The sequence below is a fragment of the Pseudoxanthomonas gei genome (assembly GCF_010119615.1).
Classification (GTDB): Bacteria; Pseudomonadota; Gammaproteobacteria; order Xanthomonadales; family Xanthomonadaceae; genus Pseudoxanthomonas_A; species Pseudoxanthomonas_A gei.
In genome coordinates, this window is sequence record NZ_QOVG01000005.1 from 114,462 (window position 1) to 169,773 (window position 55,312).

A 55,312-nucleotide genomic window follows, 5' to 3' on the forward strand; every position below is an offset into this window, starting at 1 on the left:
CTGGGGGTGGGCGGCTGTGCATCGCCAACGCCGGCCACCGCTCCGGTACCCGCTGCGGCGGTGCTGCCGGATGCCGCGCAGTGCGCAAATAAAGGCGGCCAGATCCGCCCGGTCTGCCGTCGCGGCACGCCGACCTGCGTGCTTGCCTACGCCGATGCAGGCCGCACCTGCAGCGACAGCAGCCAGTGCCAGGGCCGCTGCGTGGTGGATCGTGAAAACGAACTCCCCGCCCCGGCCGCCGGCAAGTCGACCGGCGTGTGCGAGGCCGACAGTGATCCCTGTGGTTGCTCGGCCGAGGTGATCGGCGGCGTGGCCCAGCCGGCACGCTGCGTGGATTGACCGGATGCCGGGGCTCGCTTGCCCTGGCTGACCCCGTCGTGGCCATCGGCGCGTTGGTTACCGCCACGGTCCGCGTGGATCGCCTTCGCCTTCAAGGAACCCGCATGACCTACAAGACGCCGTTGCGCACGGCTTGCTGCCTGGTGTTGATCATTGCCCTGGCCGCCTGCTCCAGAAGCGAACCTGCCGCCGAGTCGGCGATGTCCGAACCGGCACGGGAGCGCGAGCTCGCCGCCGCTGCGGCCCCGGCAGCGCCCGCGGACGCGGACGCGACGACGACTTCGCCCTCGCAGATCACCTCGAGCGCGGCGACCTACACCGACCCGCAGCGCAGGTTCATCCGCACCGCGCAGGCCAGGTTCCGGGTCAAGGATGTCTACCAGTCCACCCTGGCCATCGAGGATGCGGTGGCCGCGCAGGGCGGCTTCGTGGTCAGCAATGAAGTCGCCGCCGAGATCACCGACACCCGGCGGCGTCCGCTCGGCAATGGCGTGCTGGTCGAGCTGGCCGAATACACGGTGCACGGCAACCTGAGCGTGCGCGTACCCAGCGACAAGACCCAGGCGTTCCTGCGCTCGATCATCGGGCAGATGGAATTCCTGGACAAACGCAGTTTTGCCGCCGCCGATGCGCAGTTCGCGCTGCTGCGCGAGCAGCTGGCCTACCAGCGCAACCAGCAGGCGCAGCAGGAGCTGGGCGACGCAAGTGAGGAAGGCGGCAAGCTGGGCCAGAAGGCCGCGGTCATCTCCTCGCGCGTAGATGCGCGCGCCGGCCGCGACGAAGCCCTGATCGCGCAGAAGGAGTTCGAGGACCGCGTGGCCTTCGCCACGCTGGATCTGTCGCTGTACCAGCTGCCCAAACTGCGGCGCACCGAAATGGCCGACATGGAAGCGGCGGTGCGGCAGAACAGTCCAGGCTTCTTCACCCGGCTCGGCAAGTCGCTCGGCGCCGGCTGGTACGGGGTGCTGGAGATCTGCCTGGAGCTGGTGAAACTGTGGCCGCTGTGGCTGCTGCTCGCGGTGGTGATCGTGGTCGTCAGGCGTCTGCGCAAGCGCTGACTGCGGTCAGCGCAGCAACAGCATCAACGATTTTGAATGCGCCCGGGTCCGCCTGGGCAAATGCCTCAGCCGGTCAGTTGGTGGTCACGGGCGGCGTGTGTGGTCATCGCGCCGCCTGGCCGGCCGCATCATTCCCGCAGACGCGGCATGCCGTGTTCGTCGCGTTCCTCGACCACCGCCTCGTCGAAAATCTTCTGCCTCAGGTCCCGTCCCGGCAGCTCCAGCGTGGCTTGGCCGCGCCGGGCGTTCAATGCATTGGCATAGCTGCGCCGCGAGAGTTCGTCCTGGCCGGCGGCGGCGAAGCCGTGGCCCAGTTCTTCCCAGGCATCGGCGCTGGCACCCTGGGCCAGGGCGCGATGCAGGAATTCCTGCGCCTGCGGCCACTGCCCCTGCAGACGCGCGAGCTGTGCCAGCGTCACCAGCAGCGTGGGACTGGCCGGATGGGCCTGCAGCCAGCGCTGCGCGGTGGCACGGCGTGCATCGACCTTGCCGACCGGAAGACGGCCATACAGCGCGACCAGGGATTCGTCCCAGCTGGCATCGATCGCCTGCTCCAGGCTTTGCGTCGCCGCATCATCCCAGCGCAGGGAGACGGCGCGTTCGGCATAGGCCGCCACGATAGTGGCATTGGCACGCAGCGGCTTGGGCAGGGTTTCCCAGCGTTCGGCCAGCACATTGGGGTCGCCGGCTTCGCCAATGGACTGCGCGGCCAGTTGTGCTTCCAATGCGGAATGCTGCGGCGCCGACAATCCCTGCTGTTGCCGGATGGCGCCGAGCATGCCGTAGGCCTCGGCTGCACGCCCGAGCCCGGCCAGGGCCCGCGCCCGCAGCAGCAAGCCGCGCGGCGGAAGCGGCTGCACGGCAGGCGCGTCCAGCGCGGCCAGTGCCTGCTGGGGGTTGTCGTGCAGCAGGGCGCGGTCGGCCAGGGCAAGCGCGTGCGCAGTGGCGTTGCGTTCGGCCAGCGCAGCCAGGTGGGCCTGCACCGCCGCATCGTCACCACGGGCATCGGCGGCGCGGACGGCGGCAGTGCGGGCGATGGTGCCCACTTCGTGGTCATCGGCGGCCAGCTGCAGCAGTTTTTCGGCGCGCTGCCAGTGCCCGGCGTGCAGGGCTTCCAGGCCTTCGGTCAGGCGCGCCCTGGACTGCTTGCGGCGGTAGCGCCCCCAGGCGCGGAACGGCAGCGTCAACAGCTTCCACGCCAGCCACAGCAGCAGCGAGGCCGCCGCCAGCGCAAGCAGGGCGCCGGGCAAGGTGGCGCTGAAATCGTAGCCACCGGCGCGGATGAAGACCTCGCCGAGGTCGCGCGCGCGGTCATGTGCCAGCCATTGCGCGCCCACCACGCCGGCAAGCACCAGCAACAGCAACACGATCACGGTACGCAGGGGTTTCATCATTCGGTCCTGATCCTAGGCGTCGCCGCATTGCTGGCGACAGGCGGTGGAACGTCAATGGCGGCGCCCGAGCCGCGCCATTGCCGCAGTTGCTTCAGCGTGCTGCCCAGTTCCGGCAGCGCAGGCCGCAGTTCGGCCTCGCGCAGCAGCTTCAGTTCGTTGCGACGCTGGCGCAAGGCCGGCGATTCGGGCCACAGGCGCAGCAGCCACGCATCGACCCGCGCGAGCGACGCACGGAACGCCGCCGAGTCGTCACGTTCCAGCGCCGCGCGGGCCAGCCCCAGCTCGATCTGCAGGGCCGCTTCCCCCGTGCTGCGCTGGTCTGGCGCCACGATCGTATTGCCGCCGGTCCTGCGCACCTCCACCAGTGGCGACAGCAGGCGCTGCCACACAGGTTGGGCGGCCGTGTCCACCGGCGGCCGGGTCGGCAGTGCCCGCAACTGGCCGGCGAAACGATCCAGCCGCAGCGCCAGCGCGGCATGCGGGCCTGCACCCAGCGCGTCCAGCACCTGGCGCTCCTGGGCCAGGGTCTGGCGCAGGTTGAGCAGGCGGGGATCGTCGATGCCCTGCAGGACGCCGTCGGCCAGCGTGTAGGCGCGGCGGGCGCCGTCCAGGTCATCGGCGATGTCCAGGCGTTGCTGGGCCTGGCTCAACAACAGCTCCACCTCGTCCATGCGCAGCGCCTGCGCGCCATGGCGGGTCGGATCGGCCAGCTTGGATACGCTGTCTTCAAGCAGCGCGCCACGCTGGCTCAGGCCCAGGACCTCGTCGCGCAAGACCCGGTTGGTCGCCGCCGCGTCCACGATGCGCTGGGTCTGCGCGCGCTGGTCGCGGCGCAACGCTTCAATGCGCTGTTCCAGTGCGGCGATGCGTTGTTCGGTCTCGGCGACATGGGCCTGCGCGCGGGTCGCACCGGCCCGCCACATCATTCCGCCACGCCAGGCCAGCAGGCCCAGCAACAGCACCCCCAGTGAAACCACCAGCAGGCTGCGGCCTCGCGGGGAAGGGGAATGGATCGGTTCTTCAGTCACACCCGCGTCCTTGTCGACAATCCGCCACTTGCGGTGCGAATGCTAACGGAAGCGGTGGGCAGCGGCGGCAATCATTTGCGCAGGCAGCGGCCCTTCGGCGAGTTCCACTTCAGCAAAACCGGACGCGTGCGCCAGCTGCTGCAATCTTGCGCTGGCGGCAATCACCGGCAAACCGCGAAGGCGCTCCAGCACATCGGCCGGCGCCTGCGTGCACAGCTGCTGGAGCGCGCCACCGCTGCTGAGGGCCAGCGCGGCCGGCGTCTCCAGCGCGCGGATCCGGCGTAACGCAGGGCCTGACAGGGCCACCGGCACGCGCGCGTAGACGTTGGCGCGCAGCACCGCGGCACCGCGCTGGCGCAGCGCGGGCGACAGGAACTCACGGCCTTCCGGCGCGGTGACCAGTCCCACCTGCTGACCTGCCACATCGCCCAGCGCGGGTAACGACAGCAGGCCTTCACTGTCCATCCGCGCAGGCGCAACCACCGCTTGGATGCCGGCCTTGCGCAGGGCCGCGGCGGTTCCGCTACCCACTGCGATCCAGTCCTGGCCCGGCCCGGCAGTGAGCGGCTGCAGCGCATGGGCGGCCTGCACGGCAGCGGGACTGGTGAAGATGAGGCGCGGCGCGGACAGGGCCGCGCGCAGTGCCGCTGCCGTCGCCGCGTCGTCACGGAACACAAGGCGCCACGGTGACAACGCGATCAGGCCACCGCCACGGGCGGTTGCCGCACGGCGCAGCGCGGCATGGCCGCCCTGGGGGCGCAATGAGATGACGTACCATCCGGGCGGTTCGGCGAAAGCCATGCGGGAATCATCTCAGATGCAGGTCGATACCATGGATACCGGGGTTGCGCTGGACCAGTTGCGCGCAGTGACCCGCGCGTTGCCACCGCTGGCTGCGATCCAGGCCCGCATCGTCGGCGCCGACGACCACCGGCTGTGGATGGAAGCGCCGCTGGCGGCCAACCTCAACGACAAGGGCAGTGCCTTCGGCGGCAGCATGACCTCGCTGATGACCTATGCCGGTTGGGCGCTGGTGGCGCTGCAGTTGCGCCAGGCCGGGGTGCGCGCCGATGTGTTCGTCGCCGACAGCAGCGTGCGTTACCTCAAGCCGCTGTACGCCGACCTGCACGCGGAAGCCGAACTGGCGCCGGGCCAGTCGTGGGAGGCCTTCCTGGCCACCCTTGCCCAGCGGGGGCGCGCGCGCATCCACCTGCAGGCGCGGATGACCTTGCCTGAAGGCGACGTCATGGCCGATCTGGCCGGCCGCTATGTAGCCATCGCGAACGGTTAGCATGCAGCGCATGCAGAAGAGGGGTGCGACATGCGTGGTTGGCTGAAGATTCTGGCGGTACTGATGCTTGCACTGGTGATCGCGGCGCCAGCCGGCGCACTGGCCAAGCGCAAGAAGGGCGGCCAGCTGGATGCGATGCAAGCGGCCTATGCGGCGGCGATACGCTGGGGCGAGTTCGAACAGGCCTGGGAGCTGGTGGACCCCGCCTACCGGCAGGCCCACCCGATGAGCGAACTGGCCTTCGAGCGCTACCAGCAGGTGCAGATTTCGGGCTATTCCGACCGCAACAGCAGCCTGGCCGACGACGGCAGCGTGACCCGCAACGTGGAGTTGCGGGTCATCAACAAGCACACCATGGCCGAGCGCACCCTGCGCTACCGCGAGCAGTGGCGCTGGGATGCCGACGCCAAGCGCTGGTGGCTGGTGGTCGGGCTGCCCGACCTGTGGGACGGGGAATAAGCGCCGACCCGTTGCGGTTGCCCGGACGCGGGTCAGCGCGGAACACAAGCACCAGGCCGCGCGGCCGGGCTGACCGGCGGACCGCCGCTCCGGGCGCCGGCCGACTCGCGCGCTTGCATATGCGACAATCGCGGCCCGTTTTGCAGCTGCCCATACCGTGAATTTCGAACAATTGCAGGCTTTCGCCAGTTCCTCGCCTCTGCTGTCGATGGCCCTGGCCGGATTGACCCTGGCCATCGTGGTCACCGAGATCGCCCGTCTGTTCCGTGGCTACAAGGCCTTGCGCCCCGCCGAGCTGACCTCGTTGATGAATCGCGACAACGCGCTGGTGGTGGACCTGTCGGCCAGCGCCGACTTCGAAAAGGGACACATAGCGGGCAGCCGCAACGTGGCGCCCAGCCAGTTCGATCCCGAGAACAAGCTGCTTGCCGCCGCCAGGTCGCTGCCGGTGGTGATGGTATGCCGCAGCGGCCAGGCCTCGGCCGGGGCAGCCAAGCGCCTGAAGAAGGCCGGCTTCGAGCAGGTGTACTGGCTCGATGGCGGCGTCGCCGCCTGGCAGCAGGCCGACCTGCCGCTGGTCAAGGGCCGCTGATCGGGCGCGCGGGCGCCGCCCTTGAAGCGGGCCGGCCGCGCCGCCATCCCATGGGATAATCCCGCTCCTGTTTGCACCTTCTCTTCTTTCCACCCAGATCCACACGGAGTACGTTCATGTCCGACGAAACCACCAACGGCGCCGCCGTTCCTGCCGAAGCCACCGCGCCCGCCTTCACCGTGGAGAAGATCTACGTCAAGGACGTGTCGTTCGAAGTGCCCGGCGCGCCGGCGATCTACAGCGAGAACGTGCAGCCCGAGCTGCAGCTCAACCTCAACCAGCGCGTGCAGCGCCTGAACGACACCGCATTTGAAGTCGTGCTGACCGTGACCCTGACCTGCAAGGCCGGCGACAAGACCGCCTATGTGGCCGAAGTGCAGCAGGCGGGCGTATTCGGACTGGTTGGCCTGGAACCGCAGGCGATCGACGGCCTGCTCGGCACGCAGTGCCCGAACATCCTGTTCCCGTACATCCGCCAGCTGCTCAGCGACCTGATCCAGGCCGGCGGCTTCCCCCCGTTCTTCCTGCAGCCGATCAATTTCGACGGCCTGTACGCCGAAACCCTGCGCCAGCGTGCGGAACAGGGCGGCCAGGGCGAGCTGGCCAACGTCGAACCGGCTGGCAACGTCTGAGCGTTGCACCCGCATCCTGTGTTTGAATCGCAGCGAGAGCTGGCGATCCGGCGGGCCTTTGCTGGCCCGCTTTTGTTTGCAGGGGGACACGCACTTGGCTGAATCCTTGAAGATCGCGGTGCTGGGCGCCGGCTCGTGGGGCACCGCGCTTGCCGCGCTGATGGCACGCCACGGCCATGCGGTGGTGCTGTGGGGCCGTGATGCACAGGCCGCCACGGTCATCGACCGCGGCCATGAAAATGTCCGCTACCTGCCCGGGATCCTGCTACCCGAAACCCTGCGCGCGACCACCGACCTGGGCATAGCGCTGCAGGACGCCGAGCTGGTGCTGGTGGTCGTTCCCTCGCATGCCTTTACCGAAACGCTGCAGGTTCTGGCGCCGCTGCGCCCGGCCGCGGCCGGCGTGGCCTGGGCGACCAAGGGCTTTGAGCCGGGGTCCGGGCGGTTCCTGCATGAAGTGGCCGAAGGCATCCTCGGTCCCGCAGTGCCGCTGGCCGTGGTCACCGGGCCCTCGTTCGCCAAGGAAGTCGCGCAGGGCCTGCCCACGGCGCTGACCGTGCACGGCAGCGATCCGGAATTCGCCCAGCGGGTGGCCGATGTCCTGCATGGGCCGGCTTTCCGCGCCTACACGGGCGATGACATGGTGGGTGCCGAACTGGGTGGCGCCATGAAGAACGTGCTGGCCGTGGCCACCGGTGTGGCCGATGGCATGGAGCTGGGATTGAACGCGCGGGCCGGGCTGATCACCCGCGGCTTGAACGAAATGCTGCGCCTGTCGGCGGCCATCGGCGCCCGGCCGGAAACCCTGATGGGGCTGGCCGGCCTGGGCGACCTGGTGCTGACCTGCACCGGCGACCTGTCCCGCAACCGTCGCCTGGGCCTGGCCCTGGGACGTGGCCAGTCGCTGGCCGATGCGGTGCGCGAGATCGGCCAGGTGGTCGAGTCCGTGCAGACCGCCGACGAGGTCATGCGCCTGGCCGAGCGCCACGGCATCGACCTTCCGATTTCCGCTGCTGTGCGAGCCGTGCTGCACGGCGAGCTGACGCCCGCCGCCGGCCTGCAACAACTCCTGGCCCGCGATCAGAAGCCCGAATACCCGGAAACCCTGTTCAAGGATTGACTGCGGCCCCTGCGGAGCAGTCCTCGTCGACCGGGAGCAGCGAGCAGGGAGCAGGAAGGCGGAAGGCGAACCTGCCCGCGGGTCTTGTCTGCGTCCGCGAGAGGCCTCTGCCCCGAGCTTCTGCAAGAACAAAAAAAGCCCGGCGCTAGGCCGGGCTCAGGTGCGACGCGGAGAGAGAGAGGGTCGCGTCGCGTTACGCAGTACCAGCCAGTTGATACCAGCCTGGACGTATCACCAGGTGAACGTGTTACCAGGTGAAGCGCGGACCGACCAGCCACTGGGTGTCGTTGTCGGCGAATTTCACGTCACCGCTGATGCCCCAGTTCTGGTTCAACTTCACCTGCGCCCCCAGCCGGCCATAGAAATCGCCGTCGTAGTCGCTGCCGTCCTCATACCCGGCCATGGCGTAGCCTTCCAGGTGCGGGGTCAACGCGCCGCGCACGCCGACTTCGGCGCTGTAGCCATCCAGGTTGTCGCCCGGGAAGCGCACGCCGCCCACGCTGAAGTCATCAACCTGGAACTTTTCATAGGCCACGCGGGTGACCAGGTCGACATTCTTTGAGATCTCGTGGTTGTAACCCACGCCCAGGCGCCATTGGTCGTAGCCGAAATTCTGGCTGTCGAAATCCTGCTGGGTGTAGCCGCCAAAGACATGGAAATTCGGGGCGATGGCGACCGAGCCATTCAGGCCCCAGCCGTCGGAATCTGCGCCACCGTCCAGGTTGGTCGCGGTGTAGCCGCCTTCGACGTAATTGTAGGAAATACCCTCGGCAGCAGACGCAGCGAACGGCGTGGCGACCAGCAGGGCAAAAGCGAGCAAGGATTTCTTCATTTCAATGGGCCTCATGGATTTATGGTTATTAGCCAGCGCTGGGGCGATGCCGTTCGCAGCCGGTTTGTGAAGTATGCGTAAAGTCCCGCAATGCCCACTGAATATCAAACTGTCCGGTACATAAATTAGCGGACCAGCGTGGGAACTTCGTGGAGGGAGCTGGTCAGGCCTGACGTCAAAGGCCATCGGGACGCCGAGGCGGCGGCTTACCTCGGTCGCCAGGGACCAAGGGTTGTGTAGCACCGCTTCAGTTGCGCTAGCTGCCGCCAGGGAAACCCTGCTGGCGCCACGCTTCGAACACGACCACGGCGATGCTGTTGGAAAGGTTCAGGCTGCGATTGTCGGGTCGCATGGGCAGGCGCAGGCGTTGGTCGGCCGGTAACCGGGCCAGGACTTCGGCAGGCAGGCCGCGGGTCTCGGGCCCGAACAGCAGGGCATCGCCCGGCGCATAGCGGGGCAGGTCGTAGCGTTGGGTGGCCCGGGTGCTCAGGGCGAACAACCGTTTCGGGGCAATCGCGGCCAGGGCGGCATCCAGCGTGTCATGGACGTGCAGCGCGGCGTACTCGTGGTAGTCCAGACCCGCGCGTCGAAGCTGCCTGTCTTCCAACTCGAAGCCGAGTGGTTTGATCAGGTGCAGCCGTGCGCCGGTATTGGCACAAAGGCGGATCGCATTGCCGGTGTTGGGTGGTATTTCCGGCTCGTACAAAAGCACGTCCAGGTCCAGCGTGCTTGCTTGCGTGTTGTTGTTGCTCATCGCTGGGATTCTACGGTGCAGTACCGTGCATGGGCCTGGGCGATGTGTGAAGCGGTCATTCCATTGCGGGTGTCGCCAACGCAACGTTCAACGGGTTGCCAGTTGCTCGACCAGGGCGACGGTGCCGACGGCAACCTGCTGCATGTCTTCGGCAGAAGGACGCACGGTGACGGCGGGCAGGTCGACGATACGGTTGGCCTGTTCGCGGGCCAGCGAGGCCCAGTCTTCGGCGGACGGACGCACGGTGACGGTGGCCAGGTCGACGATACGGTTGGCATGATAGAAGGCGAGTTCTTCGGCAGTGGCCTGCACGGTGACGGTGGGCAGGTCGACGATCTTCATGTTGGCGGCAGGCTGGGCGTTGGCGTGGGCAGTCACGGAGTCGGCGGAATGGGTCTTGGCGGCAAGCAGCATGGAACCGGAGCAAACGGCAAACAGGACGGCGGCGGTCAGCGGCAGGAAGGTCTTGGTGTTCATGGTGTTGGGCCTCATTAGTGTCGTTGTTGTGTGGTGTGGTAGTAATGTAGTACACCTAATCAGATTGGTCAAGCACAACTTCAAACTTTTGCTGTGCTATTCAGCTGCGGGTCAGGTTGACTTGTTGCTTTTGTGCTCGAAATGAGTAAAGCATGCGGCGTGCCAATATCAACTTATTGATTTTATTGGCTTATTTCCGAAAAATGAGTGTCCGCAACGTCCGGATGTGTGTCCGTGTCCACGGGCGCACCGCTGCAAGGCAGAGGTATTGCCCGCTTGAATTGGGTCACACGCTGGCTGCAGGGGGTTCGCTGCCGATAGGTCAGGACCACCAGTTGGGATGCGCTTCAGGCGCGGAAGGTTGAGCGGCTTACCAGGGCAGCGTGTTGCCTTGCCAGTCGAGGAAAGTGCCCGAATCCTCGGCGCGCAGCCCTGCGATGACTTCCAGCAGGGCGGCGGCCGATGCCTGTGGATCGAGTGGGGCGCTGGCGCCGCCCATGTCGGTTCGCACCCAGCCCGGATGCAAGGCCACCACCACGATGCCGCGTGTGCGCAGCGCGTGGGACAGCAATACAGTGGCCATGTTCTGCGCTGCCTTGCCGATCGCATAGCTGGGGCTGCGGAATTCACGACGCAGTGCGATTGACCCCAACTCCGAGGAAATATTGACGACGCGCGCCGCGTCAGCCAGCAGGGGCGACACGCGTTGGGTCAGCAGGAAAGGCCCGGCCGCATGCGTGCGGAAGCTGGCTTCCAGGTCCACGGCTTGCACGCTTCCATAGCGCTCCCCGCCGTGCAGCACTCCGGCATTGTTGACCAGCAGGTCAAGCGGCTCACCGTCGGTCAGCAATGGCAGTTCAAGGGCCAGCGCCGCGTGGCTCGTGGGTTCGGCCACGTCCAGTGGCGCCACGTGCAGGTGGCCGGGATATTCCCCGGCCAGCACATTGAGGACCGTAGCCTTGCCGGGTTGCCGACAGGTGGCGATCACGCGCCCGCCGCGTGCCAGCAGTTGCCGCACCAGCGCCAGCCCCAGGCCGCGGTTGGCCCCGGTCACCAGGCAACGTTGCGCGTTCGCATCGCGTTCCATGAAAGCCCCTGCGTGGCGACCATGCCTTGTGGCCTAGTGTAATCAGCGGCCGCGGCCGCTAGCATCGGCGGCTGCGTTGCACCTTCTATATAAGGAATACCTGATGCGCCTGTCCCGTCGTCCGCGTGCCGCCCTGCTTGCCGTCGCCCTGTCCACTGCGCTCGCCGGGCTGGCGGTTTCCCCGCAACAGGCCCAGGCAAAGCCCGCCGGCAGCAGCCAGATCCAGATCAAGTACGACGAGTTCACCCTGCCCAATGGCCTGCGCGTGATCGTGCACACCGACCGCAAGGCGCCCATCGTGGCGGTGAACCTGTGGTACCACGTCGGCAGCAAGAACGAGCAGCCTGGCCGCACCGGCTTCGCCCACCTGTTCGAGCACCTGATGTTCCAAGGCAGCGAGAACCACAAGTCCGAATACTTCGAACCCTACGAGCTGGTCGGCGTGACCGACCAGAACGGCACCACCAACCAGGACCGCACCAATTACTTCCAGAACGTGCCGACCACGGCGCTGGACATGGCGCTGTGGATGGAATCGGACCGCATGGGCCACCTGCTGGGCGCGATCGACCAGAAATCGCTGGACGAGCAGCGCGGCGTGGTCCAGAACGAAAAGCGCCAGGGCGAGAACCAGCCGTATGGCCGGCGCATCAGCGCCAAGATCTTCGAGGCACTTTATCCGGCCGGACATCCCTACAGCTGGCAGACCATCGGCTCGATGGCCGACCTGGATGCCGCCACCCTGGATGACGTGAAAACCTGGTTCAAGAGCTGGTACGGCCCCAACAATGCGGTGCTGGTACTGGCCGGCGACATCGACCTGAAGACCGCCAGGCAGAAGGTGACGCAGTATTTCGGCGACATCCCCGCCAGCGCCACGCTGGCCGACATGCCGACCAATATCCCCAGGCGCGAGCAGGACACCCGCGAGACCGTGCCCGACCGCGTGCCGCAGGTGCGCATCTACCGCGCCTGGCCGGTGGCCGAGCTGGGCAGCAAGGACGCCACCCTGCTGGATCTGTTCGCCGAGGTCCTCGGCGGCAGCGCCTCTTCCCGTTTCGACACCCGGCTGGTGCACGGCGACAAGATCGCCGACAACGCCAGCGCCTATGCCTGGAGCAGCGAGCTGAGCGGCACCTTCTTCCTGGTCGCCACGGTCAAGGACGGCGTCGACGCCGCCAAGGTCGAGAAGACTATGGACGACGAGCTGCAGCGCCTGATCAGCGAAGGTCCGAGCGCGGCCGAACTGGAACGCGCCAAGGTCACCACCCGTGCCGGCTTCGTGCGCGGCATCGAGCGCATCGGCGGCTTTGGCGGCAAGTCCGACGTGCTGGCACAGTGCGCCGTCTATGCCGGCAAGCCCGATTGCTACAAGACCGAGCTGGCCGATATCGATGCGGCCACGCCCGCCGCCGTGCAGGCCGTGGCCAAAAAATGGCTGGGTGTCGGTTCGCACACGCTGCTGGTGCAGCCGAGCGAAACGCCGGCCTCTTCGCTGCCGGAAAAGGTCGTGGCCGCGCCTGCCGCAACCCCCGCCGGGATTCCCGCGGTCGACCCCAAATTCAAGACAGTCAAGAGCAGCATCGACCGCAGCAAGGGCGTGCCGCAGACCACCTCGTTCCCCGCGCTGAAGTTCCCCGCGCTGGAACGGGCCACGCTCTCCAATGGCATGCAGGTGGTGCTGGCCGAACGCCACGAAACGCCGGTGGTGCAGCTTTCGGTCGAGTTCCCGGGAGGCTATTCGGCCGACGTCGGCAAGAAGCTGGGTACCGCCAACTTCGCCATGCAGATGCTCGATGACGGTGCCGGTCCCTACACCGCCCTGGAACTGGCCGCACGCCAGGAAGACCTGGGCGCGCAGATCGGGGTCGGGGCCGGACTGGATTATTCATCGGTGGGCCTGTCGGCCCTGAGCGACAAGCTGCCCGAGTCGCTGGACCTGCTGGCCGACGTGCTGCGCCGCCCGACGTTCGCACCGGAGGAAGTGGAGCGCGTGCGCGCCACCTGGATTGCCGGCATCAAGCAGGAGAAGGCCCGCCCGCAGACCGCGGCCATGCGCATCATGCCGCCGCTGCTGTACGGACAGGGCCACCCGTACGCGATCCCGTTCACCGGCAGCGGCACCGAGGCTTCCATTGCCTCGCTGCGCCGCGAGGACCTGGTGGCGTACCACGACAGCTGGCTGCAGCCGGACAAGGCCCGCATCGTGGTGGTCGGCGATACCAGCCTGACGCAGATCCTGCCGTTGCTGGAGCAGCGCCTGGGTGACTGGAAGACGCCTGCCAACGCCCCCGCGCTGCCGGCCATTCCGACGGTCGCCGCGCCCGCGGCCAACCACGTCTACCTGATCAACCAGGCAGGCGCGACCCAGTCCAACGTCTATGTCGGCCAGCTGATCCCGTCGACCGGCGATGCCGGCACCATCGACTTCGATTTCGCCAACGGCGTGCTGGGTGGCGAGTTCACCTCGCGCCTCAACAGCAACCTGCGCGAGGACAAGCATTGGGCCTACGGTTCCTACAGCAACGCCAGCAACACCCAGGGCCAGCGCCCGTGGTTCGCCTCGGCGGCGGTGCAGACCGACAAGACGGCCGAGTCGGCCAACGAGCTGCGCAGCGAGATCACCGCCTTCGCCAGCGGCCAGAAGCCGGCCACCCCGGCCGAAATCGCCAAGATCCGCGCCAGCAACACGCTCAGCCTGCCGGGCGGCTACGAAACGGCCTCGGCCGTGCAGGCGCAGATCAGCAGCAACCTGCGCTACGGACGTCCGGACGACTACATCGTGCAGTACAAGGCCCGCAACGATGCGATGACCCCGGCCGATGTCACTGCCGCAGCCAGGACACTGGTGCCCGGCTCGCTGATGTACGTGGTAGTGGGCGACCTGTCCAAGGTCGAAGCCCCGATGCGTGCGCTGAAGCTGGGCGAGGTCACCGTGCTGGATGCCGACGGCAAGCCGGTCGCGCCGGCGAAGTAAGCCCGCCCCCTCCCTTGCGAAGCAGGGGAGGGATGGCGAGGGGTTGCTCATGATCTTGATGGTGCTGTCTCGGCCGATCCTGGGTTGCCGCTACCGCGCGAAAAGCACCCCTCCCGGCCTCCCCTGCCCGCTGCGCGTGCAAGGGAGGAGACAGGCTGGCGTTCGCCTGTGCCAAGTGGGCAGGGGAACAAGCCCGGCTTCCTCCCAAGTTCAGACCACCCTGCACATACTCCAGCGCGCTTCCGCCGCCACCGCCTACAGGATTCCCTCATGCGCCTGCCCCTGATCGCCACCTCCCTGGTCCTGCTGCTTTCCGCGTGTACCTGGGTGCAGATGGCACCCGAAGCTGGCGGCGTGCGCGTACTCGCCCCCGGCGCGGCGCCGGCCGATTGCGAAAAGCGTGGCGACGTCACGGTGTCGGTGAAGGACAGCGTGGCCTTCTACGAACGCAACGCGCTGCGGGTCCGTGACGAACTGGAAACCCTGGCCCGCAACGAGGCCCCCGGCATCCAGGCCAACGCGGTGCAGCCCCTGGGTGACCCCGCCGATGGCGCCCAGCGTTTCGCCGCCTATCGCTGCAGCGGACGCTGATCCGGACGGCCCTGCGCGCGCAGGGTCACGGGCATGGGACCAGGCCGGGCGTGCCCGTCCTGCGACCACGCATTCAGTTTCACAGGCCCAGGCGTGCGATCAGGGCCGGAAGCCGGTACCCTTGTCGGCCCTCCGCCCAGCCTCGGCGCCTACCTAGATGCTCTTCCAGAACGTCTCCATCGCGGGACTGGCGCATATCGATGCGCCGCACACCCTGACCTCCAAGGCCATCAACGAACAGTTGCAGCCGACCATGGACCGTCTGGGCATCCGCACCGACGTGCTGGGCGACATCGCCGGCATCCACGCGCGCCGCCTCTGGGACGACGACCAGCAAGCCTCCGACGTGGCCACCCTGGCCGCCCGCCTGGCGATGGAAGACGCGGGCGTGACTGCCGGGCAGATCGGCCTGCTGGTCAACACCTCGGTCAGCCGCGACTACCTGGAACCGTCCACCGCCAGCATCGTGTCCGGCAACCTGGGCATGGGCGAGGACTGCCAGAATTTCGACGTCGCCAATGCCTGCCTGGCCTTTATCAATGGTATGGACATCGCCGCCCGCATGCTCGAACGCGGCGAGATCGACTATGCCCTGGTCGTGGACGGCGAAACCGCCAATCTCGCCTACAAGATGACCCTGGAGCGCATGCAGTCGCCTGACGTCACCGAGGAACAGTTCCGCAGCGAACTGGCCACCCTGACCCTGGGTTGCGGCGCCGCAGCCATGGTCATGTCGCGCAGCGAACTGACCCCGGACGCCCCGCGCTACAAGGGCGGCGTGACCAAGGCCGCCACCCAGTGGAACACCCTGTGCCGCGGCAACCTGGACCGCATGGTCACCGACACCCGCATGCTGCTGATCGAAGGCCTGAAGCTGGCGCAGAAGACCTTCGTCGCGGCCAAGATCGCCCTGGGCTGGGCGGTGGACGAGCTGGACCAGTTCGTCATCCACCAGGTCAGCCAGGTGCATACCCAGGCCTTCATCAAGGCCTTCGGCATCGACCCCAAGAAAGTGCTGACCATCTTCGGCGAGCACGGCAACATCGGCCCGGCCAGCGTGCCGATCGTGCTGAGCAAGCTCAAGCAGCTGGGCCGCCTGAAGAAGGGCGACCGCATCGCCCTGCTCGGCATCGGTTCGGGCCTGAACTGCTCGATGGCCGAAGTGGTCTGGTAAGCGGACGGACATCAGTTTCCAGGGGGCCGGTTCGCCGGCCCTTTTCATTACAGGCGGCGGCACCCGATGAATCTTCCCGGTTATCCCTTCACGCCCCAGCGTTTCGAAGTCCGGCCCGGCCTGTCGATGAGCTATCTCGACGAAGGTCCGCGCGACGGCGAAGTGGTGCTGATGCTGCATGGCAACCCGTCGTGGAGCTATTACTGGCGCAACCTGGTGTCGGGCCTGACGGACCCGGCTTCTGCAAAACGCTACCGCTGCATCGTGCCGGACCACATCGGCATGGGCTTTTCCGACAAGCCCGATGACCGTGCCTACGACTACACCCTGCAATCGCGGGTCGACGATGTGGCCGCGCTGCTCAAGCACCTGGGCATCGACGGCCCGCTGACCCTGGCCGTGCATGACTGGGGCGGCATGATCGGCTTCGGCTGGGCGTTGACGCATGCAGCACAGGTCAGGCGGCTGGTGATCACCAACACGGCCGCATTCCCTTTGCCGAATGCGAAGAAGATGCCCTGGCAGCTGTCGCTGGGACGCGATTCGAAGTTCGGTGCCTTCATCATCCGCGCCTTCAATGCGTTCTCCAGCGGCGCCTCGTACCAGGGCGTGGAATCGAAGATGCCGGCCGACGTGCGCCGCGCCTACGTGTCGCCTTACGACAGCTGGGCCCACCGCATCAGCACGCTGCGCTTCATGCAGGACATCCCGCTGCATCCGGGCGACAGGGCCTGGGCAATGGTGGAAGCGGCCGGGCAACGGCTGCCGCAGTTCGCCGACCGCCCCGCCTTCATCGGCTGGGGCCTGAAGGACTTCGTGTTCGACCGGCACTTCCTGGCCGGCTTCCAGAAGGCGCTGCCCAATGCGCAGGTCACCGCCTTCGACGATGCCGGGCATTACGTGCTCGAGGACAAGCAGGCCGAACTGGTCCCGGCGATCCGCCGATTCCTGGATGCGAACCCCCTGCAGGCTGCATGAAACGTCGGAACGGCAAGCGCCTGGAATCCGCCCATGACTGAAACCTGCAATATCGCCGCCGTGCTGCCGTCGCTGGCCAGGGAGCGTCCCGACCAGGTCGCGATCCGTTGCCCCGGCTCACGCGGCAGCGACGGCCTGGCGCGCTACGACGTGGCCCTGACGTATGCCGCTCTGGATGCACGCAGCGATGCCCTCGCCGCGGGCCTGGCCATGCACGGCATCGTCCGCGGCACGCGCACCGTGGTCATGGTGCGGCCTTCGCCGGAATTCTTCCTGCTGATGTTCGCGCTGTTCAAGGCCGGCGCGGTGCCGGTGCTGGTCGATCCCGGCATCGACCGGCGCGCACTGAAGCAGTGCCTGGATGAGGCGCAGGCCGACGCCTTCATCGGCATTCCACTGGCCCACGTCGCGCGTCTGGTGCTGGGCTGGGCCCGCAGCGCCACACGCCTGGTGACCGTGGGCACGCGCCTGGGCTGGGGCGGGACCACGCTGGCCCAGGTCGAACGCGCCGGCAGCGGCGCCGGCGCGCAACTGGCCGACACCGCGGCCGACGAGACCGCGGGCATTCTTTTCACCAGCGGCTCGACCGGCGTGCCGAAAGGCGTGGTCTACCGGCATCGTCATTTCGTCGCCCAGGTCGAACTGTTGCGCAACGCCTTCGGCATGCAGCCCGGCGGCGTCGACCTGCCGACCTTCCCGCCGTTCGCGCTGTTCGATCCGGCGCTGGGGCTGACCTCGATCATCCCGGACATGGATCCGACCCGTCCGGCCAGCGCCGATCCACGCAAGCTGCTGCATGCGGTCAACCAGTTCGGCGTGACCCAGCTGTTCGGCTCGCCGGCGCTGATGCGGGTGCTGGCCGATCACGGCGAAAAGCTCGCTGGCGTGCAGCGCGTGACCTCCGCCGGCGCGCCGGTGCCGCCGGACGTGGTCGAACGCATCCGCGCATTGTTGCCGGAAGAGGCACAGTTCTGGACCCCGTACGGCGCCACCGAATGCCTGCCGGTGGCGGTGATCGAAGGCCGCGAGCTGCAGGACACCCGTGCCGAAACAGAAAACGGCGCGGGTACCTGCGTCGGCCGGCCGGTAGCGCCGAATGAAGTGCGCATCATCGCGATCGACGATGCGCCGATCGCGCAGTGGGCCGATACGACGCCCGTCCCGCAGGGGAGTGTCGGTGAGATCACCGTCGCCGGCCCTACCGCCACCGACAGCTACTTCAACCGCGACGCAGCCACGCGGGCGGCCAAGATCAGCGAATCGCCGGCCGGCGGTAGCGAACGCATCGTGCACCGCATGGGCGACGTGGGCTATTTCGATGCGCAGGGCCGGCTGTGGTTCTGCGGGCGCAAGACGCAGCGGGTGGAAACCGTACAAGGTCCCTTGTATACGGAACAGGTGGAGCCTGTTTTCAACACGCATCCGGACGTGAAGCGCACTGCGCTGGTGGGGATTGGTGCCGTTGGCAGTCAGAGGCCCGTGCTTTGCTATGAGCTGCAGGCCGGAGTGCCCAGCGGGCGACGTTCGGCCATCCAGGAAGAGCTGCGCCAGATTGCGGCGCGTCATCCGCACACGGCCGGGATTTCCCGCTTCCTGCGGCACCCGGGATTTCCGGTGGATATCCGCCACAACGCTAAGATCGGGCGGGAGAAGCTGGCGGCGTGGGCGGCGACGCAGGGCTGAGGCACTCCCCTTCGAAGGCGGGAGACCCGGCGGCAATAAACTTCTGCAGCAACGGCTGTTGCTTTGCTCCCTCCCTTGCGAAGCAGGGGAGGGCCGGGGAGGGGTTGCCCTTGATCTGGCTCTGCTTTGCTTCAAGAATGGAGTAGCAAGAGGAACAGCCAAGGCAGGATGCCAATGGACAAACTCCGCAGAAGAGCGCGCCAGCTTCGCAACGCTGCCACCGACGCCGAACGGCGGCTTTGGCAGCATCTCCGCCTGAAGCAATTGGCAGGTTTCAAGTTCAGACGGCAAATGCCCATAGCGGGCTACATCGCGGATTTCATGTGCTGCGAAGCGATGCTGATAGTCGAGCTGGATGGCGGACAGCATTTAGAGTGTGGGGACTGCGACCGGCGGCGCACTTTGGCGTTGCAGGCGGTGGGCTATCGGGTTGTGCGCTATTGGAATGATGATGTGTTGCTGCGAACTTCGTTGGTGCTTGAGGATATTCTCGTAAATCTGGCATTGAGCCAGGGCCTTGGCGCAGGAAAATGAGTAGGGGCAGCTAGACCGGCGTGATAGCCAGGAGCTAGCGCCAAGAGCTAAGAACAAGAGCTAAGAACAAGAGCTAAGAACAAGAGCTAAGAACAAGAGCTAAGAACAAGAGCTAAGAACAAGAGCTAAGAACAAGAGCACCCCTCCTCAATCCTCCCCTGCGCTGCGCGCAAGGGAGGAGGCAACAGCAACAGCAACAACGACAGCAACGGCAACAACGGCAACAGCAACAACAACAGCAACAACAGCAACAGCAACAGCAACAGCAACAGCAACAGCAGCAACAGCAGCAACAGCAGCAGCAGCAACAGCAGCAACAGCAGCAACAGCAGCAGCGACACTCCCTCCCATCCCTGACTGCGCGCAAGGCAACAGGTCAAGAGCACAAGCACACATGAAGATCCTTGTCACCGGCGGTGGTGGATTCCTGGGCCAGGCGCTGTGCCGCGGGCTGGTCGAGCGTGGCCACCACGTTGTCAGTTTCAACCGCGGAAACTATCCGGTGCTCGCGCAGATGGGAGTGGGCCAGGTGCAGGGAGACCTGGCCGACGCGCACGCGTTGACGCATGCCGCCGATGGCGTCGAGGCGATCTTCCACAATGCGGCCAAGGCGGGGGCGTGGGGCAGCTACGGCAGTTATCACTCGGCCAATGTCATCGGCACCCAGAACGTGCTCGATGCCTGCCGCCGGCATGGCATCGGCAAGCTGGTGTACACCTCCACCCCCAGCGTCACCCATCGCGCCACCCATCCGGTCGAGGGCGGCACCGCCGAGACCGTGCCCTACGGCGAGAACTTCCAGGCGCCTTATGCCACCACCAAGACCATCGCCGAGAAAGCGGTGCTGGCCGCCAACGATTCGACCCTGGCCACCGTGGCCCTGCGCCCGCGGCTGATCTGGGGTCCGGGCGACCAGCAGATCCTGCCGCGCCTGGTGGCGCGCGCGAAGGCCGGGCGCCTGCGCATCGTCGGCGACGGCAACAACCTGGTCGATACGACTTACATCGACAACGCCGCGCAGGCGCACTTCGATGCCTTCGAACACCTGGCGGCAGGCGCCGCCTGCGCCGGGCGTGCCTATTTCATCTCCAACGGCGAACCCAAGCCGATGGGCGAGCTGCTCAATGCCTTGCTCGATGCGGCCGGCGCGCCGCGCGTCGACAGGCATTTGTCCTTCAAGGCCGCCTATCGCATCGGCGCGGCGTGCGAAGTGCTGTGGAAGGTGCTGCCGTTGCAAGGCGAACCACCGATGACGCGCTTCCTGGCCGAGCAGCTCAGCACCACGCACTGGTACGACATGGCGCCGGCCACGCGCGACTTCGGCTACCGGCCGCGCGTCAGTTTTGACGAAGGGCTCACAAGACTGAAGCAATCTTTATCGAAAGGCGCCGCCCTCACCTGAAAAACACTTCCGCTCAGGATGATGAACGGCACAGCCACCCCGGCTTACCACTTCCTCCGGAGCTTCCCATGTTGCATTACGCCGTCATCTTCCTGGTCATCGCCATCATCGCCGCCGTGCTGGGTTTCAGCGGCATTGCCGGCGCCGCCAGCAGCATCGCCTGGATCCTGTTCGTGGTCTTCCTGATCCTGGCCATCGTTGCCTTCCTGCGCAAGAAAGTCTGATCCTGCCAGCGTCGTCGCTGTCCACGGCAGCGACGACGGCTGGTTACGCCTGCCGGGTAGAATGCCCCGCATGGCAACCTCTCCTTTCGACGCACTCAAGCCGCTCGCTGGCCGCGCACTTGAGTCCGCACTCAATCGCGCCCTCGCGCTCGATCCCGATACGCTGCAGGCGCTGAAGCCTCTCGATGGCCGACAGGTGGCACTGACCCTGGACGCGCCTGCACTGGCTTTGCAGGTGACCGTCGCCGGCGACCGGCTGGTGGTCGGCCCGGTGGATGCGAACCAGGAACCCGACCTCGCCGTGCGCACCACGCTGGGTGGCCTGCTTGGCCAGCTGCCGTTCCTGCGCAAGGACAACGTCGCACCCGTAGGCCGCGTGCGTGTCTCGGGGGACGCCGAACTGGCGCGCCGCCTGCAGACCCTGGCCGACCGTTTCGATCCCGACTGGCAGCAACCCTTCGTGGCCGTGTTTGGCGAGATCATCGGCGTGCAGATTGCCAACGCCGCGCGTGGCGCCTTGCGCCAGTTGCGCAGCGTCGGCGGCAACCTGGCCCAGAACGCGGCCGAATTCGTCACCGAGGAATCACGCGACGTGGTCGGGCGCGCCGAACTCAATGCCTTCCACGACGACGTCGACGCCCTGCGCGATGACGTCGATCGCCTGCAGGCCAAGGTCGATCGCCTGCACGGAAGCCGGGCATGAAGGCCGCCCTGCGGGCCAGCAAGATCGGCCGGGTGCTGTTGCGCTACCGTCTGGACGACCTGTTCGAAGACACCCCGGCCGAGCGCTGGCTGAAGCTGGCACGGCCCTTCGTGCCACGTGCCTCGGCCACCATCGCCGCCCAGTCGCGCGGCGCGCGCCTGCGCCTGGCGCTGCAGGAGCTGGGTCCGATCTTCGTGAAGTTCGGCCAGATCCTGTCGACCCGCCGCGACCTGGTGCCGCCGGACGTGGCCGACGAACTGTCGCAGCTGCAGGACCGGGTCAAGCCGTTCGATGGCGAGACCGCACGCGCCATCGTCGAGCAGGCCCTGGGAATGCCGGTGACCGAGGCCTTCGCCTCCTTCGATACCTCGCCATTGGCATCAGCCTCGATCGCCCAGGTGCATGCGGCCACGCTGCTGCCCGACGCCAATGGGGTGTCGCGGGACGTGGTGGTCAAGGTGCTGCGGCCGAAGATCGAGAAACAGATCAAGGCCGATATCGCCCTGCTCAATTCGGTCGCCGCGGTGGTCGACCGCGCCCATCCCAGCGCCGACAAGATCCGCCCGCGCGAGATCGTCGCCGAGATCGAAACCACGCTGGCCGCCGAACTCGACCTGCAGCGCGAGGGCGGCAACGCCAGCGTGATGCGGCGCATGTGGCTGGATTCGGACGACCTGTACGTGCCCGAGATCGTATGGAGCCACAGTGCCGAGCGCGCCCTGACCATGGAGCGCGTGCATGGCATCCCCTCCGATGACATCGCCGCGCTGGACGCGGCCGGCATCGACCGCAAGGCATTGGCGGCCAAGGGCGTGCGCGTGTTCTACACGCAGGTGTTCCGCGACAATTTCTTCCACGCCGACGCGCACGCCGGCAACATCTGGGTCGACAGCGACCCGGCGCGCAAGTCCAACCCGCGGTTCATCGCGCTGGACTTCGGCATCATGGGCCAGCTCTCGCAGCAGGATCAGTATTACCTGGCCGAGAATTTCATGGCCATCTTCAACAAGGACTACCGGCGCATCGCCGAGCTGCACGTGGAAGCAGGCTGGATGCCGGCCACCGTGCGCATCGACGAACTGGAAGCGGCCGCGCGCTCGGTCTGCGAGCCGTACTTCACCCGTCCGCTGTCGGAAATTTCGCTGGCCGAAGTGCTGATCAAGCTGTTCCGCACCGCGCAGAAGTACGAGCTGACCTTGCAGCCGCAACTGATACTGCTGCAGAAGACCCTGCTGAACATCGAAGGCGTCGGTCGCCAGCTGGACCCGCAGCTCGACATCTGGGCGGTGGCCAAGCCGGTGCTGGAACGCATCCTGCTGGATCGCTACAGCCCGCAGCGCGCCGCCCAGGAATTGCGCAAGCGCCTGCCCGAGATCATGACCCACGCCCCTGACATGCCGCGGCTGGTGCATGCCTGGCTGAAGCAGCAGGTGGAAGGCAAGCATGAGCTGGCCTTGCGCTCGCGCGACCTCAATGAACTGGCCGCGACCATGAAGGGCATGCAGCGGCGCATCGTCGCCGCCATCCTCGGCACCGGCCTGCTGATCGTGGCGGCGGTGCTGTATGGATTCGAAGCGGGCGGACCGCGGTTCTTCGGGATTCCGGCCTCATCGTGGATTGCGGGCGTGGGCGGGCTGTGGGCGCTGCTGGCGGCGTGGCCACGGCGTTGACGATGCCTGTTCCGATGTCGGTTGCCCCCGCAATGACGCCTCCCGTCCGCCTTGCGGTTCCGCAACGCGCCTCGCGACCGCAGAACCTCCACCGATGAGCCAGGATCCCTACAGCATCACCTTCTCCAGCCATGTGGCTGGATTGAAAGCCTGGGTGCGCGGTCCCGGCACGCTCGAGAACACCCTGGCCTACTGGCGGGCCATCGAGGCGGAACTGCGCCGACGGCCCGCTGCGGCGCTGCTGCTGGTGGACGAGATGCGCGGCGCGGCGCTGTCGGAAGAGCAATGGCGGCAAGTGGTCGAGATCATGAAGGGAGGCCCGCTGGACCAGTTCCGGGTCGCGCACGTCAAGCCCAACGGGTTGCAGACGATCGAATACTGCGAACTGTTCGCGGTCGAAGCCGGCATCTGTGCGCGCGTCTTCACCCATGAAGCCGAGGCGGTCAGGTGGCTGCGGCACGGATTGAGGTAGGGAGCCGCACCATGGACGCCCCGGCCCCTGCCTGCGAACAGTCACTGGGTGTGCTGTTCGCCGACGAGCATCTTGCCGTCATCGACAAGCCCGCCGGGCTGATGGTCCATGACAGCAAGCTGGCGCGCGGCGAGACCGATTTCGCCGCCGACCGCCTGCGCGAGCAGTTCGGCAAACCCATTTTCCTGATCCACCGGCTGGACCGCGCCACCAGTGGGTGCCTGCTGCTGGCCTTCGACCGCGAGACTGCCAGCGCGCTGGGCAAGAACCTGATGTCGCAGGATTTCGTCAAGGAATACCTGGCGGTGTGCCGTGGTTGGCCCGAAGCATCGTTCACCATCGACCATGCGCTCGACGGCGGGCCCGGCAAGCCGGAGAAGAAGCCGGCGGTGACCCACTTCCAGCGCCTGGCCACCGGCGAACTGCCGGTGCCGTCGAACGGTTTCGAAAACTCGCGCTATGCGCTGCTGCGTTGCCAGCTGGAGACCGGCCGCTTCCGCCAGATCCGCCGGCACCTGAAACATGCGTTCCACCACATGATCGGCGATACCAGCCACGGCGATGGCCGCCACAACCTGCAGTTCCGCATGCGCGGCGTGCATCGGATGCTGCTGCACGCCTCGCGCCTGTCTTTTACCCACCCGGCCAGTGGCCAGCGCATCGCGGCGATCGCGCCGCTGGATGCGGAGTGGCGCAAGGTGTTCGCGCTGTTCGGCTGGGACGAAACCCTGGTGTAGGGCGGGCCAGGCCCGCTCCTGCGAAGTGAATGTCAGCCGATCTTCAGCGCGGCCATCACGATCAATGCGATGGCGCTGGCGAAGCCGACGAACCACACCAGGCTGCGCAGTGCCTGTACGTTGTTGATGTAGAACACGCCATGCAGGACACGGGCGACGACGAAGACGATGGCCAGCAGGTTGATGGTCATCGGACTGACGCCAGCCAGTTGCGCCATCAGCACGCCGGCGACGAAAGCGGGAAACGACTCGAAGCCGTTGAGGTGCGCGGCGTGCGCGCGCTGCGAGCGCGGGTTGGTCTGTTTGGTCTGCCAGTCGCGCGGGTCGCGGTTGTTGTAGCGTTCGCCCGAGCGCTTGGCCACCGACACCCACAGATAGGGCAGCAATGCGGCGAGCAGGATGCACCAGTAGGCAATGGCCATGTTCGTTCCAGTCGGAAGATGCGGCTAGCCTAGCCGAAGTGCATGCAAAAAAGAGACGGCGCCTTGCGGCGCCGTTCCTTCGTTTCCGCGATCGGCTGGCTTACTTGGCCGCGGCGGCTACCGGCTTGGCCTGGATCATCCGGTCGCGCGCGGCCTTGAACGGATTGCCGGCGTACCAGTTCGGCCACGTGTCGCCCGCGGCCAGTTCCTTGCCCACGCCATACAGTGCGGTGAGGTCATCGACGGTGCCGTCCAGTTTCCAGGTGGCCGCGTCGTACTGGTCTGCAGGCTTGTGGTAGCGGTTCTTGCCGTAGTCCTCGCCTGCGGCCTTGCCGGCCTCGGCGCCGCCTTCGACCAGGTCTTCGCCGCCGTCGGCATACAGCGCCGGCACGCCGGCCTTGGCGAAGTTGAAGTGGTCGGAACGGAAGTAGTAGCCGCTTTGCACCGAGGATTCGCCATGCAAGGTGCGGCCCTGCGCGGCGGCGATGGGCTTGAGGATGTCCTCGAGCTCTGAGCTGCCGAAACCGGTGACGGTGATGTCCCTGGCCTTGCCGGCCACCGACATGGCGTCGATGTTGATCACCCCGGCGATCTTGGCGAGCGGGAAGGTCGGATGGGCGACGTAATACTTGGAACCCAGCAGGCCCGACTCTTCCAGCGTTACGGCCAGGAATACCAGCGAACGCAGTGGCTTCGGATCCTGGTGGGCGAAGGCCTCGGCGATCTCCAGGATGCCGGCCACGCCGGTGGCGTTGTCGATGGCACCGTTGTAGATGTTGTCGCCGGCCTCACCCTCGTGCTTGCCCAGGTGGTCCCAGTGGGCCATGTACAGCACCGCTTCGTCGGGACGTTCGCTGCCGGGCAGCACGCCGACCACGTTGCGCGACTTCTTCTCGCTGATCGTGCTCTTCAGGTCGAAAGACACCTTGGCCTTCAGCGGGACGGGTTTGAAGCCGCGCTTGCCGGCGTCCTTGTACGCCTGGGCCAGGTCCAGCCCGGCATCGGCGAAAAGCTGTTTCGCCACGTCGGCCGTGATCCAGCCCTGCGCCGGGATGCGCGCATCCGGGTCGTCCTTGGAAGGCAGGTCGTACTGCGCGCCGGACCAGGAGTTCTTCACCACGTCCCAGCCGTAGCTGGCGCCGGCATCGTCATGGATGATCAACGCGGCGGCGGCGCCCTTGCGCGCGGCTTCCTCGAACTTGTAGGTCCAGCGCCCGTAATAGGTCATGCGCTTGCCTTCGAACAGCTTGGCGTCATCGGCATGGAAGCCCGGGTCGTTGACGAACATGACCACGGTCTTGCCCTTCCAGTCCTGGCCGGCGTAATCGTTCCACTGCTGCTCCGGCGCATCCACGCCATAGCCCACGAACACCAGTTCGCTGTCCTGCACCTTCACTTCCGGCTGGCCGGTGCGGGTGCCGAGGACCATCTCGCTGCCGAACTTGAGCTCGCGGGTCTTGCCGTTGGCGTCGAGCTTCAGCACGGTGCCGGTGTCGGCGGTGGTCTCGACCATCGACACGTCCTGGAAATAGCTGTCGCCATTGCCCGGCTTCAGGCCGATGCGCTGCATCTGCGCCTGGATATATTCGACGGTCTTGTCCTCACCCACCGAACCCGGGCCGCGGCCCTCGAATTCGTCGGAAGACAGCGTCTTCACCAGCTCGGCGAAATCGGTCGCGTTGATGTCATTGGCGAAAGCGTGGGCGGGCGCGGCCGGGGCGGCAGGCGCGCTCGGCGCGGCGGCCGGGGTCGCGGGCGTTTCGCCATCGCGCTTGCAGGCAGCAAGCGCGGCAAGCATGGCAATGGAAAGCAGTAACTGGGATCGCATCCGGGATTCCTCGATTCAGGAACCCCGGATTCTAGCCTGTCCGGCCTTCGCTTCAGTCCTGCGGTGCGGTATCGGTGTCGAAGCTGCGCGCAGTGGCGCCGGTGATCTTGCCGGTCCTGGCGGTGCGGTGGACGTACAGCACCACCTCGCGCTCGAACACCAGCGGGCCTTCGACCACGGCACGCGGGCCGATGATGATGCGCTGTGGCTTCTTCTTGTCCATGTTGAACATGCCGGTCGGCTTCTGCACCCGCAGCCCGCCGGCCACATGCGAATCGACTCCGACGGTGACATTGCCGCGCACGGTCTCGATGCCCCCGCCCAATTGCGTGGCCACCAGTCCGATCGCGCCGTTCACGGTTTCCGCGCCGCCTTTCACCTTGCCACCGCGGTCCACGAAGATGCTGCCGTTGACCGTCTCCAGGCCGCCGTTGACGGTGACGTCACGATCCAGCCTGATGCCGCCATTGACCGTTTCCAGCGCGCCGACCGTGGCCTTGTCGCCGACGCTGATGCTACCGTTTACGGTGCCGGCGTCCTGGGTGGTTGCGCCTCCGGCGATGCGGATGCTGCCGTTGACGGTTTCCAGGTCACCATAGGCCTGGCCGGCCTCGGCGCTGATGCTGCCATTGACCTTGGAGATGTCCTCGGCGGCGAAGGCGGGCGCGATGCACAGCGCCAGGGTGAGGAACAGGGCAGTGCGACGTGGGGACATGGGGAGTTTCCTCTGTTGGGTGATCACGATGGGTTGATCAGTGCGATGCGCAGGACGCGTGCAGGGTTTAAACCCTCCAGGACTGCGCATGGACTACGGAACGCGAAGCCGGTTCCAAGCAGGCCTCATCGAAGGGCTCCTTGAAGCAGACTGCATGGGAGCAGGCTTCGCTACAATCCACACCTGCCTGAAGTCACTGGATTGCCGCCGTGCCCCCATCCCCTGCGTCCCCGTCGCGCCCCAAGCCCGTGGTCCTGCTGATCCTGGATGGCTGGGGACATCGTGAGGAGACCGCCGACAACGCAGTGGCCCAGGCCACCCTGCCGCATTGGCGACAGTTGCTGGCGACCGCACCGCACACGCTGATCCACACCGAGGGCCGGCACGTCGGATTGCCCGACGGGCAGATGGGCAATTCGGAAGTGGGGCACATGAACCTGGGCGCGGGCCGCATCGTCTACCAGGACCTGACCCGCATCGATGCGGCCATCGAGGACGGCAGCTTCTTCGAGAATGCCGAACTGGTCGCGGCCTGCGAAGACGCCAGCAGCGGCGATCGCACCCTGCACGTCTTCGGCCTGCTCTCGCCCGGCGGCGTGCACAGCCATGAGACGCACATCTTCGCCATGCTCGACATGGCCAAGCGCCGTGGCGTGCCGCGCGTGGCCGTGCATGCCTTCCTGGACGGGCGCGATACGCCGCCACGCTCGGCCGAGGCCAGCCTCAGGGCCCTGCAGTCGGAATGCGAAACCCTGGGCAACGCGCACATCGCCTCGGTCAGTGGCCGCTATTACGCGATGGACCGCGACCAGCGCTGGGATCGCCTGCGCCTGGCCTGGGATGCAATCGTCGAAGCCAGCAGCCCGCAGCATGCGGCCGACTCGCTCTCGGCGTTGCGTGAAGCGTACGCGCGCGGGGAAAACGACGAGTTCGTGTTGCCCACGGTGATCGACGGCGCGCGGCCGATGCATGACGGCGATGCCGTGGTGTTCATGAATTTCCGCGCCGATCGCGCCCGCCAGATCACCTCGGCGTTCGTGTCGCCGGGTTTCGACGGTTTCCACGCACGCCGGCCACTGCTGTCGCGTTACGTCTGCCTCACCGAATACGACGCCCGGCTGCCGGCCGCGGTGGCCTATGGCCCCGACGACCTGCGGCACACGCTGGGTGAACTGCTGGCCGAGGCCGGCCTGACCCAGCTGCGCATCGCCGAGACCGAGAAATACGCGCACGTCACCTTCTTCTTCAGTGGCGGCCGCGAAGATCCCTTCGCCGGCGAGGAACGCATCCTGGTGCCCAGCCCCAAGGTTGCGACCTACGACCTGCAGCCGGCCATGAGCCTGCCCGAACTGACCGCCAGGCTGGTGCAGGCGATCGCCTCGGCGCGCTTCGACGTGATCATCTGCAACATCGCCAACCCGGACATGGTCGGGCACAGCGGCGACCTGCAGGCCGCGATCCTGGCGGCGCAGGCGGTCGATATCGCGATCGGTGAAGTGGAGGCCGCGGTCCGCGCGCAGCATGGCGCGCTGGTCATCACCGCCGACCACGGCAACCTGGAAATGATGCGCGACCCCGCAACCGGTCAGCCGCACACCGCGCACACCGTCGGCCCGGTGCCGCTGGTCTACGTCGGCGAACACCACGCCACCCTGCGTCCGGGGGGTGCCCTGCGCGACGTCGCGCCCACCCTGCTCGACCTGCTGGGCCTGCCGCAACCGGCGGAGATGAGCGGTCGCAGCCTGTTCGACAGCGCCGGATGAAGCATCGCTTCGCGCTCGCCTGTCTCGCCCTTGCGCTGGGCTTCGCCGCGATCGCCCCGGCGCCCGCGCAGAGCCAGCGTGAAGCCGAGAAGAAACTGCTGAAGCTGCGCGGCGAGCTGAAGACCATCGCCCAGGAGCGCCGCAAACTGGAAGACGCGCGCGGCGAGGCGGCGCGCAAGCTGCGCAGCGCCGACGAGCAGGTCGGCAAGTCCAGCCGCTCGCTCAGCGAAACCGAGGCCGCGCTGCAACGCGAGGAAGCCGGGCTGGCCAGGCTGCAACAGCAGCGCGATGGCATGCGCGCGCGCCTGGGCAGCCAGCGCGCGCAGTTGACCGCGCTGGTGCGCGCGTCCTACCAGTTGGGCAGCAATGCGCCGCTGAAGGTGCTGCTGTCGCAGGACCGCGTGGCCGATGCCAACCGCGTGCTCGCCTATCACCGTTACGTGCAAGGCGACCGCAGCCGCCGGATTGCCGCGCTCAGCGCCGAATTGAAGGCCCTGGATGACGTGGAGCGCGACATCGCCGCGCGCCGCGCGCAGCTGGATGCCACCCGCAACCAGCAGCGCGCGCGGGTCCAGGTGCTGGCGAAAGACCGCACGGCCAGTGCCGCGCTGACCGCCGAGCTCGACCAGCGTTACCAGGACCGGGCGGCGCGCGAGAAGGCGCTGGGCCAGGATGCGCGCTCGCTCGAGCGCCTGCTGGCCAACCTGCGTGCCGCCGCCGCGCGGGCCGAAGCCGAACGCCGGGCCGAGGCCAGGCGCGTGGCCCTGCAGCAGGCCGCGGAAAAGAAAGCCGCCGCCGCCGCGCGTGCCAGCGGCGACAAGCCGCCCGCGCCGGCACGCGCGCCGGCCAGGCCGGTGGTGGCCAGTGCGCCGGCACTGAAAGTCGGCGGACTTGGCTGGCCGCTTGCGGGCAACCTGCTGGCGCGCTTCGGCGGCCGCATGCCCGACGGACGCAGCAGTGCCGGCGTGCTGATCGGCGCGCCCACTGGCAGCACGGTCACCGCGGTGGCCGACGGCAGCGTGGTGTTTTCCGAATGGATGACCGGCTACGGCCTGATCCTGATCGTCGACCACGGCAACGGCTACATGAGCCTGTATGCGCACAATGAAAGCCTGCTGCGCGATGCCGGCGACAAGGTCAGGCGCGGCGATGCGGTAGCCAAGGTCGGCAGCTCCGGCGGGCAGGGCACGCCGGCGCTGTATTTCGAACTGCGCCGCAACGGCCAGCCGATCGATCCGGCCACGTGGCTGCAGCGCCGCTGAACCCGCGCGCCGGCGTGCCCGGCGGCTTTACGACGGGTTTACAGCGGCCTCGCGCATAATCGCCTGGACTTTCGCCTGAAACTTCGCAGCCTCGTGCGGGGTCGGTTGCCAGTCCTTCCCCGGAGTTCCTGCATGCGTCTTCCCCTGTTCCTGATGCTTGTCCTCTGCGGCCTGCCGGCGTTTGCCCAGGACGTTGAAAAGGAAACCCCAGCCGCCGCCTCCAGCGACGACCCCGATGCCGCCGAGTCGGTGCCCTCCAAGGTGCCGCTGGACGAGATCCGCCGCTACGTGGCGGTGTTCAACGCGGTCAAGGAAGCCTACGTGGTGCCGGTGGACGACAAGAAGCTGATGCACTCGGCCATCAGGGGCCTGCTGCTGGACCTGGATCCGCACAGCACCTATTTCGACAAGGAAGATGCCGCCGCCTTCGACGAACAGGCCACCGGCGCCTACGACGGCGTGGGCGTGGAGCTGCTGCAGCAGCCCGACAACACCTTGCGGGTGATTGCGCCCATCGACGACACGCCGGCGGCCAAGGCCGGCATCAAGGCCGGCGACGTGATCGTGGCCATCGAAGGCAAGCCGATCAGCGCCGAAGGCGGCATGGAGCCGTTGCGCGGCGCGCCGGGCAGCAAACTCACCCTGACCCTCATCCGCGAAGGCAAGCCCAAGCCGTTCGACGTGACCCTGGTCCGCGAAACCATCCGCGTGGCCAGCGTGCGCAGCCGCATGCTGGAGCCCGGCTACGGCTACCTGCGCATCAGCACGTTCCAGGCTGACACCGGCGCCGATTTCCAGCGCAACCTGGACAAGCTGCAGGCCGGCGGCAAGCTCAGCGGACTGGTGCTGGACCTGCGCAGCAACCCCGGCGGGCTGTTGGTGTCAGCGGTGCAGGTGGCCGATGACCTGCTGGACAAGGGCAACATCGTCACCACCCGCGGCCGCATCGCGGTCAGCGATTCTAAATTCGATGCCACCCCGGGCGACCGCCTGCAGGGAGCGCCGCTGATGGTGCTGGTGGATGCCGGTTCGGCCAGCGCCGCCGAGGTGCTGGCCGGCGCGCTGCGCGACAACAACCGCGCCCGCGTGATCGGCAGCCGCACCTTCGGCAAGGGCTCGGTGCAGACCGTGCTGCCGCTGGACAACGGCGATTCGGTGAAACTGACCACCGCCCGCTACTACACGCCCAGCGGCAAGTCGATCCAGGCCAGCGGCATCGTGCCCGACGTGGTCCTGAAGCCCGAAGCGGCCAAGGACGCGGCCACGCCGTTCGATTACAGCGAAGCGGCGCTGCCGGGCCACCTGCGTGGCGACGAAGAAGGCGCCGAAGGCTACCTGGCCGGCGACGTGCTGGAGGGCGACAAGCCGATCGATGCGGCGCTGGCGGAGTTGAAGAAGAAGCTGCCGGTCACCACCCAGGCCGCGCGCACGACCGCTGCCAAAAAGAACTGAGCGACCTGCCGCGGCTGCGGCCGCGTCGCGGTGGCGGACTCAGCGCGGCTTGGCGGGCAACGGGAACGGGGTGACCACGCGCTCGCCGCTTTCGGCATCACGGATCACCGACTGGCCTTTGCGCTCGACTTCCTCGATGCGCACGATGCTCTGCATCGGCAGGTGCAGGACCTTGGTACCGGCGAACTCCTCGCGCAGGCGTTCTTCGGTCGGATCCACGACGATGCCGTCATGCACGTCGAACACCAGTTCACCGACCTCGGTGAAGCCCCACAGGCTGCTGGCGGCGACATGGCGGCCATAGAGCTCGTAGACCTTGCCGTGGTTGAGGAAAGTGATCTTGTAGAGAAGCTTGGCCATGGCGTGATTATAGAGCGGCCGGATCACCCGCTTCGTCGGCGGTAGTGGGCGGACCCGCACCGCCAGGCCGTCTGCTCCTCTGAATCGCAGCCCGTTCCGGTCACGCGGCCCTGCGGCAATGACGAGAAGCTTGCACGGAAGACGGCCACCAGGCGCGATCGCGTGCGCGCAGGCTCGGGAGGTTGTGTTCAAGGTCGCGGGGGCTGCGTTCAAGGTCGGGAAGCCTGCGTTCAAGGTCGCCGAGGCTGCGTGCAGGGTCACGGAGCCTGCGTTCAAGGTCGTCGAGGCTGTGTGCAGGGTCAGTCAAGGAGCCCGCGTTCAAGGTTGCCGAGGCTGCGTGCAGGGTCATCGAGCCAGTGTTCAAGGTCGCCCAGGCTGCGTGCAGGGTCGCCGAGGCTGCGTTCAAGCTCGCAGAGTCTGCACTCAAGGTTGCGGAGCCTGCGTTCAAGGTCCGCAGGCTGGACGCGGTCGCTTGCGAGCCAAAGCGGTTTTCCCTTTCCAGGCCGCAACGCGGCCGACTTCACCCTTCACAGCGTGCGCAGCACGCGGCTTCCCCGCGATCAATAGCCCTGGCGCTTGCGCAGCCGCCGCGCGATGGCCGCACGCACGAACAACGCGAACACCACGCCGAACAGGAAGCCGGCGATGTGCGCCGACCACGCCACCGCGCCGAAGGCCGGCCCGATGTAGGCGAAGATCACCTGCAGCAGCGCCCAGATGCCGATCAGCAGCGACGCGGGCGCCTTCACGAACTCCAGGAACAGCCCCAGCGGCAACACCACCCCCAGCTTGGCGCGCGGGAACAGTGCCAGGTAGGCGCCGATCACCGCCGAAACCGCGCCGCTGGCACCGATGATGACCCGGTCCGGCGCGCCGATCGACAGCGCGGCGGCCAGGTTGGAAAACGCGCCGCCCACCAGGAACAGCAGCAGGAAACGCCAGGGTCCCATGCTGCGTTCGGCGGGCAGGCCGAAGATCAGCAGGAACACCAGGTTGCCCAGCAGGTGGGCCCAGTCCGCGTGCAGGAACAGGGCGGTGAACAGGCGCAGCGCGCTGCCGTCGCGCACGCCCGAAATCCAGGCCTCCGGCGCGGACAGCCCACCCGACAGCGCGCCCCAGTTCAGCATCAGGCTGCTGTGGGTCGCCGCCGGTCGCATCGCCACCCACAGGAAGGCGATCCACAGGGTGGCGAACAGGGTCGGGGTGGCCCAGCGCAGGGCCGGTTTCTTGCGGGAAGGAAGCGAAACGAACATGGACGGAATGCGGGGGCGGGGGAGTGGACTGCGGGGACAGGCTGGCACCTTACGGCCTTTCACCGCTCATCCAAACCGCACCCTGTTCAGCATGTAATGTTAGTAACTAGTTAATCCGCAAGGTATAGTCCGATACGGTGTCGTATGTCGGGAGGGACTTCCGGCGTGCGGGCGGGCCCTGGCCGGGCCTGATTCGCGCGACCCATGACAAGTGGTTCCCAGTCCTCCGGAGAAAAATTTCATGCAGTACGCAACCCGACTCATCCAACTTTCCGCCCTGGCCTTCGGCATCGCCGGCGCCCTGGCTGCTGGCAATGCCAGCGCCGAAGCTTTCCACCTGAAAGAAAACAGCGTCAAGGCGGCCGGCCGTGCCTTCGCAGGCGCAGGTTCCGCCCAGGGCGACACCTCGGTGGTCGCCAACAACCCGGCGGTCATGTCCACCTTCGAACGCACCACGGCCCAGGTCGACGCGACCCTGATCGACCTGTCGTTCGAGTTCAGCGGCGGCGGCACCGACGGCCTCGGCAATCCCTTGAAGGGCGGTGATGGCGGCGACGCGGGCGGCCTCAACCCGGTGCCGGCGATGTCCATCGTCAAGCCGCTGACCGGTGGTTTCGAAGGCCTCACCGTGGGCGCCATGGTCAGTGCGCCGTTCGGCCTGGCGACCGACTACGACAAGGACTGGGTAGGCCGCTACCACGCCCTGGAATCGGACGTGCGCGTGGTCGACCTGACCCTCGCCGCCTCGTTGAACCTGGGCGAGAACTTCTCGGTCGGCGCCGGCCTGATCATCGAACGTGCCGACGTGACCCTGTCCAATGCGATCGACTTCGGCACCGGCATCTGCAAGATCGCCGCGGCGTTCTGCGCTCCCGGCACCGGCATCGGCCCGCAGATGAACGACGGCATGGCCACCATCGAAGGCCACGACACCAACCTGGGCTGGATCGCCGGCGCCAACTGGCGTCCCATGGAGAATCTCTCGATCGGCTATTCGCATCGCTCCGAGGTGGACCACGAGGTCAATGGCAAGGCCGACTTCGAAGTGCCGACCAGCGTCGCCGGTTTGCTGGCCCTGGGTGCGCCCGGCCAGTACCAGGATGGCAAGGGCGGCGCCAAGCTGACCCTGCCCAGCGTCGATACGGTCAGCGTGACCTGGCAGGCCACCGACCGCCTTGCCCTGATGAGCGAATACCAGCGCACCGATTGGCAGTCGCTGCAGGAAATCCGCATCACCTTCGACAATCCCGCCCAGGCCGACAGCGCCGAGGATTATTCGTGGAAGAAGGCCGACTTCTATTCGCTGGGTGGCGAGTACAAGTTCAGCGATACGCTGACCTTGCGCGCCGGTGCCGGTCGTGACAGCTCGCCGGTCAGCCGGCCGCACCGCACGCCGCGCCTGCCCGACCAGGATCGCAACTTCTACGCCGTCGGCGTGACCTGGGCTCCGAGCGAGCATTGGGAAGTCAGCGGCAACTACACCCGCGTGCAGCTGGCCGACGCACCGGAAGTGGCGATCGCCGCCGGCGCCAGCGGCCAGGGCGCGTTCCTGAGCGGCAGCTACGACGGTGGCGCGGACCTGTACGGCATCTCGGCGCAGTACAAGTTCTGATCGGCCTTCGGTCCTGATCGAAAAAACCCCGCTTCGGCGGGGTTTTTTTTGACCTGGGCGCTGGCGAATGCGGCCAGCGCCGCCTTGCGAAGGCCTGCCGGGTCAGTCGCCCAGGGTCAGCAGCGAGGCATTGCCGCCGGCAGCCGTGGTGTTGACGGTGACCGTCTTCTCGGTGGCAAAGCGCGGCAGGTAGTGCGGGCCGCCGGCCTTGGGGCCGGTGCCGGACAAGCCCTGGCCACCGAACGGCTGCACCCCGACCACCGCACCGATCTGGTTGCGGTTGACGTAGACATTGCCCACCTTGACCCGCGCCGCGATGCGGTCGATGGTCTCGTCGATGCGCGAATGCACGCCCAGGGTCAGGCCGTAGCCGGTGGCGTTGATCGCATCGATCACCTGGTCCAGCTCCTCGCCCTTCCAGCGCACGACGTGCAGCGCGGGGCCGAACACTTCCTTCTGCAGCTGGTCCAGCGACGCCAGTTCCCAGGCCCCGGGTGCAAAGTAGGTGCCGTGCGCCACTGACGAATCGACATGCGCGCGCCTGATCAGCTTGGCCTCGCTGTCCATGCGCTGCGCATGGTCCTGGAGGATCTGCAGGGCGTCGGCGTCGATGACCGGACCGACGTCGGTGGACAGCAGGCCGGGATCGCCGACCTTCAGTTCGTCCATCGCGCCGGCCAGCATGCCGATGACCTTGTCGGCGATGTCTTCCTGCACGAACAGCACGCGCGCGGCCGAGCAGCGCTGGCCGGCCGAGGTGAAGGCCGAACCGATCGCATCCTTGACCAGTTGTTCGGGCAGCGCGGACGAATCGGCGATGAAGGCGTTCTGGCCACCGGTCTCGGCGATCAGCACGCCGATGGCCGCGTCGCGCGCGGCCATGGCGCGGTTGATGGCGCGCGCCGTGTCGGTGGAGCCGGTGAACGCCACGCCCGCCACGCGCGGGTCGCGGGTCAGGGCCGCACCCACCACGGCGCCATCGCCGGGCAGGAACTGGACCACGTTTTCCGGCACGCCGGCTTCATGCAGCAGCTTCATCGCCGCGTGGCCGATCAGGTTGGTCTGTTCGGCCGGCTTGGCGATCACGCTGTTGCCGGCGGCCAGGGCCGCTGCCACCTGGCCCAGGAAGATGGCCAGCGGGAAATTCCACGGGCTGATGCAGACGAACACGCCGCGGCCATGCAGCTGCAGCTCGTTGGATTCGCCGGTCGGCCCGGGCAGGCGTTCGGGCGCGCCGAACTGGGCGCGGGCCTGGGCCGCGTAGTAGCGCAGGAAATCCACCGCCTCGCGCACTTCGGCCACGCCATCGGGAATGGTCTTGCCGGCTTCCTTCACGCACAGGGCGATGAATTCGGGCATCCGCGCTTCCAGCAGGCTGGCGGCATGCTCGAGGATCGTGGCGCGGCCCGCGGCAGGCGTGCGGTCCCAGCCGGGTTGGGCGACGACCGCGTTGTGCAGGGCTTTTTCGACGATTGCCGCATCGGCCGCGTGCCATTCGCCCACGACCTGGCGGCGGTCGGCCGGATTGGTCACCGGCAGCGCACGCGTGGACAGCACCGCGCCCGGCACCAGCGGCGCCGCGCGCCAGCCGTGCGGGCCGGCCTGCAGGAAAGCGGCATTGATCTGCTCGGCAAGCACGCGCAGTTCCTGATCGTTGGCGAGGTTGGCGCCCATGGAGTTCTTCCTGTCGGTGCGCAGGCCCGGGGCCTGGTTCTGGAAAAGTTGCACCGGCAGCGGGATGCGCGGATGCGGGATGGAATCGAATGCGGCCACCGTGTCCACCGGGTCGCGGATCAGGTCGTCGATGGCGACCTTTTCGTCGGTGATGCGGTTGACGAAGCTGGAGTTGGCGCCGTTCTCGAGCAGGCGGCGGACCAGGTAGGGCAGCAGGTCCTCGTGCGAGCCGACCGGCGCGTACACGCGGCAGGGGATGCCCAAGCGGTCCGCGGGCACCACTTCGGCATACAGGTCGTCGCCCATGCCGTGGAGTTTCTGGAATTCAAAGCCCCTCTCCCGTCGGGAATCGAAGCCGCCTCCAGCGGCTGAGGGTTGGGGTGAGGGTACGGCGCGAGCGTCAGCAGTTGGATGCTCCGTACCCTCATCCGCCCTGCGGGCACCTTCTCCCAAAGGGAGAAGGGACAGCTGTTGGATCGCCGCAATCGTCTGCGCGTTATGCGTCGCGAACATCGGATACAAGGCATCGATGTTCGCAAACATGCGCCGCGCATTGGCCAGGTAGGACACGTCGGTATTCGGCTTGCGGGTGAAGACCGGATAGCCCGGATGGCCTTCGACCTGCGCGCGTTTGACTTCCGCATCCCAGTACGCGCCCTTGACCAGGCGCACGGGCATGCGCCGGCCCACCCGGCGGGCCAGGTCGGCGAGGAAGTCGAGCACGTAGGGCGTACGCTTCTGGTAAGCCTGCACGGCCAGGCCGTAGCCTTCCCAGCCGTCCAGCGACTTGTCCGAAAAAGTCGCCTCGATCAGGTCCAGCGACAGCTCCAGGCGGTCGGCTTCCTCGGCATCGATGGTGAAGCCGATGCCATAGCCCCTGGCCAGCTGCGCCAGCTCGAGGATGCCGGGTGCCAGCTCGGCCATCACCCGTTCGCGCTTGGCGTGTTCGTAGCGCGGGTGCAGGGCGGAGAGCTTGATCGAGATGCTGGGGGCGGCGAAGACATCGGAGAAAGGCCCCGTCTTGCCAATGGCGTGGATGGCCTTGCGGTAGGCCTCCAGGTAGCGCGCGGCATCCTTTGAAGTCAGCGCGCCCTCGCCCAGCATGTCGAAGGAATAGCGGTAGTTGGCGTTGTCGCCCTTGCGGCTGCGGCCCAGCGCCTCGGCTATGGTCCGGCCCATCACGAACTGGTGGCCCATGATGCGCATGGCCTGGCGCACGGCCAGGCGGATCACCGGCTCGCCCACGCGGCCGACCAGGCGTTTGAAGGCGCCGCGCACGTCGTGGCGGGTCAGGTCGTTCAGGCTGACCAGCTTGCCGGTCAGCATCAGGCCCCAGGTCGAGGCATTGACCAGCACCGAGTCGCTTTCGCCCATGTGCTTCTTCCAGTCCGCATCGCCCAGCTTGTCGCGGATCAGCTTGTCGGCGGTGTCCTGGTCGGGAATGCGCAGCAGCGCTTCGGCCACGCACATCAGCAGCACGCCTTCCTCGCTGCCCAGATCGTACTGGCGCATGAAGGCCTCGATGGCGCCCTGGTCGTGCGCGCGGCTGCGCACGCGTCGGACCAGATCGGCCGCCAGCGCCTGGGCCTGGGCCTGTTCGGGTGGCGGAAGACGCGCCTGGCCCAACAGTTCGCGCACGTGTTCAGTTTCATCGCGCATCCATGCCGCGGTGATGGCCTGGCGCAACGGGGACGCGTCAGCGGGCATTTCCGGGGAAAGCATGGAAGTGGCCAATGGCGGCACGACAGCCGCGCCAGCGGGCAGGGTGGTCATAAGGGCGTGCGCATGAGGCTGGGAGCCCGCTAGTGTAGAGGCTGCGCTGTCGGCATAGCACCGTCGCGGCAGCCGATCCGCATGAGCGCCGGGTCCCGGACAGGCGCTGCGGTTGCCCTGCAAACCGCGGTCGCGGTGGTCGGCAACTGCATTGAAGCTTGCCGCTGGGGGGTGCGGAGGCTACCATTTGCCGGGTTTCCTGCGGCCGCAAAAGCGCAGTTGGCGACATGATCGAAGTGGTTCCGTCCTTCCCGATCGGGCATGGCGCGCGGCTCAGGCTGCGACCGCCCCGGGCGATGACGGCCGCGCAGTTCAGGGCGCTGTTTGCGGTATTGGCAGGGTCGATGTGGTTGGTGGCAGTCGCTGGCTGGTTGGGCGGCAATGTGTTTGCGCCGGCGTTCGCGCTGTTGCACAGCGCAATCGTGGCGGCGGCTTTGCGCTGGTTGTGGCGCAGCGGTGAGCGCAACGAGTGCATCAACATCGATCCGCAGATGGTTGAAGTCAGCCGCACCAGCGAAAACGGTGTGCTGGCGCAGTCGGTATTCCGGGCGCATCCCTGTTGGGTGCGGCTGCGTATCGAAGAGGATGGCGAGAGGATTTCGCTGGCCTCCAGCGGCAGGCAGGTCCAGGTGGGCAACTTCCTGGGACCGGCCGAACGCAGGGAGCTGGCGCGGCAGTTGCAGGATTTACTGGCGGCAGCAGGCCGCTACCGATGACGCACAAGGGTCTAGGCAATGATGCAAGCAAATGGTTTCTTCAAGCGGGTCACGCAGCGCTCCATGGTTGCGGCCTGTGCACTGCTGGCCCCGGCGATGGCCTGGGCGCAGTCCGCTGACCCCAAGCCCTGGCAGCTGAACATGGGGCGGGGCGTGACCAGTTCCTCCCAGCACGCCTACGACGCGCACATGATCGCGCTGTGGGTCTGCGTGGTGATCGGCGTCATCGTGTTCGGCGCGATGGCCTATGCGATGTTCAAGTTCCGCAAGTCCAAGGGCGCGGTCGCCGCGCAGTTCAGCCACAACACCACGGCCGAGATCATCTGGACGGTCATTCCGATCCTGATCCTGGTGGTGATGGCCTGGCCGGCCACGGCCAAGCTGATCGCCATGTACGACACCCGCGATTCGGAAATGACGGTGAAGGTCACCGGCTACCAGTGGATGTGGAAGTACGAGTACCTGGGCGAGGACGTGCAGATCACCAGTCGCCTGGACCGTGAGTCCGACCGCATGCGCCAGAGCGGCGCCAAGCCGACGGTCGCCTCCAATCCCCATTACCTGCTGGATGTCGACAACCAGCTGGTGCTGCCGGTCAACACCAAGATCCGTTTCGTGATCACCGCCGATGACGTCATCCACGCCTGGTGGGTGCCGGCCCTGGGCTGGAAACAGGACGCGATCCCCGGAATCATCAACGAGGCCTGGACCGACATCCAGACCCCCGGCATCTACCGCGGCCAGTGCGCCGAACTGTGCGGCAAGGACCACGGCTTCATGCCCATCGTGGTGCGCGCAGTCTCCAAGCAGGAGTTCCAGGCCTGGCTCGCCGAACGCAAGCCGGTAGCGCCTGCCGCTGCACCGGCCGCGCCGGCGCCTGCCGCTGCCGCGCCTGTCGAGGCTGCGCCGGCTGAAGCCGCGCCCCTCGACGCTGCACCGGCCGCCGCTCCCGATCCCGTCGCCGAACCTGCCAAGGCCTGATCACGTCGAACCCGACGTCGTTCCGTTCACGCCAGTCCGCATTCGCCAAGCCCATATCGATTTTTTGAGGTAACACCCCATGGCCTATTCCGAAGTCGCCCACCATGACGATCACGGCCACAAGCAAGGTTTCTTTGAGCGTTGGTTCTTTTCGACCAACCACAAAGACATCGGCACGCTGTACCTGATCTTCAGCTTCATCATGTTCATCATCGGCGCAGCCATGTCGGTGGTGATCCGGCTGGAACTGATGACCCCGGGCCTGCAGTTCGTGAAGCCCGAGTTCTTCAACCAGATGACCTCGGTGCATGCGCTGGTGATGATCTTCGGCGGCGTCATGCCGGCCTTCGTCGGCTTGGCCAACTGGATGGTGCCGCTGCAGATCGGCGCGCCGGACATGGCCCTGCCGCGCATGAACAACTGGTCGTTCTGGATCATGCCGTTCGCCTTCACCCTGCTGCTGATGACCCTGGTCCTGCCAGGTGGCGCGCCCGCCGGTGGCTGGACCCTGTACCCGCCGCTGTCGCTGCAGGGCGGCTACAACGTGGCTTTCACCGTCTTCGCCATCCACATGATGGGCATCAGCTCGATCATGGGCGCGATCAACATCATCGCCACCATCCTCAACATGCGCGCGCCGGGCATCGACCTGCTGAAGATGCCGATCTTCTGCTGGACCTGGCTGATCACCGCGTTCCTGCTGATCGCGGTCATGCCGGTGCTCGCCGGCGCGGTGACCATGCTGCTGACCGACAAGTTCTTCGGCACCAGCTTCTTCAACGCGGCCGGCGGCGGCGACCCGGTGATGTACCAGCACATCTTCTGGTTCTTCGGCCACCCCGAGGTCTACATCATGATCCTGCCGGCGTTCGGCATCGCCAGCGAGATCCTGCCGACCTTCAGCCGCAAGCCACTGTTCGGCTACCAGGCCATGGTCTACGCCACCGCGTCGATCGCGTTCCTGTCATTCATCGTCTGGGCCCACCACATGTTCACCGTGGGCATGCCGCTGGGCGGCGAGATCTACTTCATGTTCGCAACCATGCTCATCGCCATTCCCACCGGGGTGAAGGTGTTCAACTGGGTCAGCACCATGTGGCGCGGCTCGCTCAGCTTCGAGACGCCGATGCTGTGGGCCATCGCCTTCGTGATCCTGTTCACCATCGGCGGGTTCTCCGGCCTGATGCTGGCCATCGTGCCGGCGGACTTCCAGTACCACGACACCTATTTTGTGGTCGCCCACTTCCACTACGTGCTGGTCACCGGCGCGCTGTTCGGCATCATCGCCGCGGTGTACTACTGGTGGCCGAAGTGGTCGGGCCGCATGTACAGCCAGTTCTGGAGCAAGTTCCACTTCTGGTGGAGCATCGTGTTCGTGAACCTGCTGTTCTTCCCGCAGCACTTCCTGGGCCTGGCCGGCATGCCGCGCCGCATCCCGGACTACAACCCGGTGTTCGCCGACTGGAACCTGATCAGTTCGATCGGCGCCTTCGGTATGTTCGCCACGCCGTTCCTGATGGGCGCGATCCTGTGGCACTCGCTGCGCAATGGCGCCAAGGCAGAAGCACGTGCCTGGGAACATGCACGTGGCCTGGAGTGGACCGTGCCGTCGCCGGCGCCGCACCACACCTTCACCACCCCGCCGGTCATCCGTCCGGGTGACCTGGCCCATGACGACGTCACCCACTGAATCCGATGACCGCGCCGCTGCCCCCTGCTGATGACCTCGCCGTGCGCCGCAAGCGCGCGGCGCGCATGGCGCTGGTGATCGGCGCCATTGCGTTGGCGATCTACATTGCCTTCATCGCGTCCGGCGTCGTGGCGAAATGAGCAAGGGAAAATCCAACTCGGCGGGCCTGTTCAAGCTGCTGGGCGTTTCGCTGGCGGCCTTCGCCTTCACTTTCTCGCTGGTGCCGCTGTACCGCATCGCCTGCGAAAAAGTCTTCGGCATCCGCCTGGAGCGTGTGGCCGGCCAACAGGGCGAGACCCAGGCGGCCGCGCTTGCGCCGAAGGCGCGCACGGTCACCGTGCAGTTCGATGGCGGCGTGAATTCGAAACTGCCGTGGGCCTTCCACCCCGAGCAGCTGACCATGCAGGTGGTGCCGGGCGAATTGAACGAGGCGCTGTACTTCGCGCGCAACGACAGCAAGGACACCATCGTCGGTTCGGCCGTGCCTTCGGTGGCGCCGTCGCGCGCCTCGGGCTACTTCACCAAGACCGAGTGCTTCTGCTTCACCGCCCAGACCCTGCAGGCCGGTGAGAAGCGCGACATGCCGGTGCGCTTCATTGTCGACCCCAACCTGCCGGCGGACGTGAGCACCATCACCCTGTCGTATACCTTCTTCAAGAACGACGCCCTGACTGCCCGCCTGGGCACCGCCAGGGTTTCGCCTTCGCCGCTCGCGGCTCCGTAGACACCACCAGATCAGCAACAGGAAAGACTCCGCCATGGCCCAAACGCATTCGCCGGACGCCACCGCCTACTACGTACCACACCACAGCAAGTGGCCGTTCGTGGGTTCCATCGCCATGTTCACCACCATGTTGGGCGTCGCCAGCTGGTTGAACGAGACGGCGTGGGGCCAGTGGATGTTCTTTGCCGGCCTGGTGATGCTGCTGGCCACGCTGTTCATGTGGTTCGGCGACGTGATCCGTGAATCAGTCAGTGGCCACTACAACAAGCAGGTCGATGTCTCGTTCCGCATGGGCATGGTCTGGTTCATCTTCTCCGAAGTGATGTTCTTCGGCGCGTTCTTTGGTGCGTTGTTCTATGCGCGCAACCTGGCGCTGCCGTGGCTGGGCGGTGCGGGCGACGGCGTGATGACCAATGCGCTGTTGTGGGACGGCTACAGCGCGGCCTGGCCGACGGCGGGCCCGGCCAGCGTCGGTGGCGCCTTCCAGACCATCCCGGCCTGGGGCCTGCCCCTGCTCAATACGCTGATCCTGCTTTCCTCGGGCATCACCCTGACCATTGCCCACCACGCCCTGAAGGCGTCCAACCGCAAGCAGGTGCTGATCTGGCTGGGCCTGACCGTGGTGCTGGGCTGCCTGTTCCTGTTCTTCCAGGGCGAGGAGTACATCCACGCCTACAAGGAGCTCAACCTGACCCTGGGTTCGGGCATCTACGGTTCGACGTTCTTCATGCTCACCGGCTTCCACGGTGCGCACGTGTTCCTGGGAACATTGATGCTGGCCATCATGTGGCTGCGCGTGCTCAAGGGCCACTTCACCAAGGACAGCCACTTCGCCTTCGAAGCCGCCGCCTGGTACTGGCACTTCGTCGACGTGGTCTGGCTGGGCCTGTTCCTGTTCGTCTACGTGCTTTAAGGGCGAGTGAAGTGGCCTGCTGCGCAGGCTGAAATGGCAAAGTCGGCGGCGATGCCGCCTGCAAAGGTTGGATTTGCAGGCCGCGTAGCGGCCGACTTTTCTGTTTACGACGCCGCAGGCGCGGCTTCGACGCTTATCAGCCGCCGATACCGTGCGGCTTGATCACACCGGTATAGATCCCCAGCGCCACCAGCAGGATCAGGGCCACCGAGAACGCGATGCGCCGGGTCAATGCATTGACGGTGCGCTTGCTCTGGCCCTTGTCGACCAGCAGGTAATACAGGCCCGCCCCCAGGTTCCACAGGATCACGATCAGGAACGCAATGATGAGCAGGGTTTTCAGCGAATCGTTCATGACGGCAGCTTCCGGCGACAGGTGTGCATTATCGCAGGCAAGGGCGCGAACCGCATGAGCCGGCCTACCGGCAACCTGTTCGGCTGGGCGCTGGCATTGCTGGGCATTGCACTGTTCAGCAGCCTGGGCGTCTGGCAGCTGGATCGCGCGCGGCAGAAGGAAGCAATGCTGGCCGAGGCGAAGACGGTGCTGTCCGCGCGGCTTCCGCTGGCATTGTCGGCAGCGTCCGATCCCCTCCGTGCGACCGCCCATGACTGGGCGCAAGGCCGCGGCCACTTCACTTCCGCCCCAGCCGTGCTGCTGGACAACCAGGGGCATCAGGGCCGTCCGGGCATCCGCGTCTTCCGCGTGTTCCAGTCCGACGGCAATGCCGTGCCCTTGCTGGTCGACCTGGGCTGGCTGCCGCTGCCCGGTGATCGGCGCCTGCCTGCCATCGGCAATTGGCCGGGCCCACGGTCCTTGGCCGGCCTGCTGGCGCCGCCTCCTTCGGCCGGCATCGCCAGTGCGGTGGCAGTGCCGCAAGCCGATGGCAACCTGCTGGTGACCAGCCTGGACCGTGCCTTGCTGGCCGATGCACTGAAACTGCCCGCGCTTGCGCCGCGCATCCTGCGCCTGGACCCCGCCATCGGTATTGGTTACGCGCGTGATCTGGAGATGCTGCCCAATACGCTGCCACCGGAACGGCATCTGGGCTATGCGGTGCAGTGGTTCGGACTGGCCATTGCGGTGTTCATCACCGCGCTGGTGCTGACGCTGCGCACGCACCGGCGACGCCAGCACGCTGCGCGTGAGAAAATAACGCCATGAATTCCGATCCCCGTCTGTCCACCTCGCCCGATCCCTCCCAGGTGCGGCGTGGCCGCCTGATCCTGGTCCTGATCTTCCTGCTGTTTTTCGGCACCATAGCCGCCGCCGGCATCCTGCGTTTCAGTGGCTGGCAGCCTCAAGGCACCAAGGTGCATGGGGAAATGCTGCGCCCGGCCGTGGATGCGCGCGCGGTGGTGCCGAAGCTGGCGTCCGGTGGCAACTATGCCTGGCAACCGGCCGAACGCATGTGGCGCATCGCGGTGGCTCCGCCGGCTTCCTGCGCCGCTGTCTGTACCCAGCTGGCCAGGGACCTGGACGTGGTCTGGCAGTTGTTCGGCAACAAGGCCGACCATGTGGAAATCCTCTGGATAGGCACCTTGCCCGCGGGCGCGCCAGCCACCGCGGCGCGGCGCGTGTTGCAGCCCACCCCGGAATTGATGCGTGCGCTGCCACGCGTCGACGATCCGGCCGGCATCCCCGTGTATGTCATCGATCCCAACGGCTTCGTGATCCTGCGCTATGCGCCCGGTACCGACCCGGGGTTCATCCGCACCGATGTGGCCAAGCTGCTGAAGCTGATCTGATGAACCTGCTCGCACGTCCCTCGGTATACAAACATTTCCATCGATTCGCCTGGCTGGCCGTGACGCTGACGCTGTGTGTGGTCGTGTTCGGGGCCTTCGTGCGCCTGTCCGACGCAGGCCTGAGCTGTCCCGACTGGCCCACCTGCTATGGCCGCGCGGCCTGGCCACACGCAGACAGCGACGTGAGCGACCATGTTGCCAGTGACGTGCGTCCCTTCGAAACGCACAAGGCCTGGCGCGAGCAGTTCCATCGGCACCTGGCCGCTTCGCTGGGCCTGCTGGTGCTCTTGCTGGCGGTGCTGGCCGCCCGCAAGCGCCGCTACGGCATCGCCCAGATCGCAACGGCCGCGCTGCTGGTGGCTGCCGCGATCCCGCTGTACATGCGCGGTGAGCACGCCGCGGCTTCCGGCCTGGCGATCACCGGCGAAGCAATACTGCTGTTCGCCGCATTGCGCTGGTCGAACATCGATCTGGCACGCACCGCGGCACTGACCCTGGCCGTGATCATCTTCCAGGCCCTGCTGGGCATGTGGACGGTGACCTGGCTGCTGAAGCCCATCGTGGTGATGGGTCACCTACTGGGCGGACTGACCACCTTTGCGTTGTTGACCTGGATGGCATGGCGGGCGATCGATCGCCCGATCATCGTGGGGGAAGCGATCGCACTGAAGCGCTGGGTCAGCGCCGGCCTGGTGTTGCTGGGCCTGCAGATCGCGCTGGGCGGCTGGGTCAGTGCCAACTACGCGGCGCTGTCGTGCGGTGCCGGCAGCTGGTCGGCCGACAATTTCCCCAAATGCGTGGGCCAGTGGTGGCCGCCGCATGATTTCCGCGAAGGCTTCGTGCTGTGGCGTGGCGTCGGCGTGGACTACGAAGGCGGCGTGCTGGATGGCGCCTCGCGCATCGCCATCCAGATGGCGCATCGCATCGTCGCCATCATCCTGGCCCTGTACCTGCTCGTCTTCGGGTTGCGGCTGCTGCGCACGCCGGGCATGCGTGGCTGGTCAACCGCGCTGATCGTGCTGGTGCTCACCCAGGTGTCGCTGGGCATCCTCAACGTCAAGCTGGCCCTGCCGCTGCACGTGGCAGTGGCGCACAACGCCGGCGCCGCGCTGCTGCTGTTCGTGCTGGTTTCGCTGCTCGCGCGCCTGCGCAGGCCGGAATGAACAGGTCCGTCTTCCGGCAGTACTGGAGCCTGACCAAGCCGCGCGTGGTGGCACTGATCGTGTTCACCGCGCTGGTCGGCATGCTGCTGGCCGTCGACGGCATGCCCGATGCGCAGCAGTTGAAGCACGGCGCACTTGGCTTCCTGGGGATCTGGCTGGCGGCGTCCAGCGCCGCGGCGATCAACCAGATCCTGGATGCGCGCATCGACGCGAAAATGGCGCGCACCTCCTGGCGCCCGCTGGTGGTGGGCGACCTCAAGCCCTGGCAGGCGCTGGTGTTCGCGCTGGTGCTGGCGGCGGCCTCGATGACGGTGCTGGTGCTGTGGGTGAACACCATCACCGCGGTGCTGACTTTCGCCTCGCTGATCGGCTATGCGGTGGTCTACACCGTGTTCCTGAAACGGGCCACGCCGCAGAACATCGTCATCGGCGGGGTGGCCGGGGCGGCGCCGCCGCTGCTGGGCTGGGCTTCGGTCACCGGCATGGCCGGCGAATGGGACTGGCCGTACGCGCTGTTGCTGGTGCTGATCATCTTTGTGTGGACGCCGCCGCATTTCTGGGCCCTGGCCATCTTCCGTCGCGACGACTACGCGCGCGCGCTGGTGCCGATGCTGCCGGTCACCCATGGGGTCACCTACACGCGCTGGCAGATCCTGTTCTACACCGTGTTGCTGGTCGAAGTGACCGTGCTGCCGGTGATCTTCGGCATGAGCGGGCTGTTCTACCTGGGCGGCGCGCTGGTGCTGGGCGCGGTGTTCCTCTGGTACGCCTGGCGCCTGCTGGATCCGCCGGACGAGTTCTTCCCGATGCGGGTGTTCAACTACTCCATCGTCTACCTGATGGCGCTGTTCGCCTTCCTGCTGGCCGACCACTGGCTGATGCCCTGGCTGCAGCCCGCGACCTGACTGAAGTTGCCGGCCGCGAAGCGGGGCATCCGCGATTTTCGTGGTATACGTTTGCTGAATCATCTTCTGCTTGGCGTCCGCCGCATGGCGGTGACAATCCCGTGCGGGGAGCAGACCGTGAGCTGTCACAGCGTCGCTTCCAGTCCTCTGGCGACGAGCCTGGTCCACGCCTGTTCACGCGGAAGGAAAACTTGAATGAGCGGTCCGGACCCCGGTATCCCTGCCAGGCGCGATGGGGCCGAAGGCAGCATGGAATTCCAGCGCCAGAGCGCGCTGCTCAAGACCGGGGCCCTGCAGGACGCGATTTTCAACAGCGCCTACTTTTCGAGCATTGCCACTGACGAGAAGGGCGTCATCCAGATCTTCAACGTAGGCGCCGAGACCATGCTCGGATACGCCGCGGCGGACGTGGTCAATCGCATCACCCCGGCGGACATCTCCGATCCGCGGGAACTGATCGCACGCGCGGCCGCCCTGAGCCTCGAGCTGGACACACCCATCACGCCAGGGTTCGAGGCACTCGTGTTCAAGGCCTCGCGCGGCATCGAGGACATCTACGAGCTGACCTATATCCGCAAGGATGGCAGCCGCTTCCCGGCCATGGTGTCGGTGACCGCACTGCGCAACGCGGGCAACGAAATCATCGGCTATCTGCTGATCGGCACCGACAACACGGCGCGCAAGCAGGTGGAAGCGGCGCAGGCATTGCTGGACCAGCGGCTGCGCGACCAGCAGTTCTATACCCGCTCGCTTATCGAATCCAATATCGACGCGCTGATGATGACCGACCCACAAGGCATCATCTCCGACGTGAACCAGCAGATGATCCAGCTGACCGGGCGCACCCGTGACGAACTGATCGGCGCGCCCTGCAGCAACTTCTTCACCGATCCGGCGCGCGCCGACGCCGCCATCCAGCGCGTACTGACCGAGAACAAGGTCAGCAACTACGAGCTGACCGTGCGCGCGCGCAGCGGCGAGGAGACGGTGGTTTCCTACAACGCCGCCACCTTCCGCGACCGCGACCGCAAGCTGCAGGGCGTGATCGCCGCGGCGCGCGACATCACCGAGACCAAACGCTTCGATCTTGCGCTGCAGGAAAAGAACATCGAGCTGGAGCGCGCCAGCCGCATGAAGTCCGAATTCCTGGCGACCATGTCGCATGAGCTCCGCACTCCGCTGAACGCCATCATCGGGTTCTCCGAAGTGCTGAAGGACGGATTGATCGGGCCGATGAGCGAAACCCAGCAGGAATACACGGGCGATATTTTCACCAGTGGCCAACACCTGCTTTCGCTGATCAACGACATACTGGATCTGTCCAAGGTCGAAGCCGGGATGATGGCGCTGGAGCTCGAAGCGGTCGACGTGGGCAGCCTGCTTGCAGACAGCCTGGCCATCGTCCGGGAGAAAGCCGCGACCCAGCATGTGCAGCTGGAACTGCGGGTCGATGATGCCCTGGGCATCATCCAGCTGGACAAGCGCAAGACCAAGCAGATCGTCTACAACCTGCTTTCCAATGCGGTGAAATTCAGCGCCAATGGCGGGACCGTCATCCTCCGCGCGCGTCGCGTGGCACGCAGTGCGGTGGGCCTGCAGTCGGGCAACTGGCCGGTGCACGGCTTCGCGCTGCCGGACAACAACCACGGCGAGTTCCTGGAAATCTCGGTGTGCGACAACGGCATCGGCATTTCCCGCAACGACATGGCCAAGCTGTTCCAGGCGTTCAGCCAGATCGACAGCAGCCTGGCGCGCAGGTTCGAAGGCACCGGCCTGGGCCTGGCGATGGTCAAGCAACTGGCCGAACTCCACGGCGGGGCCGTTGCGGTAGCCAGCGCGGAGGGCGAGGGCGCGCGATTCGCCGCCTGGCTTCCCCTGCTCGAGGCCGAGGGCGTGGACCCGCCCGCAGCGGTCAACGACATGGTCGTGGCAGCGGAAGCCGGCGCCAGCACCGGGCGCGTCGCCCTGGTGGTGGAAGACGACGACCTGGCAGCGGACCTGGTGCGGCTGTTGCTGGAGAACGAAGGCTTCACGGTGCTGCGCGAGGCCAGTGCCGAAAGCGCCCTGCTGCGGGCGGCCGGACAACCCTTGAGCCTGATCACCCTGGACCTGCAGTTGCCGGGAATGGACGGTTGGGAGTTCCTGGACCGGATCCGTCACGACCCTATCCTGGCCCACGTTCCGCTGGTCATCATTTCCAGCCTGGCCGATACCAGCATCGCCGTGACCCGCGGCGCAGCGGCGGTCCTGCAGAAGCCGATCAGCCGGATCCAGTTGAAAGCCTCGCTGGCCGCCATCGGACTGCACCCGTTGCCCGAACGCATCCGCACCGTGCTGGTGGTGGACGACGATCCCAGGGCCAGCGACATGATTGCCGCGCTACTGCCGGCACCGGCCTACTCGGTGGTGCGCGCCGACAGTGGCGCCCAGGCCATACAGCAGGCCCGGCGACTGCGGCCAGACCTGATCCTGCTCGACCTGATGATGCCCGAGGTCAGCGGATTCGACGTGGTCGAGGCCTTGCAGCGCGACCGTGAAACCGCACGCATACCGATTCTGGTGGTGACGGCCAAGGACATCACCGCCCTGGATCGTGCCACCCTGAATGCCCACAGGGAGCGGGCTGTTGGTATTGTGGAGAAAGCCGGGTTCAACCGCGCCGGCTTCCTTGCCGAGGTGCGGCGCGCGTTGCAGCCAACCAGCGAAGGAGTCGCATGAGCAAGGTGCTCGTCATAGAGGACAATCCGGCCAACATGAAGCTGGCGCTGCTGCTGCGCAATGCGGGTCATTCGGTGCTGTGCGCGGCCGACGCCGAGAACGGGTTGATGCTTGCGCGTGCCGAACGCCCCGACCTGATCCTGATGGACATACAGCTGCCCGGCATGGACGGCCTGGCGGCAACCGCGTTGCTGAAGCAGGACCCCGCGACGTCGGCTATTCCGGTACTGGCACTGACTGCGATGGCGATGAAATCCGACCGGGAGAGGATCCGCGTCGCCGGCTGTGACGGCTACATCGCCAAGCCGCTGCGCTACCAGGAGCTGTACGCAGCTATCGACGGTTTACTGAGCGCAATGCCGCGCCTCGCTGACAAGGCCGGACCGCGCGGGGACACGGGGCAGGAGGCCACGCCGCCATGATCCCCGAAGACCCTGCGCGCGCCCGGAGGCCAGCAAAACAGAGGCGGATCCTGGTCGCCGAAGACAATGCGATGAACCAGAAACTGATCCTGCGCCAGCTGACATTGCTGGGTTTTGACGCCGACATCGCGGCCGATGGATGCGAGGCGCTGGCGTCGTGGCAAGGTGGCCACTATGGGCTGCTGCTGTGCGACCTGCACATGCCACGAATGGATGGTTTCGAACTGGCCATGGCCATTCGTGCGGCAGAGCAGATTCACTCGGGCCAGGGTCTGCGCACCCCCATCATTGCCTTGACCGCCAGCGCCCCCCGGGAAGAGTCTGATCGCTGCATTGCGGCGGGCATGGATGGTTACCTGGGCAAGCCACTGCAGCTGGCCGAGCTCAAGGCGTTGCTGCAGGACTGGTTGCCCGATGTGGCGGACACTCTCCCGGCCCTGAGCGCCGACGCATGGCCCGCACGCGACGACGCCTCGGTGGACGTGAGCGTGCTCCAGGCGTTGATCGGCCCGGACCCGGAAACCAACCGGAAGCTGCAAAGGCAGTTCCAGGCCAGTGCGGCGGAAATCGCGAGCAAGCTGGGTCGCTACTGCCTTGGGGGTGAATCCCGGTTGGCGAGCGAGCAGGCGCACAAGCTCTGCTCGGCGGCGCGAGCGGTGGGGGCACTGGCCCTCGGCGCGCTCTGTGCCGAGCTGGAAACAGCCGGGAAGGAAAACGATGCCGCCGCCCTGGCGCGGCTCTGGATATTGTTCGAACGCGAACTGCAGGCGGTGAACAGCTTCCTCGACACGTTGCCACGCCCTCCACCCGAGGGCAGTCGCAACGACGGGGCGGCAGCGGGCAGCATCGGCGTGGGCTCCTGATGGACAAATCGGCGCTCAGGATTCTGGTGCTTGACGACGAGCCTTTCATGCTCCGGTTGCTCGCACAAATGCTGGACAGCCTGGGATTCACCTCGGTGGCGACCTGCGAAAGCGGAGCAAGCGCGCTGCAGCAGATTGGGACCGCGCAGCGACCCGAGTTGATCCTGATGGATCTGAACATGCCGCACATGGATGGCGTGGAATTCGTCCGCAAGCTTGTCGAACATGGCTACCGCGGCAGCCTGTTGCTGATCAGCGGCGAGGATGAGCGGGTCATGCAGATGGCCGAAAAACTGGTCCAGGCCCACCAGATCACTGTGCTTGGACATTTGCCCAAGCCGGCTTCGCGCGAAGCGCTGGCGGCCGTGCTGGAGACGTGGCGCCCCGGATATTCCGTGCCATTGCCGGCTCGCAAATCCTACGACCAAACCGAGTTGCGCCATGCCATCGAGCGTGGACATCTGGTCAATTATTATCAACCCAAGGTCGTGGTTGCGACCGGCGCGGTTGCCGGGGTCGAGACACTGGTGCGCTGGCGACATCCTCAGGACGGGCTGGTCTTTCCCGACCAGTTCATTGGCATCGCCGAACGACACGGGCTCATCGACGAGCTGACGCGTTTGGTCCTGGCCGGCGCACTGGCCCAGGCCCGCCGCTGGCGCGGACAGGGGCTGGAGCTGCATGTCGCAGTCAACGTCTCCATGGACAATCTCTCATCGGTCGGGTTCGCCGATTTCGTGGCCGCTACGGCGCTCGCTGCAGGGCATGCGCCACAGGACCTGATACTGGAAATCACGGAAGGCAGCCTGATGCAGGACCTGCGCGCGCCGCTGGAAACCCTGACCCGGCTGCGCATGAAGCGCTTCCGCCTGTCCATCGATGATTTTGGTACCGGGCACTCCTCGCTATCGCAGCTGCGCGACATTTCCTTTGACGAACTCAAGATCGACCGCGGCTTCGTGCATGGGGCCCTGCACGACAAGACTGCACGTGCGATCTACGACGCCAGCCTGGGCTTGGGCCGCAAGCTGGGCATGGAGGTGGTAGCCGAAGGCGTGGAGGACAACGAGGACTGGGAACTGCTGCACCTGACCGGCTGCGAGCTGGCGCAGGGGTATTTCATCGGTCGGCCCATGCCCGCGTCTGAACTTCCCGGGTGGATCGCCTCGTGGCAGGGCCGCCTGAGTCACGGGCAACTGGTCGGCCTGCACGGCGAAGGCTGAGCGGCCCGCACCGGTCCGCCAGCCGTCGCAGTTTTCGCCACAGCTCAGGGCAGCAGGTGCTGCTGCCAGAAGCGCATGCTGGCTGCGCCGAAGTAGTCGCTGTTGACCTTCTTCCTGAAGCCATGCCCGTCATCGGCATACGCGCGAGTCGTTGCGCCCCGGGCCACTGCGAACTGCCGTCAACCGGGTTGCTTGCCGCGCCGGCGTTGCGCCTGCATCAAGGTCATCAGTTCGTACTTGTCGGCCGCGTCCAACGGGCCGGCGCCCATCTTCGCCTGCAACTCGCCCAGGCGCTGCTGGATGGCCTGGTCTTCCAGCTGCTCGGCCGCATCGATCAGGATCTGCCGCCAGATGGCTTCATCGCCCGGCACCACTTCGGAGGCCAGCTTCTGCAGCGCATTGAGTTCCTCGCGTTCGGAGAAATGCTGCAGCAGGGCGCCGGTGGTGATTTCCGGACGCGCGTGCACCAGTAACAGCAGCTCGACCAGCAGGCCGACGCCGGGTTGGTCGAGGTCCCTGAATCCGTAAGGCGGCTCCAGCGCCAGTGCCAGCGCAGGCTGCTGCAGCAGCACGGTGATCGCGCCACGCACCAGGCTGCGCTTCTGCGCCTGGGGCGGCAGGCGCGACACGACCCTGGGTTTTTCAGGCAGGGCGGCCGGTTGCGCCAGGCCGACGCCGGTAATCTCGCCCAGCCGCTGGCGCATGAGGTCGCCAAACGCACCATCCGGAATCTGCGCCAGCAAGGGTTTGGCGCGTTCGGCCAGCCGCGCCTTGCCATCCAGCGTGGACAGGGTGACGTCCTTGCCCAACTCGTCGAAGAAGAACTGCGACAGCGGCGTGGCCTGGCGCAGGCGCTGGTCGAAACCGGCCGCCCCTTCGCTGCGCACGATGCTGTCCGGGTCCTCGCCATCGGGCAGGAACAGGAAGAAAGCCTGGCGTCCGTCCTTCATGCGCGGCAACACCGACTCCAGCGCCTTCCAGCCCGCGCGCTGGCCGGCCGCGTCGCCATCGAAGCAGAAATACACATCCGGCGAATTGCGGAACAGCAGTTCGGCGTGGTCCGGCGTGGTCGCCGTACCCAGCGTGGCCACGGCCTGGGTGACGCCGTACTGGAACAGCGACACCACGTCCATGTAGCCCTCGACCACCACCAGGCGCTCGATCTTCTGGTTGGCCTGGCGCACCTGCCACAGGCCGTAGAGTTCGCGGCCCTTGTGGAACAGCGGGGTCTCAGGCGAGTTGAGGTATTTGGGGCCGTCATCCTTCTGCAGCACACGTCCGCCGAAGGCGATCACGCGGCCGCGGCGGTCGTGGATGGGAAACATGACCCGGTCGCGGAACTTGTCGTAGACGCGGCCGTTGTCGCTGCGCGACATCATGCCGGTCTTTTCCAGCAGCTTGGTCCGGCGCTCGTCGGTGCCCAGTGCATCCTTGAGCGCGGAAAAACCTTCCGGCGCGTAGCCGATGGCGAACTGGGCGCGGATGCTTTCGTCGACGCCGCGCTGGTCCAGGTAGGCCCGGGCCTTGTCGCTTTCCTCGAGCTGGCGCTGGAAGAATTTCGCTGCCGCGTCCAGCGCCGCGTACATGTCGCGGCCGTCGTCGGTGTCGTTGCGCTTCTGCGTGTCCTTAGGCACTTCCATGCCCACGCGCTTGGCCAGTTCGTCCACCGCATCCAGGAACTCGAGGCGGTCGTAGTTCATCAGGAACGAGATCGCGGTGCCATGCGCGCCGCAGCCGAAGCAGTGGTAGAACTGCTTGGTCTGCGAGACCGTGAACGAGGGCGAGCGCTCGTCGTGGAACGGGCAGCGCGCCGAATATTCCTTGCCCTGCCGCTTCAACGGCACGCGCGTGCCGATCACCTCGACGATGTCGGTGCGCGCCAGGAGGTCGTCGATGAAAGCGTCGGGGATGCGTGCCATGTAACGACTAGGATGCCATGCGGGCAAGCGGCGGGACGATCAGATCGGTCCCCGGCAAGCGTCAGCGTGCGTCGGGATCCCGCGCAGCCAGCGTGGCCAGCGCGTCGCCACTCACGCGCTGCACCGTCCACTCATCCTGCGGCACTGCACCGAGCTGGCGATAGAAATCGATGGCCGGCGTATTCCAGTCCAGCACCGACCATTCGAAACGGCCGCAGCCGCGTTCCACCGCCAGCCGCGCCAGGTGCACCATCAGGCGTCCGCCCAGGCCCAGGCCGCGATAGCCCGGCCTGACATACAGGTCTTCCAGGTACAGGCCGCGCTTGCCCAGGAAGGTGGAAAAGTTATGGAAGAACAGGGCAAAGCCGGCCGGCTGTCCGTCGACTTCGGCCATCACCACTTCGGCCGCTGGTGCCGCGCCGAAAAGTTGGGCGGCCAAGGTGGCTTCGTCGGCCACGGCCTCATGGGCGAGTTTTTCGTAGTCGGCCAGCTCGCCGATGAAGGCGAGGATCTGCGGCACGTCTGCGGCCGTGGCCGGGCGAAGCGCAATGGTTGCTGCAGGTCTGCTCATCGGAAGTGGTGTTCCTGGGCGGCTGGGCCAAGGGGAAACAATCAGCTCGCGAACTTCTTCTTCACCAGCGCCGACACCAGGCCCATGTCGGCCAGCCCGGCCAGCTTCGGCTTCAGCACGCCCATCAGCTTGCCAATGTCGGCCGGGCCAGTCGCGCCGGTCTCGGTGACTGCGGCATCGATGGCGGCCTGGATCTCGGCTTCGCCCAGCTTGGCCGGCAGGTATTTCTCGATCACCACGATCTCGGCGCGCTCGATGGCCGCCAGGTCCTCGCGGTTGGCAGCTTCGAACTGGCTGACCGAATCCTTGCGCTGCTTGACCATCTTTTCCATCGCTGCGATCACCGCGGCATCGTCCAGCTCGATGCGCTCGTCCACTTCGCGCTGCTTGATGGCCGCGTTGATCAGGCGCACCACGCCCAAGGTGTGCTTGTCGC

Annotated in this window: 55 protein-coding genes and 1 pseudogene (2 of these 56 only partly in view); 37 read left to right on the plus strand and 19 right to left on the minus strand. The window is 66.6% G+C overall.

Annotated elements, in window-relative coordinates; translation table 11 throughout:
- Positions 1–339 carry the 3' portion of a hypothetical protein gene (locus DT603_RS08820; protein WP_162349514.1) on the plus strand. Its footprint begins 18 nt before the window's first position, so only the last 339 of its 357 coding nucleotides appear in the window; the start codon falls outside the window, past its left edge; its stop codon occupies positions 337–339.
- 104 nt (positions 340–443) lie between these two features.
- Complete coding sequence (locus tag DT603_RS08825; RefSeq protein ID WP_162349515.1) at positions 444–1,397, plus strand: DUF4349 domain-containing protein; 954 nt, start codon at positions 444–446, stop codon at positions 1,395–1,397.
- Between the two features lie 128 nt (positions 1,398–1,525).
- Here DT603_RS08825 and DT603_RS08830 read toward each other — a convergent pair whose 3' ends face one another.
- From DT603_RS08830 to DT603_RS08840, 3 genes are read right to left on the minus strand one after another with little or no spacing between them, the layout of a single operon-like run.
- Positions 1,526–2,788: a heme biosynthesis protein HemY gene (locus DT603_RS08830; protein WP_162349516.1), complete on the minus strand. Its 1,263-nt coding sequence runs from the start codon at positions 2,786–2,788 to the stop codon at positions 1,526–1,528.
- The gene (locus DT603_RS08835; RefSeq protein ID WP_343037741.1) at positions 2,788–3,819 is read right to left on the minus strand and encodes a uroporphyrinogen-III C-methyltransferase; all 1,032 of its coding nucleotides are present in this window, start codon (positions 3,817–3,819) and stop codon (positions 2,788–2,790) included. The genes DT603_RS08830 and DT603_RS08835 overlap by 1 nt, the downstream gene beginning before the upstream one ends.
- A gap of 42 nt (positions 3,820–3,861) precedes the next feature.
- Positions 3,862–4,620, minus strand: a complete 759-nt coding sequence (locus tag DT603_RS08840) for a uroporphyrinogen-III synthase (protein WP_162349517.1) — start codon at positions 4,618–4,620, stop codon at positions 3,862–3,864.
- 16 nt (positions 4,621–4,636) lie between these two features.
- On the opposite strand from DT603_RS08840, the gene DT603_RS08845 reads away from it, so the two are divergent.
- From DT603_RS08845 to DT603_RS08865, 5 genes are all read left to right on the plus strand, one after another.
- Positions 4,637–5,110 carry a YiiD C-terminal domain-containing protein gene (locus DT603_RS08845; protein ID WP_162349518.1) on the plus strand — a complete coding sequence of 158 codons (474 nt, stop codon included), beginning with the start codon at positions 4,637–4,639 and terminating at the stop codon, positions 5,108–5,110.
- Between the two features lie 30 nt (positions 5,111–5,140).
- Positions 5,141–5,569, plus strand: coding sequence for a hypothetical protein (locus tag DT603_RS08850; protein WP_162349519.1), 429 nt, complete (start codon positions 5,141–5,143; stop codon positions 5,567–5,569).
- 157 nt (positions 5,570–5,726) lie between these two features.
- Positions 5,727–6,161, plus strand: a complete 435-nt coding sequence (locus DT603_RS08855; RefSeq protein WP_162349520.1) for a rhodanese-like domain-containing protein — start codon at positions 5,727–5,729, stop codon at positions 6,159–6,161.
- Positions 6,162–6,277: 116 nt separating this feature from the next.
- Positions 6,278–6,793, plus strand: a complete 516-nt coding sequence (secB, locus tag DT603_RS08860; protein WP_162349521.1) for a protein-export chaperone SecB — start codon at positions 6,278–6,280, stop codon at positions 6,791–6,793.
- 94 nt (positions 6,794–6,887) lie between these two features.
- Positions 6,888–7,913 carry an NAD(P)H-dependent glycerol-3-phosphate dehydrogenase gene (locus DT603_RS08865; protein ID WP_162349522.1) on the plus strand — a complete coding sequence of 342 codons (1,026 nt, stop codon included), beginning with the start codon at positions 6,888–6,890 and terminating at the stop codon, positions 7,911–7,913.
- 247 nt (positions 7,914–8,160) lie between these two features.
- On the opposite strand, the gene DT603_RS08870 is transcribed toward DT603_RS08865, so the two are convergent.
- From DT603_RS08870 to DT603_RS08885, 4 genes are all read right to left on the minus strand, one after another.
- Positions 8,161–8,745, minus strand: a complete 585-nt coding sequence (locus tag DT603_RS08870; protein ID WP_162349682.1) for an OmpO family porin — start codon at positions 8,743–8,745, stop codon at positions 8,161–8,163.
- Positions 8,746–9,001: 256 nt separating this feature from the next.
- Positions 9,002–9,499: a tRNA (cytidine(34)-2'-O)-methyltransferase gene (locus DT603_RS08875; RefSeq protein WP_162349523.1), complete on the minus strand. Its 498-nt coding sequence runs from the start codon at positions 9,497–9,499 to the stop codon at positions 9,002–9,004.
- A gap of 87 nt (positions 9,500–9,586) precedes the next feature.
- Entirely contained in the window at positions 9,587–9,976 is a 390-nt protein-coding gene (locus DT603_RS08880; RefSeq protein ID WP_162349524.1) for a hypothetical protein, read from the minus strand.
- A 370-nt stretch (positions 9,977–10,346) separates the two neighbouring features.
- Positions 10,347–11,063 (minus strand): SDR family oxidoreductase, encoded by a 717-nt coding sequence (locus tag DT603_RS08885; RefSeq protein WP_162349525.1) that lies wholly within the window; start codon positions 11,061–11,063, stop codon positions 10,347–10,349.
- Positions 11,064–11,166: 103 nt separating this feature from the next.
- Here DT603_RS08885 and DT603_RS08890 point away from each other — a divergent pair, with 103 nt between their 5' ends.
- The 6 genes from DT603_RS08890 (at position 11,167) to DT603_RS08915 (ending at position 19,000) form a co-directional block, all read left to right on the plus strand.
- The gene (locus DT603_RS08890) at positions 11,167–14,040 is read left to right on the plus strand and encodes a M16 family metallopeptidase (RefSeq protein WP_162349526.1); all 2,874 of its coding nucleotides are present in this window, start codon (positions 11,167–11,169) and stop codon (positions 14,038–14,040) included.
- Positions 14,041–14,310: 270 nt separating this feature from the next.
- Positions 14,311–14,631: a DUF4156 domain-containing protein gene (locus DT603_RS08895; RefSeq protein ID WP_162349527.1), complete on the plus strand. Its 321-nt coding sequence runs from the start codon at positions 14,311–14,313 to the stop codon at positions 14,629–14,631.
- 157 nt (positions 14,632–14,788) lie between these two features.
- Entirely contained in the window at positions 14,789–15,805 is a 1,017-nt protein-coding gene (locus DT603_RS08900; protein ID WP_162349528.1) for a 3-oxoacyl-ACP synthase III, read from the plus strand.
- 66 nt (positions 15,806–15,871) lie between these two features.
- On the plus strand, positions 15,872–16,783 hold the full coding sequence (locus DT603_RS08905; protein WP_162349529.1) for an alpha/beta fold hydrolase: 912 nt from the start codon (positions 15,872–15,874) through the stop codon (positions 16,781–16,783).
- Between the two features lie 33 nt (positions 16,784–16,816).
- Complete coding sequence (gene oleC / locus DT603_RS08910) at positions 16,817–18,466, plus strand: olefin beta-lactone synthetase (protein WP_162349530.1); 1,650 nt, start codon at positions 16,817–16,819, stop codon at positions 18,464–18,466.
- Positions 18,467–18,640: 174 nt separating this feature from the next.
- Entirely contained in the window at positions 18,641–19,000 is a 360-nt protein-coding gene (locus DT603_RS08915; RefSeq protein ID WP_162349531.1) for an endonuclease domain-containing protein, read from the plus strand.
- A gap of 125 nt (positions 19,001–19,125) precedes the next feature.
- On the opposite strand, the gene DT603_RS08920 is transcribed toward DT603_RS08915, so the two are convergent.
- Positions 19,126–19,341 (minus strand): hypothetical protein, encoded by a 216-nt coding sequence (locus tag DT603_RS08920; protein WP_162349532.1) that lies wholly within the window; start codon positions 19,339–19,341, stop codon positions 19,126–19,128.
- Positions 19,342–19,394: 53 nt separating this feature from the next.
- Here DT603_RS08920 and oleD point away from each other — a divergent pair, with 53 nt between their 5' ends.
- From oleD to DT603_RS08950, 6 genes are all read left to right on the plus strand, one after another.
- The gene (oleD, locus tag DT603_RS08925) at positions 19,395–20,402 is read left to right on the plus strand and encodes a 2-alkyl-3-oxoalkanoate reductase (protein WP_162349533.1); all 1,008 of its coding nucleotides are present in this window, start codon (positions 19,395–19,397) and stop codon (positions 20,400–20,402) included.
- Positions 20,403–20,470: 68 nt separating this feature from the next.
- Positions 20,471–20,626, plus strand: coding sequence for a DUF1328 domain-containing protein (locus DT603_RS08930; RefSeq protein WP_162349534.1), 156 nt, complete (start codon positions 20,471–20,473; stop codon positions 20,624–20,626).
- A gap of 70 nt (positions 20,627–20,696) precedes the next feature.
- On the plus strand, positions 20,697–21,329 hold the full coding sequence (locus tag DT603_RS08935; RefSeq protein ID WP_162349535.1) for a ubiquinone biosynthesis accessory factor UbiJ: 633 nt from the start codon (positions 20,697–20,699) through the stop codon (positions 21,327–21,329).
- On the plus strand, positions 21,326–22,999 hold the full coding sequence (gene ubiB, locus DT603_RS08940) for a ubiquinone biosynthesis regulatory protein kinase UbiB (protein ID WP_162349536.1): 1,674 nt from the start codon (positions 21,326–21,328) through the stop codon (positions 22,997–22,999). Before DT603_RS08935 ends, ubiB begins: the two co-directional genes overlap by 4 nt.
- 94 nt (positions 23,000–23,093) lie before the next feature.
- Positions 23,094–23,471 (plus strand): hypothetical protein, encoded by a 378-nt coding sequence (locus tag DT603_RS08945; RefSeq protein ID WP_162349537.1) that lies wholly within the window; start codon positions 23,094–23,096, stop codon positions 23,469–23,471.
- A gap of 11 nt (positions 23,472–23,482) precedes the next feature.
- Positions 23,483–24,208: a pseudouridine synthase gene (locus DT603_RS08950; protein ID WP_162349538.1), complete on the plus strand. Its 726-nt coding sequence runs from the start codon at positions 23,483–23,485 to the stop codon at positions 24,206–24,208.
- 32 nt (positions 24,209–24,240) lie between these two features.
- Here DT603_RS08950 and DT603_RS08955 read toward each other — a convergent pair whose 3' ends face one another.
- From DT603_RS08955 to DT603_RS08965, 3 genes are all read right to left on the minus strand, one after another.
- The gene (locus tag DT603_RS08955) at positions 24,241–24,630 is read right to left on the minus strand and encodes an MAPEG family protein (protein WP_162349539.1); all 390 of its coding nucleotides are present in this window, start codon (positions 24,628–24,630) and stop codon (positions 24,241–24,243) included.
- Positions 24,631–24,730: 100 nt separating this feature from the next.
- Positions 24,731–26,458, minus strand: a complete 1,728-nt coding sequence (locus DT603_RS08960; RefSeq protein WP_162349540.1) for a M28 family metallopeptidase — start codon at positions 26,456–26,458, stop codon at positions 24,731–24,733.
- A gap of 52 nt (positions 26,459–26,510) precedes the next feature.
- The gene (locus DT603_RS08965; RefSeq protein ID WP_162349541.1) at positions 26,511–27,173 is read right to left on the minus strand and encodes a DUF4097 family beta strand repeat-containing protein; all 663 of its coding nucleotides are present in this window, start codon (positions 27,171–27,173) and stop codon (positions 26,511–26,513) included.
- Between the two features lie 209 nt (positions 27,174–27,382).
- On the opposite strand from DT603_RS08965, the gene gpmI reads away from it, so the two are divergent.
- The 3 genes and pseudogenes from gpmI to DT603_RS08980 form a co-directional block, all read left to right on the plus strand.
- The gene (gene gpmI / locus DT603_RS08970) at positions 27,383–28,936 is read left to right on the plus strand and encodes a 2,3-bisphosphoglycerate-independent phosphoglycerate mutase (protein WP_162349542.1); all 1,554 of its coding nucleotides are present in this window, start codon (positions 27,383–27,385) and stop codon (positions 28,934–28,936) included.
- Positions 28,933–30,198, plus strand: a complete 1,266-nt coding sequence (locus DT603_RS08975; RefSeq protein WP_162349543.1) for a murein hydrolase activator EnvC family protein — start codon at positions 28,933–28,935, stop codon at positions 30,196–30,198. Before gpmI ends, DT603_RS08975 begins: the two co-directional genes overlap by 4 nt.
- A gap of 132 nt (positions 30,199–30,330) precedes the next feature.
- Positions 30,331–31,641: pseudogene (locus tag DT603_RS08980) on the plus strand (S41 family peptidase); the annotation flags it as partial.
- A 48-nt stretch (positions 31,642–31,689) separates the two neighbouring features.
- Here DT603_RS08980 and DT603_RS08985 read toward each other — a convergent pair.
- Positions 31,690–32,010 (minus strand): DUF1820 family protein, encoded by a 321-nt coding sequence (locus DT603_RS08985; RefSeq protein WP_162349545.1) that lies wholly within the window; start codon positions 32,008–32,010, stop codon positions 31,690–31,692.
- A gap of 560 nt (positions 32,011–32,570) precedes the next feature.
- The gene (locus DT603_RS08990) at positions 32,571–33,263 is read right to left on the minus strand and encodes a rhomboid family intramembrane serine protease (protein ID WP_162349546.1); all 693 of its coding nucleotides are present in this window, start codon (positions 33,261–33,263) and stop codon (positions 32,571–32,573) included.
- A 241-nt stretch (positions 33,264–33,504) separates the two neighbouring features.
- On the opposite strand from DT603_RS08990, the gene DT603_RS08995 reads away from it, so the two are divergent.
- Positions 33,505–34,875 carry an OmpP1/FadL family transporter gene (locus DT603_RS08995; protein WP_162349547.1) on the plus strand — a complete coding sequence of 457 codons (1,371 nt, stop codon included), beginning with the start codon at positions 33,505–33,507 and terminating at the stop codon, positions 34,873–34,875.
- A gap of 102 nt (positions 34,876–34,977) precedes the next feature.
- Here DT603_RS08995 and putA read toward each other — a convergent pair whose 3' ends face one another.
- A complete protein-coding gene (gene putA, locus DT603_RS16070; RefSeq protein ID WP_246191730.1) occupies positions 34,978–38,271 on the minus strand; it encodes a bifunctional proline dehydrogenase/L-glutamate gamma-semialdehyde dehydrogenase PutA in 3,294 nt (1,097 codons plus the stop codon).
- Between the two features lie 278 nt (positions 38,272–38,549).
- Between putA and DT603_RS09010 the strand changes: the two genes are divergently transcribed.
- From DT603_RS09010 to DT603_RS09030, 6 genes are all read left to right on the plus strand, one after another.
- Positions 38,550–39,038 (plus strand): DUF2244 domain-containing protein, encoded by a 489-nt coding sequence (locus tag DT603_RS09010; RefSeq protein ID WP_162349683.1) that lies wholly within the window; start codon positions 38,550–38,552, stop codon positions 39,036–39,038.
- Between the two features lie 18 nt (positions 39,039–39,056).
- Positions 39,057–40,019, plus strand: a complete 963-nt coding sequence (gene coxB / locus DT603_RS09015) for a cytochrome c oxidase subunit II (RefSeq protein WP_162349548.1) — start codon at positions 39,057–39,059, stop codon at positions 40,017–40,019.
- 79 nt (positions 40,020–40,098) lie between these two features.
- Positions 40,099–41,709 (plus strand): cytochrome c oxidase subunit I, encoded by a 1,611-nt coding sequence (gene ctaD, locus DT603_RS09020; protein ID WP_162349549.1) that lies wholly within the window; start codon positions 40,099–40,101, stop codon positions 41,707–41,709.
- A 5-nt stretch (positions 41,710–41,714) separates the two neighbouring features.
- Positions 41,715–41,849: a hypothetical protein gene (locus DT603_RS16205; protein ID WP_281350910.1), complete on the plus strand. Its 135-nt coding sequence runs from the start codon at positions 41,715–41,717 to the stop codon at positions 41,847–41,849.
- Positions 41,846–42,433, plus strand: coding sequence for a cytochrome c oxidase assembly protein (locus DT603_RS09025; protein ID WP_162349550.1), 588 nt, complete (start codon positions 41,846–41,848; stop codon positions 42,431–42,433). The genes DT603_RS16205 and DT603_RS09025 overlap by 4 nt, the downstream gene beginning before the upstream one ends.
- A gap of 34 nt (positions 42,434–42,467) precedes the next feature.
- Positions 42,468–43,346, plus strand: coding sequence for a cytochrome c oxidase subunit 3 (locus DT603_RS09030; protein ID WP_162349551.1), 879 nt, complete (start codon positions 42,468–42,470; stop codon positions 43,344–43,346).
- A gap of 136 nt (positions 43,347–43,482) precedes the next feature.
- Here DT603_RS09030 and DT603_RS09035 read toward each other — a convergent pair whose 3' ends face one another.
- Entirely contained in the window at positions 43,483–43,701 is a 219-nt protein-coding gene (locus tag DT603_RS09035) for a twin transmembrane helix small protein (protein WP_093289811.1), read from the minus strand.
- Between the two features lie 54 nt (positions 43,702–43,755).
- On the opposite strand from DT603_RS09035, the gene DT603_RS09040 reads away from it, so the two are divergent.
- From DT603_RS09040 to DT603_RS09075, 8 genes are all read left to right on the plus strand, one after another.
- Positions 43,756–44,508, plus strand: a complete 753-nt coding sequence (locus tag DT603_RS09040; RefSeq protein ID WP_162349552.1) for an SURF1 family protein — start codon at positions 43,756–43,758, stop codon at positions 44,506–44,508.
- Complete coding sequence (locus DT603_RS09045) at positions 44,505–45,092, plus strand: hypothetical protein (protein ID WP_162349553.1); 588 nt, start codon at positions 44,505–44,507, stop codon at positions 45,090–45,092. Before DT603_RS09040 ends, DT603_RS09045 begins: the two co-directional genes overlap by 4 nt.
- Entirely contained in the window at positions 45,092–46,255 is a 1,164-nt protein-coding gene (locus DT603_RS09050; RefSeq protein ID WP_162349554.1) for a COX15/CtaA family protein, read from the plus strand. Before DT603_RS09045 ends, DT603_RS09050 begins: the two co-directional genes overlap by 1 nt.
- Positions 46,252–47,160, plus strand: coding sequence for a heme o synthase (locus DT603_RS09055; RefSeq protein ID WP_162349555.1), 909 nt, complete (start codon positions 46,252–46,254; stop codon positions 47,158–47,160). Before DT603_RS09050 ends, DT603_RS09055 begins: the two co-directional genes overlap by 4 nt.
- Before the next feature lie 195 nt (positions 47,161–47,355).
- Positions 47,356–49,878 carry a response regulator gene (locus DT603_RS09060; RefSeq protein WP_162349556.1) on the plus strand — a complete coding sequence of 841 codons (2,523 nt, stop codon included), beginning with the start codon at positions 47,356–47,358 and terminating at the stop codon, positions 49,876–49,878.
- Positions 49,875–50,300 carry a response regulator gene (locus tag DT603_RS09065; protein WP_162349557.1) on the plus strand — a complete coding sequence of 142 codons (426 nt, stop codon included), beginning with the start codon at positions 49,875–49,877 and terminating at the stop codon, positions 50,298–50,300. The genes DT603_RS09060 and DT603_RS09065 overlap by 4 nt, the downstream gene beginning before the upstream one ends.
- Positions 50,297–51,163 (plus strand): response regulator, encoded by an 867-nt coding sequence (locus tag DT603_RS09070; protein WP_281350911.1) that lies wholly within the window; start codon positions 50,297–50,299, stop codon positions 51,161–51,163. The genes DT603_RS09065 and DT603_RS09070 overlap by 4 nt, the downstream gene beginning before the upstream one ends.
- Positions 51,163–52,386 carry an EAL domain-containing response regulator gene (locus DT603_RS09075; protein ID WP_162349559.1) on the plus strand — a complete coding sequence of 408 codons (1,224 nt, stop codon included), beginning with the start codon at positions 51,163–51,165 and terminating at the stop codon, positions 52,384–52,386. The genes DT603_RS09070 and DT603_RS09075 overlap by 1 nt, the downstream gene beginning before the upstream one ends.
- A 44-nt stretch (positions 52,387–52,430) precedes the next feature.
- On the opposite strand, the gene DT603_RS16210 is transcribed toward DT603_RS09075, so the two are convergent.
- The 4 genes from DT603_RS16210 to DT603_RS09090 form a co-directional block, all read right to left on the minus strand.
- Positions 52,431–52,553: a hypothetical protein gene (locus DT603_RS16210; protein WP_281350912.1), complete on the minus strand. Its 123-nt coding sequence runs from the start codon at positions 52,551–52,553 to the stop codon at positions 52,431–52,433.
- Positions 52,554–52,565: 12 nt separating this feature from the next.
- Positions 52,566–54,305 carry a DNA primase gene (gene dnaG / locus DT603_RS09080; RefSeq protein ID WP_162349560.1) on the minus strand — a complete coding sequence of 580 codons (1,740 nt, stop codon included), beginning with the start codon at positions 54,303–54,305 and terminating at the stop codon, positions 52,566–52,568.
- Positions 54,306–54,366: 61 nt separating this feature from the next.
- Positions 54,367–54,876 carry a GNAT family N-acetyltransferase gene (locus DT603_RS09085; protein WP_162349561.1) on the minus strand — a complete coding sequence of 170 codons (510 nt, stop codon included), beginning with the start codon at positions 54,874–54,876 and terminating at the stop codon, positions 54,367–54,369.
- 41 nt (positions 54,877–54,917) lie between these two features.
- Positions 54,918–55,312, minus strand: the 3' portion of a protein-coding gene (locus DT603_RS09090; protein ID WP_162349562.1) for a GatB/YqeY domain-containing protein. 52 nt of this gene lie beyond the right edge of the window; only the last 395 of its 447 coding nucleotides appear in the window; its start codon lies beyond the right edge, outside the window — the gene reads right to left on this strand; its stop codon occupies positions 54,918–54,920.

Coding starts and splice junctions, on each gene's coding strand:
- DT603_RS08825 (WP_162349515.1), top strand. CDS start 444: ATGACCTACAAGACGCCGTTGCGCACGGCTTGCTGCCTGGTGTTGATC.
- DT603_RS08830 (WP_162349516.1), bottom strand. CDS start 2,788: ATGAAACCCCTGCGTACCGTGATCGTGTTGCTGTTGCTGGTGCTTGCC.
- DT603_RS08840 (WP_162349517.1), bottom strand. CDS start 4,620: ATGGCTTTCGCCGAACCGCCCGGATGGTACGTCATCTCATTGCGCCCC.
- DT603_RS08845 (WP_162349518.1), top strand. CDS start 4,637: ATGCAGGTCGATACCATGGATACCGGGGTTGCGCTGGACCAGTTGCGC.
- DT603_RS08850 (WP_162349519.1), top strand. CDS start 5,141: ATGCGTGGTTGGCTGAAGATTCTGGCGGTACTGATGCTTGCACTGGTG.
- secB (WP_162349521.1), top strand. CDS start 6,278: ATGTCCGACGAAACCACCAACGGCGCCGCCGTTCCTGCCGAAGCCACC.
- DT603_RS08870 (WP_162349682.1), bottom strand. CDS start 8,745: ATGAAGAAATCCTTGCTCGCTTTTGCCCTGCTGGTCGCCACGCCGTTC.
- DT603_RS08875 (WP_162349523.1), bottom strand. CDS start 9,499: ATGAGCAACAACAACACGCAAGCAAGCACGCTGGACCTGGACGTGCTT.
- DT603_RS08880 (WP_162349524.1), bottom strand. CDS start 9,976: ATGAACACCAAGACCTTCCTGCCGCTGACCGCCGCCGTCCTGTTTGCC.
- DT603_RS08885 (WP_162349525.1), bottom strand. CDS start 11,063: ATGGAACGCGATGCGAACGCGCAACGTTGCCTGGTGACCGGGGCCAAC.
- DT603_RS08890 (WP_162349526.1), top strand. CDS start 11,167: ATGCGCCTGTCCCGTCGTCCGCGTGCCGCCCTGCTTGCCGTCGCCCTG.
- DT603_RS08895 (WP_162349527.1), top strand. CDS start 14,311: ATGCGCCTGCCCCTGATCGCCACCTCCCTGGTCCTGCTGCTTTCCGCG.
- DT603_RS08900 (WP_162349528.1), top strand. CDS start 14,789: ATGCTCTTCCAGAACGTCTCCATCGCGGGACTGGCGCATATCGATGCG.
- DT603_RS08905 (WP_162349529.1), top strand. CDS start 15,872: ATGAATCTTCCCGGTTATCCCTTCACGCCCCAGCGTTTCGAAGTCCGG.
- oleC (WP_162349530.1), top strand. CDS start 16,817: ATGACTGAAACCTGCAATATCGCCGCCGTGCTGCCGTCGCTGGCCAGG.
- DT603_RS08915 (WP_162349531.1), top strand. CDS start 18,641: ATGGACAAACTCCGCAGAAGAGCGCGCCAGCTTCGCAACGCTGCCACC.
- oleD (WP_162349533.1), top strand. CDS start 19,395: ATGAAGATCCTTGTCACCGGCGGTGGTGGATTCCTGGGCCAGGCGCTG.
- DT603_RS08930 (WP_162349534.1), top strand. CDS start 20,471: ATGTTGCATTACGCCGTCATCTTCCTGGTCATCGCCATCATCGCCGCC.
- DT603_RS08935 (WP_162349535.1), top strand. CDS start 20,697: ATGGCAACCTCTCCTTTCGACGCACTCAAGCCGCTCGCTGGCCGCGCA.
- ubiB (WP_162349536.1), top strand. CDS start 21,326: ATGAAGGCCGCCCTGCGGGCCAGCAAGATCGGCCGGGTGCTGTTGCGC.
- DT603_RS08945 (WP_162349537.1), top strand. CDS start 23,094: ATGAGCCAGGATCCCTACAGCATCACCTTCTCCAGCCATGTGGCTGGA.
- DT603_RS08950 (WP_162349538.1), top strand. CDS start 23,483: ATGGACGCCCCGGCCCCTGCCTGCGAACAGTCACTGGGTGTGCTGTTC.
- DT603_RS08955 (WP_162349539.1), bottom strand. CDS start 24,630: ATGGCCATTGCCTACTGGTGCATCCTGCTCGCCGCATTGCTGCCCTAT.
- DT603_RS08960 (WP_162349540.1), bottom strand. CDS start 26,458: ATGCGATCCCAGTTACTGCTTTCCATTGCCATGCTTGCCGCGCTTGCT.
- DT603_RS08965 (WP_162349541.1), bottom strand. CDS start 27,173: ATGTCCCCACGTCGCACTGCCCTGTTCCTCACCCTGGCGCTGTGCATC.
- DT603_RS08975 (WP_162349543.1), top strand. CDS start 28,933: ATGAAGCATCGCTTCGCGCTCGCCTGTCTCGCCCTTGCGCTGGGCTTC.
- DT603_RS08985 (WP_162349545.1), bottom strand. CDS start 32,010: ATGGCCAAGCTTCTCTACAAGATCACTTTCCTCAACCACGGCAAGGTC.
- DT603_RS08990 (WP_162349546.1), bottom strand. CDS start 33,263: ATGTTCGTTTCGCTTCCTTCCCGCAAGAAACCGGCCCTGCGCTGGGCC.
- DT603_RS08995 (WP_162349547.1), top strand. CDS start 33,505: ATGCAGTACGCAACCCGACTCATCCAACTTTCCGCCCTGGCCTTCGGC.
- putA (WP_246191730.1), bottom strand. CDS start 38,271: ATGCTTTCCCCGGAAATGCCCGCTGACGCGTCCCCGTTGCGCCAGGCC.
- DT603_RS09010 (WP_162349683.1), top strand. CDS start 38,550: ATGATCGAAGTGGTTCCGTCCTTCCCGATCGGGCATGGCGCGCGGCTC.
- coxB (WP_162349548.1), top strand. CDS start 39,057: ATGATGCAAGCAAATGGTTTCTTCAAGCGGGTCACGCAGCGCTCCATG.
- ctaD (WP_162349549.1), top strand. CDS start 40,099: ATGGCCTATTCCGAAGTCGCCCACCATGACGATCACGGCCACAAGCAA.
- DT603_RS16205 (WP_281350910.1), top strand. CDS start 41,715: ATGACCGCGCCGCTGCCCCCTGCTGATGACCTCGCCGTGCGCCGCAAG.
- DT603_RS09025 (WP_162349550.1), top strand. CDS start 41,846: ATGAGCAAGGGAAAATCCAACTCGGCGGGCCTGTTCAAGCTGCTGGGC.
- DT603_RS09030 (WP_162349551.1), top strand. CDS start 42,468: ATGGCCCAAACGCATTCGCCGGACGCCACCGCCTACTACGTACCACAC.
- DT603_RS09035 (WP_093289811.1), bottom strand. CDS start 43,701: ATGAACGATTCGCTGAAAACCCTGCTCATCATTGCGTTCCTGATCGTG.
- DT603_RS09040 (WP_162349552.1), top strand. CDS start 43,756: ATGAGCCGGCCTACCGGCAACCTGTTCGGCTGGGCGCTGGCATTGCTG.
- DT603_RS09045 (WP_162349553.1), top strand. CDS start 44,505: ATGAATTCCGATCCCCGTCTGTCCACCTCGCCCGATCCCTCCCAGGTG.
- DT603_RS09050 (WP_162349554.1), top strand. CDS start 45,092: ATGAACCTGCTCGCACGTCCCTCGGTATACAAACATTTCCATCGATTC.
- DT603_RS09055 (WP_162349555.1), top strand. CDS start 46,252: ATGAACAGGTCCGTCTTCCGGCAGTACTGGAGCCTGACCAAGCCGCGC.
- DT603_RS09060 (WP_162349556.1), top strand. CDS start 47,356: ATGAGCGGTCCGGACCCCGGTATCCCTGCCAGGCGCGATGGGGCCGAA.
- DT603_RS09065 (WP_162349557.1), top strand. CDS start 49,875: ATGAGCAAGGTGCTCGTCATAGAGGACAATCCGGCCAACATGAAGCTG.
- DT603_RS09070 (WP_281350911.1), top strand. CDS start 50,297: ATGATCCCCGAAGACCCTGCGCGCGCCCGGAGGCCAGCAAAACAGAGG.
- DT603_RS09075 (WP_162349559.1), top strand. CDS start 51,163: ATGGACAAATCGGCGCTCAGGATTCTGGTGCTTGACGACGAGCCTTTC.
- dnaG (WP_162349560.1), bottom strand. CDS start 54,305: ATGGCACGCATCCCCGACGCTTTCATCGACGACCTCCTGGCGCGCACC.
- DT603_RS09085 (WP_162349561.1), bottom strand. CDS start 54,876: ATGAGCAGACCTGCAGCAACCATTGCGCTTCGCCCGGCCACGGCCGCA.